The sequence below is a fragment of the Runella aurantiaca genome, assembly GCF_003339505.1.
GTDB lineage: Bacteria > Bacteroidota > Bacteroidia > Cytophagales > Spirosomataceae > Runella > Runella aurantiaca.
In genome coordinates this window covers 1-57671 of record NZ_QPIW01000033.1, presented here as the reverse complement: position 1 = coordinate 57671, position 57671 = coordinate 1, and the positions used below count along the sequence as shown (strand labels likewise).

Sequence of the window (57671 nt, the reverse complement as noted above, 5' to 3'; positions counted from 1 at the left end):
GTCATGGCGGGAGGCGGGTTTTTGCTGAGTTTTCGCTGGACCGACGCGCTGACGGCTCCACTCACAGAAAGTGCCGCAGGGGAGGTGTCGTTTAACAGTTACCTTTCCATTTCTCCCGATAATGTAATTACCATTTTGTCACCCAATCCCGAGGTGGGACAAAACATCAAAACGTCTTTTCCGATGATTGTGGCCGAAGAACTGGATGCCGATTGGAAAAATGTGAAAGTGGTACAGGCCAATTTGGATACGCAAAAATTCAACCGTCAGGCCACCGCAGGAAGCGGTGCCATGCAGCATTCATGGGACCGACTGCGCAAAGCTGGAGCTACCGCCCGACTGATGTTGATGGAAGCGGCCGCCAAACGCTGGAATGTTTCTTCGGCAACGTTGACCACCGAAAACGGGTTTGTGTTGCATAAAGAAACTGGTCGTAAGCTCAACTACGGGGCATTGGCCACGGAAGCGGCTACGATGGCGGTTCCGACAGAAGTGAAATTCAAAGCGAAAAAAGACTATAAATTGATTGGTAAGCCCATTCACAACGTCGACAATGCGGAGATGATTACGGGCAAGCCGTTGTATGGTTTGGACGTCTACCGTGAAGGAATGTTGCTGGCCATGATTGAACGTCCTCCGTTTGGGACAAAAATAAAATCAGCAGATGTGACTGCGGCCAAGGCCATGCCAGGCATTGTCGATGTGGTTATTTTTAAAGACAAAGTGGCGGTTTTGGGCAAATCTACGTGGCAGGTAACCAAAGCCCGGAAATTACTGAAAGTTGAATACGAGCCAGACGGTGCGGTCGAAAGTACGGCCGACCATGACCGTTTGATGAAACAACTGTTGGATAAAGCAGAAGTAAAACCCTCGCGTAAAGACGGCGATGTGGAGGCCGTCTTTAAAACCGCCGCCAAGGTAATTACGCGGGAGTACCAAGCGCCTTTTTTATCCCATGCCTGCATGGAGCCGATGAATTTCTTTGCCCATGTGCGTTCGGATGGCGTGGAATTGATTGGCCCTGCCCAATTGCCCGAAGACACCCGAAAGAATGTTGCTAAATTGTTAGGCGTTGAACTTGAGAAGATTACGCTGGAAATGACGCGCATGGGAGGCGGCTTCGGACGTAGGCAGCGCTCCGACTATTCGATGGAAGCGGCCGAGTTGTCAAGCCTCTTGAAAGCGCCCGTCAAAGTAATGTGGACGCGGGAAGACGACATGCGAGGCGGCCAATACCGACCCGCGATGCGCTATCGTTTTCAGGCGGCACTGGATGCTGAGGGCAATTGGATTGGGTATAGAATGCGCGGGGTGGGCGTCAACTCTGGCAATAGCACCCGTCCTGATCATTTTCCCGCTGGAGCCGTGCCTAATTTTTTGGTGGATTCCATCGACCATAAATCCCCCGTAACGACGAGTCCGTGGCGGGCACCTTCTGAGAATTTTCTGGGATTTGCTGAGCAATCTTTTTTTGATGAAATCGCCACGGCCGCCAACCGCGACCCTATCGAATACCGACTGGCGTACCTTGATAAAGCCAAAAAATCGCCCACTGGAGCGGTAAAATATGATATTGACCGCATGAAAGGCGTAATCGAATTGGTAGAGGAAAAATCAGGTTGGGGCAAAAACAAAAAGGTATTCCAAGGGTTCAGTGCTTATTTTTCGCACGGCTCGTACATCGCGCAGGTGGCTGAGATTGAAATGCAGAATGGGAATCCCGTATTGCTTAAAATGTACGCAGCGGTAGATTGTGGGGTAGTTGTGAACCTAAGCGGTGCGTACCAACAGGTAAAAGGAGGTATCATTGACGGTTTGGGACACGCCTTGTACGGTGAAGTAACCCTCAAAGACGGCGTACCCGACCAAAAAAACTTCGACACCTACCGCCTGATACGCATGAAAGAAATCCCCGACATAGAGGTATATTTTGTAGACAGCGCCATCAATCCGACGGGACTCGGAGAGCCCGCCCTGCCGCCAGCAGCGGCGGCTTTGGCCAATGCCTTCTTTAAAGCCACGGGAAAACGGCTTTACAATCAGCCCTTTATGAAGGAAGAGGTGATGAAAGGAGTGAAGCTTGGGTAAAGCAGTTAGAGTCTCTGCCGAAGTTGGTGTTTTTCACCAACTTCAGAGGGGTTTGATTGTATCTCTTTTATTTATCTAACGCCATAGCCTGAACAGTGCTTTTTTAAGTTATACCTTTAAAAATCGTATTTTCATAATGAAGCACCTTCTACTTGTTTTGTTTTACTGTCTCAGTGTAGAAACAGTTTTGGCTCAAAACGGAAACTTTTCCTTCGTTTTTATGACTGATATGCATTTGCGCCCCGACCCCGTTGTAGAAAAAGCATTCAATAAAGTAGTACAACGAATAGAGCAAATAAAACCTGACTTTGTACTTTCAGGAGGAGACCAGATTTTTGATATTATGCGGGGGAATCGAGCAAAAGGAGATTCTCTTTTTACCTATTACCTCAGTCAGACCCGTAGATTTAAAGTTCCGGTTTACAATTGCGTAGGAAACCACGACCTCTTTGGCATATATGAGGAAAGCCCAGAGGATTCCTCACATCCCGACTATAAACTGGGCATGTTCAAGCGATATTTTGGTGACCCCTACTATTCATTTGACCACAAAGGATGGCATTTCATTGTCTTAAACGTTCTGGATGTAGATAACTATAAGTATATTGGGAGAGTGGATGAAGGTCAGTTAAAGTGGATAAAAAACGATCTCAGTTCCGTAAAACCCGAAACACCCGTGGTGGTGGTGGCCCATATTCCTTTGGTTACAACTTATCATGACCTGCATCCTCCTCAAAACGGCTATCTCTCTCAGCCCCCAGTTTCTAACCGTAACGAAGTCTTAACCCTTTTTAAAGACCATAACCTCAAGTTTGTTCTTCAAGGACACATTCACTGGTTTGAGGACTTAAATATAGCGGGAAAAACCCACTACATAACTGGTGGATCCATCGCTGGACGACCATCTTGGCGCGGTAATACACATGGTTCAAGGGGTTTTTTGAAATTTAATGTATCCGGTGGCGACGCTACCTATGAGTTTGTGTCATATGAGGATAAAGACTAACCTATGTGAAATAGAAGGAGGATAAACATAAGTCGCAGCGCGGCGTACTATTTGTAGCGTTATTTAGGAGGATGTTCGCCGATGGCGATTAGGGCGCGTCTAAGGTTTATTAATGGCCGGCGATTCAGTTTTAAAGCTTCGATAGTTGCTCGCCCGATAGCTGTTTTGCCAATAATTGAAGTCAATGTGTCATCCCATATAAAATGATTACCCCACAACATTGTACGTGGATTGAACAAGGAGGAAACTTGTAATGAAACAGGGTCAATAAATTCAGTTTTGTCAGATTTGATAATATTGCATCCGAGGCAGGCCAATGCCAAATTAAGAAAATCATTTGAGCCATTTTTAGAAAGCGGCAGGATATGCTCAATGGAAAATGGTTCTGTGGTAAAGTCAGCAGAACTTTTACAATACTCGCAATAACCCTGCGCTCTTGCAAAAATGGCCTGTTTGATACTTGATGAAATATAAAATTTAGCCATTCAGGGAGTTTGAAATACCTAATTGATTCATCAATTCGCGGACAGAAACCTTACGCAATCGGGCAAGTGAGGTTAAATATTTGAGACGGCTCACATTCAGCTTTTCAATTTTATGGAGTAAAATAAGCAATTCAGCATACTCTGGCTCTGAAATATCATCTTCCAAGCGTTTTTGGTTTAACACTCTAAAACGTTGTATTTGTTCAATAGGTAGGCTTCTGTTTATTTTTTTCAACAACATAGCCTCTTCTTTCTGTTTATCAGGAGTTTCACGCCGAATACGCAACGAAAGAATATCGTCAATAAAGGCATCTAATGAACGATTGTCTAAGCGTTCTGCCTCGTGAAAAAGTGTTGTAACGGAAGAGTTCATACCTCTTGTAATCTTTATTTTTCACTAAAATACGAGAAAAATCATTGAATAGTGAAAAATACACAGACAAACTCATTTTCTGAAGTTGCTCTCTTTTATTGTCTCACGATGAGTCAATAGTGGGATTGTACAGGATACGGATAGTATAAAATTGTTATTCTTTTGAACTTACAAAAGAATACTGTCCCATCTACTCATTGATAACGCCCTTCTCATCTCTGAAATCATCTAAAACCTATGAAGAAATTCTCCTTTATTCTCTTATTGCTGACCGCCCTGATTGCTCCCGTTTTTGCGGGTGTGTCCATCGTCAATTTAAGCGTGGATTATCAGGAAAAACCTTTGGGGATTGACATTGCTAATCCGCATTTTAGTTGGCAAATGAAGGCCTTAGATTCCAAACGAGGATACGCGCAAAAAGCCTATCAAATCGTGGTGACCGATGCCAATAATCAGGTGGTTTGGGATTCTAAAAAAGTCAACTCCGATATTTCGCACGGTATCGAATACGCGGGCACTCCGCTAAAAGCTACCACGCGTTATACTTGGAAAGTGACGGTTTGGGACAATGCAAACGCTACTGTATCAAGCAGTTCGTGGTTTGAAACGGGCCTGATGAACCCAAATATCTCTGCTTGGTCGGGGGCACGATGGATTGGTGGCGGCGAGGATGACTTGGTGTTTTATTCGCATTATCTGTCGGTATTCAAATTTGAATACGGTATTCAGCTCGATAAAGCTACGAATTCGACCAAAGCGTCTTTTTTGTTTGGCGGAAACGATAAGCGGTTGATGAAAAAAGCCTTGAATCTAATGGGCGTTGAAACGGGTGATAATCAAAGCTATATCGCGTTTGAATTGGACATTTCGGGCGTAAATGATTCTCCCGAAGGATTAGCAAAATTGCATATTTACCGGGTAGGCTACACGCCCGACGACAAAGCAGAAGTACCGTTTAAAAGCCTTGAGATTCCGCAAAAACTCATCAATAACGCCAACAAATACGAAAAGCACAAGGTATTTGCCGACTGTAATTTTGGGTTGTTTGAGCTGTACATTGATGGAAGAGAAAACGATAACAAACTGAAAGAAAAAACAACCGGCCCAGCGGCGGGAGGTGGCTTTGGTGCGCGGGGTATTAACCTAAATCCCGTGGGCAGTGGTAACAACTACATTAGCTTTCCGATGTTGGCCGATATTGGTTTTGGGGTTGGGAGCAATCAAACGGCGCAATTTTCGGAAGTAAGCGTCAAAAACTACCGTTTTCCTTCCAACGCTTTATTTACGGAAAAACTTAGTTCGACTACCTATTCGGGCATTTTCAAATCGCCTAACCTGACGGTTGAAAATGGCGCTTATAAAATCAAAGGTAATGCCCTGATTTTGGCTAATCCGAGCAAAAATGCGGCGCCAATGCTCAGGACTACCTTTGCGACGCAGGCAAAATCCATCAAAAACGCCCGTTTGTACGTAACGGCACGCGGGATTTATGAGATGTATCTGAACGGCCAGCGGGTGAGCAACGATTATTTCAATCCAGGCCTGACGCAGTACAACAAAAACCACATGTACCAAACCTACGACGTGACGGCTTCGGTGAAACAGGGCACCAAAAACGCCATCGGAGCTTGGTTGAGCGAGGGTTGGTGGAGCGGAAACATCACGTTTAGCGGTGAAAGCTGGAATTTTTTCGGCGACCGCCAATCGCTTTTGAGTAAATTGGTCATTACGTATTCCGATGGTTCTGAGCAAATTATTACCTCAAATCCTACAGATTGGAAGCTTTTTACTGACGGACCCGTTCGCTACGGAAGTTTCTTCCAGGGGGAAGTCTATGATGCGGGCAAAGAAGCCCTGATAAAAGATTGGTCGCTGGCTTCATATAACGACAATGGCTGGAAATCGACCGTGGAAGTGCCGCTGGATGGCAACGCGTTTAAGGGAACTTTTACCGATGTGATGGGTAGAAAGTCGTCGCTGGAGTACAACGATTTCAAACTCATCGGGCAAATGGGCGACAATGCAAGCATCGTCAAAACCCTCACGGCCCGCAGCGTGGAAGAAGTGAGACCCAAGGTGTTTGTGTACGACATGGGCCAAAACATGGTGGGTGTGCCGCAGATTCAAATCAAAAACGGCAAAAAAGGACAGGAAATTATTCTGCGATACGCGGAAGTAAAATACCCGAATTTGCCTGATTATAAAGGCAATGAAGGAATGGTGATGATGGAAAACATCCGCGCCGCCCTTACCCAAGATACCTACATTCTGAAAGGCGGCGATGAAACCATTCAGCCACGATTTACTTTCCACGGCTATCGTTATGTCGAAATCACGGGCATCGACCAAGCTGTTTCTGCGGCTTCGGTCAAAGGCTTGGTCATCAGTTCAATTACGGGCCTTTCGTCAAGTTACGAAACCTCCAACGAGTTGGTCAATAAACTTTGGCAAAACATTACGTGGTCGTTGCGCAGCAATTTCCTTTCTATTCCTACCGATACCCCCGCCCGCAACGAGCGCATGGGCTGGAGCGGCGATATTTCGGTGTTTTCGCGCAGCGCTACTTATTTGACCCATTCCGATTTGTTTCTCCGTCGTCATCTCTTGGCCATGCGCGACGTGCAGGCCGAGAGCGGCCGTTTTACCGACGTAGCTCCCATGGGAGGTGGTTTTGGCGGAACCCTCTGGGGTAGCGCGGGCATCGTTGTAGCTTGGGAAACGTACCAACAATACGGCGACGTGCAACTGCTAAAAGAGCATTACGACGCCATGAAAAAGTACGTAGCGTTTTTGGACTCCAAAGTCGAAAAGGCAACGGGGATTCTGAACGAAGGCCCGCTGGGCGACTGGTTGAGTCCCGAAAACGGTAAAAATGACAATACGCTTTTCTGGATGGCCTATTATGCCTACGACTTAGAAATCATGGGGAAAGTGGCGACCATTCTGGGGAAAACCGAAGAAGCGGCCAATTTTATGACGCAGCACAACGCCGTCAAAGCGAAGTTTAACGAGGTGTACATTGATAAAAACACGCACCGCACCGTCAAGTCGGGCGTAAGAGCGGCTCGCATGGGCCCTCCCGGGCAGCAACAGGCTGAGCAAAAATCCGACAAAGGACAACTCATGGATACGCAGGCATCTTATGCGATTCCGTTGGCGTTGGGGATATTCAACGAAGAAAATAAAGCCTTCGCCGTGAAGTACCTCAACGAAGCCATTCAGCGAAAAAACAAAGACGATGGCGGCATTGAGCGTCCTGAGTACTCACTGATGACGGGATTCATCGGTACGGCCTCCATATCCGAAGCCCTGTCTGAAAATGGCAACCACGACATGGCGTACCGATTGTTGCAACAAAGAAATTATCCTTCGTGGTTATATTCGGTGGTCAACGGCGCAACTTCGATTTGGGAGCGCCTCAACTCGTACACCGTCGAAAACGGATTTGGTGGCAACAACAGCATGAACTCCTTCAACCACTATTCGTTTGGTGCCGTGGCGTCGTGGATGTACAATTATTCGTTGGGCATTCAACGCCACCCCGAAAGTGTTGCATTCAAACAAATTGTCCTGAAACCCACCCCCGACCCCGATAAAGTAATGACCTTTGCCAAAGGATATTATGATTCTGTTTATGGTAAAATCAGCAGTGAATGGAAATGGGAAAACGGCAAATGGACTTATAAAACCACCGTGCCGCCCAACACGTCGGCTACCTTGTATTTACCCGCAAAAAGCACGGCTCAAATCACGGAAAGCGGCAAAGGTATTGCCACATGGAAAGGCGTGAAGCAAGAAAATGGAAGTGTGATTATTCCGTTGGTTTCGGGAAATTATACGTTTGAAATAAAAGAGTAAGGCTGCTATAAAGGTTATACAGAGATTAACAGAGAAAAAAGTGAACACCAGAGAATGATAACCGTTGATTCTCTGGTGTTTTTTATGTATTGAGCAAACGTTTTTAAAAAGCTACTTTGCCGAAGGAACGGTATGCTGTCCGCTTAGGGAAACTAAATAATCTCCCTTGATTTCATAGACGTAGGTCGACAGATAATCGGTGGTCAAATCTGGCGTACCGTCGTTGTAGTGCCTTACCGAACGTTCTCTGCCTGTGGCAATGACCGTGTTTCCAAACTGACGCACTTTTAAGTCTTTGAAACTTACTTCTACTCGGCTTACATTTTTAAATAAAGCAACGATTTGCGCTTTATTGGCAATATAACCACTGCCCGAAATCAGTACGTAATCATCGGTGGCTCGCTCTAAAATGTTTTTCATCGGGCTTTTCTGATATTCTTCTACGTTTGCCTGAAAGAGTTTTTCGGCTTGCGTTTGGGCGAAGGCCATGGGTAAAATGGCAAAAAAACAAAGCGTGGTAATGATGATTTTTTTCATGGAAATTGAAGGGATTGTTTTAAATGAAAACTGTTTTTGAGGAAAGAATTACATTTTGCCTTCGCTTTTCAGCGTTCGCCAAGTCCAGATAGCCCCCAACAAATCAACCAGGCCGAAGGCAATAAAAACAGGCGGGGTAATTTGTGAAACGACCAGCCCCACTGCGCCCAAGAAATAAATCGAACGGCCTAAAATGGTGGTTTTGAGGAAAGGAGTGAGGTCGTGTTTGGCAGATTGATAATAATACACACCCAGAATAATGGCCAGAATTCCTACTACTCGGATGTATGGTTCGTGGGCCTCGGGTAATTGTGCAGTTTTGGTGAAGACATTAGGGATAAACGTGAGTTCAAGTCCTACAAGAAAAAGGTAGTAGCTGAAAAAAAGAACTGTTTTGGCCGATTTTGACATAGTTTCGAGGTTTTAGCGTGAAATACAATTCGCTCCAAATGTATTCGATACTATGCCCTCAAAGCAATTCTACTTTCTGAACTGCGGCAACTACTTTCTAAACGGCGGACGATTCAATCGTCAAGCGCTGCAAGAGTTCGTTTTTGAGCCTTCTTGATACAGGCACTTCGGCCTTGTCTTTCATTTCTACCCAGCCACCTTCGCCCCGAATGTAGCGTGTAACATTGTTTAGGTTGACGATATGCGACTTGTGAATGCGCATAAACTGGGTCTCATCAATCATCTGCTCAAAGTGCGCCATGGGTTTTGAGGTTGTGATTTTTTTGTGGTCAGTCAAATGAATTGTGCAGTAACTTCCCATCGCTTCCAAACGGTTGATGTCTTGCTCAGGGAAAAGAATGATCCCCTCAATCGTCGGAATGGAAATTTTCCTAATCGGCTGACTCGCTATTTGGATTTTATGGAGTATTTTGTTCAAATCTTTGTCGTCGTGATAGGTCTTGATAGTCTGCTCAATTTGCAATTTTTCGGCCAGCAATTGACTGTTTTTAAGCAGCAGCTGCTCATGTTCTTGCAAACGTTTCAACGCAATTTCTTGGGCATCTTTTGCTTCTTTTCGATAGGTATTGAAACGGTAGGCAACTGCGAAAGCAAAGAATAAAGCCTCCAAAACCGAGCAAATTTGATAGATGTAAGCCGCTCGTAAATTGTTCATTGACACGATACCCATAAAACCCAAAAGGACGTTGACAACGCCATAAATGTAGAAGCCAAAGGCTAACACAAAGTACCTTGCGTGCTTGAAGCCCAAAAAATGGATATAGATACTTGCGCCCAAAAGTACCAACATGATGGAGATAACAAGTAGTTGAAAAATGTCGTTTACCCAGCCTTTGTAGGGAAGCCATTCGTAGGGTAACAATAGGAGGCATATACTCCACAAAATTACCAATGTCCAAAAGAATTTCGGAACTAATTCCCTCATTCTCAGATAAGCATTGGCAAACAAGATAATAAAAAACAGCGTAATGACAGAGGAAGAGTTTATATCTGAACTAAAATTGGAAATTTGGCTGAATAGAAATTCTTGGTGATGGTTGTCGGCTTTAAAAATGATATATCCAGAGGATAAAATGTAGAAGAAATAATACAGAAAAACTTTGTCTCGAACGATCAAAAAAACGAATAAGTTGTAAAACATAAGGGCCAATAAAACGCCGTAAATGCCGCCATAAAGCAAATCGTATTTGTGTAAATAATTGGAAATGGCTTGAATGTTGCCCACTTTCAGCGGAACATACACGCTCGTGTTCTGAATGCGCAGGTAAATTCTTTTGGGCGATTTTCCTAAGTCAAAAACAGTATTGCTGCGTTTTAGAAAATGAGTACCAAAAGGCCGCATTGCCCCCGTCTGCCACAACCGAACAGAATCTTTCGTGTCAATCAGAAACACATCTAAAAGCCGAACATCATGCAACTCTTGAATCAAGTACAGTTCTTCATTTGATTGATTTTCAACATCAATTCGTAGCCAAATGGGGTATTCAGTATTGCCAAAATTGAGAAAATTTTTGGTGTTTGGAGCAAAAGCTTCTTCTGATAACTGGCGTATTTGATTAAAATTCATCACCTTAGAAGAGTCGACCCAGTAGTAAGCAAAGGATTCGACAGACTGCAATTCGTCGGAGGTCTGGTAGTGAAAGCGTTTTTGGGCCAGCAGAGGTAATGACAATAAAAAACTTACACAAACAACAAAGAATCGCATAGCTAATGATTCAAGTACTAGTAGCAAGCAAATTAGGAAATAAAAAGAGGATTTTAAAATCAATACTATTGGGATACTTATCAACTACTGCTCCGCAAATATTTATAACAAATACCTCCCTCGACCTAGGGTCGTACAGCTGTATATTTGTACAAATCTTTTTTGTGTACGCCCCAATTTCAAAATAATAGCGTAATTGACTATTATTGTTTTTTATTGAGAACCAGTATCATTGCGCAATGGAAAGGCGTGAAGCAAGAAAATGGAAGCGTGATTATCCCATTGGTTTCGGGAAGTTATGTATTTGAGATAAAATAAACTGTATACGTATATACCAATAAGTTTAATGAATACGATACTTCGGAAAGTTGTTTTTTGCCTCTCTTTTTCGGTCAGTGCGGTGGTGTATGCACAGCCTAAAGTTGAACGTTGGGCTAGGTTTGAAGCAGAGTGGTCGTACGCATCGGGCGGAAATCTTTTCCGTGAGGTGCAACTTTCCGCCCGATTTGTGGGCCCCGATACTACTTTTACGGTAGCGGGGTTTTATGACGGCAACAACCGTTTTAAAGTCAGGTGTATGCCCACCCAAACGGGCACTTGGACATTTACAACTTCCAGCAACAAAAAAGAACTCAACAACAAAAAAGGCTCGTTCGAATGCGTCAATGCAACTGGTAACAACCGTGGACCCGTCAAAGTGAGCGATGTGCATCATTTTAAGTACGCCGACGGCACGCGGTATTATCCGTTGGGCACGACCGCCTACGCGTGGACCCACATGGGGCAGGGGTTGCAAGAACAAACCCTTCGTTCGCTTCAAAACGCAGGATTTAACAAGATTCGAATGTGCGTTTTTCCCAAAAATTACGAATTGGTGAAAGAAGAGCCCGAACTATATCCTTTTGTCGTGCGTGAAGTGAAAAAGGACGAAAAAGGGAATGTGCTCAACGTGTGGGATTTTACGCAGTTTAATCCCGCCTTTTTTCAACACCTCGAAAAACGCATCGACGACCTCAACCGACTGGGCATTGAAGCCGATTTGATTTTGTTTCATCCTTATGATAAAGGGCGTTGGGGGTTTGATGCCATGCCTCATGAGGTCAATGTGCAGTATATCAAATACTTGACGGCACGATTGGGGTCTTTTCGGAATGTTTGGTGGTCATTGGCCAACGAGTGGGATTATGTAAAATCCAAAACCGTCGCCGATTGGGATGCCCTTACCCAAGCCGTGGTGGAGTCAGATCCGTACCGTCATTTGTGTTCTATTCATGGCTCTACGGCTACCTATTATGACTACTGGAAGCCAACGTTTACCCACGCAAGTATTCAGGATGATGCTCCGCTTCGGCACTCGGGCGGCGTGTCGACCCTGCGCAATGTGTATCACAAACCCATTGTACTAGACGAGGTGGGGTATGAAGGAAACTTAAAATCGCGCTGGGGGCGGTACAGTCCTGAGGAGATGACCCACTTGGCGTGGGTAGGCGCGATGGCGGGTACGTACGTGACGCACGGTGAGTCGTACATGTTCAAGGATGCCTCCGATACTATTTTCTGGGCCAAAGGCGGCCAATTTAATGGTACAAGTTGGAAGCGTTTTGGCTTTCTAAGAAAAATACTTGAAGAAGCCCCTTCGCCTCTGTCGATGAGCGATGTGAGTCGCGATTACCGCACATCTTCCGCGGGCGAAGGCTATTATTTTGTGTATTTCGGCAGCGAAGTCAATGATTTTTGGTTGTTTAACCTCCCCGCTAAAAATGGAGAAGGTCCGAAACTGACCGCTGGCAAGCGTTTCAGCATCGAAATCATAGACACTTGGGATATGATCGTACAGGCTGTTTCGACTGTTTTTGAAACGGGTCCCGAAACGGATTATCGTTTGTTCGACAAAGACCTGAAAAAAGTTAGGCTACCTCTGCGCCCCTACATGGCGTTGAGAATCAAAGAGATAAAATGAAATTGATTTAGTAAGCAAATGGCGTAATTCTGATACCTTTTTGAGCCTGCTTTAAGTTTAGTCCCCCTTATCGTTTGTTAATCAGATAATATCCTTATAAAAAAGAAACTTTTGTGCTTGTATTGTCTTCATATGGTGTGTGGGCGCAAAGCCTACTGCTTCAGCACTTTTAGAACCCGCCGCATGCTGCCAAGCCAGTAATGTGGTGATTGTGTCGCGGGGTTCAGGCGGCTATGTTTTTGGGGTGATAGAGGAGTGTATTTCCTTAATCATTGGGAGTGGTGCAGCTGCATTTCTGCACAACTAATTTTTGTTTATGCCCCAATTTTAGAATGATAACGCAATTGATTATTATTGTTTTTTATTGAAAACCAGTATGATAAAGAAAATAATAAGGCCTTATTTACCTCATATACTCACGTGGGCTATTTTCTTGTTTTTGCCTTTCATTGGCTATTTATATGAGCCCCAGAAAGCCTCAGAAGTCAATGTGTATTTTGTCAAAACTCATTTTCTGAATATCACTTTTTTTGCCACAGCATTCTATCTGAATCTTTACTACATCGCCCCAAAGTACTTTTTTGAGAAGAGACGGCTAACATTTATTGCTTTTCTCTTTTTAGGACTGGGTATTTACATTTTCATTTGTTATTTGATGCTAAAATTCGATCCTGTTGCAGAAATAAGAGAGTTCGAAGAGAGAAAAAACCTTTTTATTCGGGTGTTTGTTGGCCCTACCTTTATTTATTCTTTATGTATGCTGACGAGTACGATGATGTTTTTGTACGACGAACAGGCCCGTCAGAAAAACCTCAACCGCTTGATTGAACTTGAAAAAACAGCCACCGAACTCAATATGCTCAAATTGCAGATAAGCCCCCATTTTCTGTTCAATACGCTTAATAATATTCGTTGGCTTGTCCGTAAAAAATCCGAACAATCGGAGGAGTCTATCCTCAAACTTTCTGAAATCCTGCGGTATATCATTTATGAGGTGGGAGATACGAAGGTGGCGTTGAGTAAAGAAATAGAACACCTCAAAAACTATATTGAACTGCAAAGCCTTCGCTTACCGATAGCAGGCAACGTCTTTTTTAAGGTAGAAGACGGGATTAATCATTATCAAATTGAGCCACTTTTATTTATTCATTTTGTAGAAAATGCTTTCAAGTACGGCATTGACAGCAAAAATGCGCCCGACATTCGATTTGAGTTTAGGAAACTACCGAGTGGTATTCTCTTTCACTCAAAAAATAAAATTCTGTTGAAGAAAACAACCGTTCAAAACGAGGGTATTGGCCTAGTGAATATCCAAAGGAGGCTGGAATTACTCTACCCTAACAAGCACGAACTGACCATCAATATGTCAGAGGGGGAGTTTGAAGTTCAACTAAGATTGGAATTACATTAAAACCTATAAATAAAGCCCCATTTGGGGTTTGGGTGCTGATGAATATAAAATGTATTTTAATTGACGATGAGCCATTTGCACTGAATATTCTCGAAGACGATCTACTGGATTTTGACAACGTAGAGGTCATTGAGAAATTCAATAGTCCAGTGGATGTGCCTGATTTTCTCCAAAAGCAGGACGTTGATTTGATATTTTCGGACATTCAGATGCCCGAAATGCTCGGTACGCAGTTTGTCCGAAATTTAGAAAACCCACCTTTGGTTATTTTTACTACGGCCTATCATCAATACGCCGTAGAGGGGTTTGAACTCAATGCCGTTGATTATTTGATGAAACCCATCCGGAAAGAACGACTGGCCGCTGCCCTTAAAAAAGTAGAAGACCAGTTGAGACTACGAGAGAAATTAAAAGAAGATTCGGAAGAACACTACCTTGTAATCAACGTCGAATATCAGAAAGTTAAGCTGCTTTTTGAGGAAATTGTCTATATCGAAGGGCTGAAAGATTACGTAAAAATTTATCTGGTCAATCGGGTGCATCCTCTCCTGACCCGTAGCAACCTCAGAGGCATGGAAGCAAAACTTCCCGAAAAATACTTTGCCCGAATCCACAATTCTTACATCATCAACAAACAAAAAATCGTAGCATTTCACCACTCCAAAGTGTCGCTTTCAAGCATCGAACTACCCGTTGGAAAAATGTATGCTGACAAAATCAGTGCGTTTCTTTGAGGCTGAGGGCCTTCCTGTTTTTCGTAGATATACACTTCCTATGCGTTGATATACACATAATTGCGCCCGCTTATTTTCTTCTTCACCTTTACATCGAGTTCTGGAAAAAATTAAATTCTGAAAACGATGAAAAGGTTAATAGTCATTTTTTTAGCAGCCATTTTTACGGTAAAAAGTGTAGCTCAGATGCCAGCAGGTGGCGCACCCAATGGCACAAAAATACCCGAAGGACGGGTATTCGGGAAGGTTGTTGACGAGCAAGGTAAGCCCGTCGAGTTTGCCTCGGTCGTTTTGTTGAAAACGGTCTTTGACAACACCACCCAACAAAACAAAGATGTGTTGGTCAAGGCGCAAAATTCGGAACTAAACGGAGATTTTAACTTTCCTGAAGTACCGATTATGGGCAAGTTAAAATTGAAAATCAGTTCGGTAGGGTACAAAAATTTTGAGATGACTGTGGCGTTTGCTATGCCCAAGATGGACGAAATGACACCCCCCAAAGCAGGGCAACAGCCTGACCCCGTCATGTTGGCAAAAATAATGGCGGGTTTCGAGAAAGATTTGGGTAACCTGAAATTGGAAAGCGATACCAAAACATTGGATGTAGTGACAGTAACCGCTACGAAATCGTTGCTCGAAATGGACATTGACAAGAAGACGTTTAATGTAGAAAAAAACATCGTTACGGCAGGGGGGACTGCGGTGGACATTATGCGAAATATCCCAGCTATTCAAGTTGACATAGACGGCAATGTAAAAATGCGTAATGCTGCCCCTACTATCTTCATTGACGGTCGTCCAACGACGCTTTCACTTGACCAAATCCCTGCCGATGCCATCGAAAAAGTAGAAGTAATTACCAATCCTTCGGCCAAATACGACGCTTCGGGAAGTATGGCGGGTATCTTGAATATCATTTTGAAGAAAAACAAAAAAAGTGGGTACAATGGTATGGTCAACGTAGGTGCAGACCGTTTTGGGGGCTCAAATGTGCTGGGAAGTATCAGTGTTCGTCAGAAGAAATTGAGCGTTACGTTGATGGGGATGAATATGCGAATGAGAAACAACACCGAAGGCAATAGTGAGCGTACCAGTAATTTAGGAGGTGCAAGCGGCTCGGTGGAGCAGGATATTCACAGCAAAACGAAAGGGATGATGACTTTTGGACGTTTGGGGGTAGATTATAATGTCTCCAATAGAACAACGCTCTCGGCGGCGGGCATATTGGCCGGGGGTAAATTTCGCCCCTCAGAAGATATTTGGATTACCAATACGTCGGGCGGGAACAGCACCGTAAGCAACCGAATCTCACAGTCGGAACGTAGCTTTAAGCCAGTAGGTATGCAGTTAGGTTTTAAACACAATTTTCCAACCGCGGGCGAAGAATTGACGGCAGATTTTAACTATTTCGGCGGAGAAAACGCGGGCAATGGTATCTATACGACCCATTATTACAACCAATCGAATCAGATTACGGGGACGCAAATTCAGAAAAATGTGGGTTCGGGCAGCAACCAGTTTATGACTTTCCAAACTGATTATGTGAAGCCGTTCAAAAATGAGATGACACTTGAAACGGGCGTGAGAGCACAAATCAACAACCTCCAAAATATCAACAACAACTCGCTCAAAGCCATTGGTTCAGAGGTATATAAAAACATTTCGTCGGCCTCGGTCAATTTCGAAAGTAAAAACAATGTGTATGCGGCTTACGTATCGGTATCGGGCAAAGCCAAAAAGTTGTTTTCCTACAAAGTAGGCTTGCGGGCGGAAAGTTCGGCCTACGACGGCAAACTCCTGAATACTGGAGAAAAATTCAGCAATAGCTTTCCCGTGAGTTTATTTCCTTCAGTGTTTATCAGCAAAAATTTGTCAAAGACCGACCAAATTCAATTCAGCATCACCAGAAGAGTCAATCGCCCGAATTTCTTTCAGTTGATTCCGTTTCTTGATTACAGCGATAGCCTCAATATCACGCGCGGCAATGCCAACTTGGTGCCTGAGTTTACCACTTCTGGTGAGGTTTCGTACAGCAAATCAAAAGGCTCGGCTACTTTTTTGGCATCGGCTTACTACAAGCACACCAACAATCTGATTACGAGGTATTTGAATCAGGAAATAAACCCTATTAGTGGCAAACTCGACCTCATCAATACCTATATTAATGCCAATTCGAGTATCAATTACGGAACAGAGTTTACTTACACCAATAAGTTGAAAAAGTGGTGGGATTTTACGGCCAACGTCAACTTTTACAACTCAAAAATTAACACCGATAATGTGGACAAAAGCGTAGCAACGGATGCGCTTTGGACGGTATTTGGAAAATTGAACAACAACTTTAATCTTCCGAAGAAATGGGTGATTCAGTTGTCGGGCGATTATCAAGGCAAAACCAATTTGCCCGTGACTCAGAATCAGGGTTTTGGTGGGGGCCCTATGATGCAGGCCCAAAGTTCATCGCAAGGCTACATTGAGCCATTCTACGGAGTAGATTTGGCCATTAAGAAAACCTTCTTGAAGCAGGATTTGGCATCGCTGACGCTTTCGGTCAATGATATTTTGAGAACGAGAGGAAATAGACAAGTGTCTTCTGGAGAGGGCTTTTCACAAACGTATTATCGCCTCACCAATCCTCAAATTATCAAGTTGAATCTCTCGATTCGTTTTGGAAAAATGGACATGAATTTGTTTAAGAAAAACAATAACCCCTCTTCGATGGAAGGAATGCAAATGCAGTAATTTAATCCGATTATACGCTTCTGAATGGGGAGATGGTCGTTGCGCCATCTCCCCGTTTGTTTTTACCCAAATCAGAAAAGCAGGCAAATCACTACTACTTATTGGTAGCTTTTATTAACACTTTATGGATTGATTTTGACATGTTGTGGCATGATTCTGATATGATAGCTTATCTTTATAAGCGTATTTTTGTGCAAAAAATAATTAGAAAAATTAAATAATGAAAAGCATTTTTTACATCATAAAGATGAACATGGTGGTCCTCTTATCACTCTTGTTTTTAAAAGGAGTTGCCCAAGAAACCAACCAGCTTAAAACCAGTTTTCAGAACCCGCCTCATGCTGCTAAGTTAGTGGTGTGGTGGCATTGAGTGGGCAGTAATATCACCAAAGAAGGAATTACCAAAGACCTCGAATGGATGCATCGAACGGGTATGGCGGTTTTCAAGCCTTTGATGTAGTCATTGGCGGTGGCCAAACCGTCGAAAAAAAATCAAGTACATGACCCCTGAGTGGTTTGAACTCATCAAACATACCGCCGCCGAAGCCGATAGGTGGGGCCTAAACCCGAAAAATCGCCAAGCTTGATTGGCTATCCTGAGGTTGATATTGAAATCGCGACCAAAGCCAACGAAGTTTGGAGCGTAGCGGATGGCAGGTTTACTTACCAAAATACGTACAGAAAAGGCAGGGTTTTCTGGAATGCTCCGCTGTCGGGTATTTTTGGTCAAATAAGCCTGAAAAAAGACGTTGACTACACCCTGCCACATACCAATACCCGTTTGTCGTGGATGCACCGTAAAACCGATTAAACATGCGTAATCAGGTGGAAGATTTGGAGGTAGCTTTCAGAATGGAGGGCAAAATGCCCGAACTGTGGCGAGCTGACTAAGGCACGACTGAAGCTCTTTCGTACAAAATTGAAAAGGGGATGACGAACGTAAAACTTCATTTGGAGCCACAGGAGTCGGTTTTTGTTGTTGTTCAAAAAACAACTTCGCAGAAAGAATACAGTGTCGAGGAAAGTAAAACCATTGATTTAGGGGCAATTCGGGGTAGTTGGGCGGTGCATTTTCCCGAAAATTGGGGGGCACCCAAACAGGTTACTTTAAATGAATTGACTTCTTGGCACAATCACCCCGACGAAGGCGTGAAATATTTCAGTGGTACGGCGGTGTATTCCAAAGAGTTTAAAATCAAAAAGAGGAGTTAAAACCCAATTCGGTCCTTTTGCTTGATTTAGGAACGGTGAGAGATATTGCGGTTGTTTCGGTCAACGGTTTAGAGCTCAAAACGCTCTGGAAAGCAGATATTGCCAAAGCGGTAAAAACAGGAAAAAATAAACTTGAAATCAAGGTCACAAACCAAGGGGATAATCGAATAGCAGGAGATAGCAAACTACCCAAAGAACAAAAAATTCTACAAATATCCAGCAAAGGGATACGTTTTGGTGGTGAACCCAAGCCTAAAGAATCAGGAATATTGGGGTTGGAGCTGTTGAAACTTAAATGACCTTCTGCTTTTTATTATTCAATCCTAAATAACCAACGTTGCCAGTAAGAAATACGCTGGCAGCGTTTTTTTATGCCTTATGGATTGATTTTGCCAGTCAATAGCAGAATATTGGTAATGAATTGTACTATCCCAACAACTACTTTTGTCCAAGAAATTCATTGGAAAAGTCAATAGACTATCAGCAAAAAGCCGTTCCTACTGCGAATAGAAACGGCTTGGTTCGCTTTCCGACTTATTAAAGACGACAATCTTTTTTTCAAAAAAATCAAACCGTTCAAAAGTATGAAAAAAACTACTTTCAACCAATCCGGATGGCAAAATACGCTGTTTTGGGGGATTCTGTTTATGCTGTCGGGTAGCTTTGCTATTGGGCAAACCATTTCTGGGAAAGTGACTACTGGCCAAGGCGAGTCACTACCTGGCGTAAGCATTGTAATAAAAGGAACAACCAAAGGCACAACCACCGACAAAGATGGAAATTACTCTATCGAGGCCAGAAAAGCGCAAACGCTTATTTTCTCCTTTGTAGGTTATGAATTACAAGAAATTACAATCAGCGACCAGAAATCCATTGATGTTACCCTCAAATCAGCAACAGCAAACCTTGAAGAAGTAGTAGTGACGGGTGTATTTGACAAGCGTACAGCCTTAGAATCTTCAATTGCGATTAGTAAACTTGATAGTAAAACAATCGCCAAATTAGCTCCCAATAGTGCCGCCGATTTGTTGAGTTTTACACCAGGTGTATTTGTAAATTCGGCTTTGGGAGAAATAAACAATACCGTTTATTCTAGAGGTGTAAACGCCAATCAATTTGGGCCATCGGGCGTAAATGGTTATTATTATGTATCGCTGATGGAAGATGGTTTGCCAGTAACAAACCTTACCTCAGGCACTGTGGTGGCCGACAGATTTTATCGGGCCGACGCCACTTTGGCAAATTTGGAGGTAGTTAGAGGTGGTTCGGCTGCCATCGCATCAAACAACGCTCCCGGTGGAATATTTAATTATATCTCAAACACAGGTTTTAGGCCAGTTAATGAAATTGCCTACAAAGTAGGTTTAGAGGGTGATGGAATCAACTTATTCAATCGCTTAGATGCTAATTTCGGTGGGAAATTAGGTAAAAATGGCTGGTACTATAATGTTGGTGGTTTTTATCGCCATGCAGAAGGACAGAGAAGCCCAGGGTATGCTCAAAACAAAGGGGGGCAGATAAAAGCCAATTTGGTAAAAAAACTGGCCAACGGTGGTATGTGGAAGATTTATGCAAAAATCTTGGATGATAGAAACGGTATTCCACAAAACCTTCCTGCCCAAAACTACGATAATCCAACGATTGTAAACGGTTTTTCAAATACTTTCAGCTATATGTTGCCTGCGGGCGGGTCTGTACAACCACTTTGGAATACGGCCGATTCTTATACTTTCGACCCTTCAAAACTCATTCATAGCCAAGATAAAGTTTTAGGTACAGAACTAAACCTAAATCTGAAAAACGGCTGGACAATTTCGAATAATATAAGAGGGTCTTTGAAAGGCATTGAACAAGACCTGACGATTATGGCCACTCCTACGCCATTAACAAGTGTATTGACCTATGCTTTGATGGGAATGGTTGGTCCTGGTACGTTTTCGTTCAAAGACAGAGCTACTGGGCAAGAATTGGCAGCAGTTTCTGCCGATTTTTCGAGAGGACCAAGTTTTACGGTTACCAAAAACAACCTTCCAGGGCAAGATATTGTGCCAAATGGCTTACTTTATAATTTTACAAATTATGCAAAGGCTCATTTGAGTGAGGTAATTGACCAAATAACGGTAAACAAAAAAGTGGGTAAACACTCGCTTACAGCAGGTAGTTATTTGGCATTCACCAACTTTATTACCGATGTGGCAGGCACGGCAAATTCTACCCTTCGCCCAATTCAAAACCTTGCCGCTCCACTTGATATTACTTGGACAAGCCCCGCTGGTGTAGTTCAAAAAGTTACAAATGCTCAAGGCTATGCTCGCCTTTCGGGTGGTGGTCTGGCATTTAGGTCGGCAGATGTAAAGCAAAATCAAGTGGCGTTTTTCTTCAATGATGGCTATCAGCCTACAGAAAAACTGAATATTGATTTAGGACTTAGAATAGAAAATATCAGCGTAAAGGGAGGCAATCAAATAGGTGTGCCAACGCCAACAGGTGCTACGGGTGGATTGGACGGAGACCTCAAGACTTTATACGACAATAGTTATTTTGTAAAAGGGACAACCGTTAATTACAATTCAAAACTCAACTTATTCTCCTATTCGGGTGGTATAAATTACCTTTTGAATAGAGGAAACTCAATTTATGCACGTTTTTCAAACAGCCAAAAAGCCCCTGACTATGGATTTTATAACGATAGCTTTACAAACCCTACCGCCAGTCCAGAAGTAAAAGCTCAAACAATCACTCAGTTTGAATTAGGATATAAATTTAAAGGAAAAAAAGCTTCAGGGTCTGTTATACCTTTTTACAGCAATCTTAGCGATATACCTGTTACCACTTTTGCCCAAGATACAGACGGTTCGGGCTACTATACCCCAGTGGTGTACAATTCAATCCGCACTTTAGGGCTTGAAACTGAAATAAACATCAACTTTACCAAAAATTTTAGTCTAAATGCCAATGCAACTTACCAAGATGGCGTGGCTACGGTATGGCAAAACTGGCTCGTGGGTGCAAACGGTAAAACAGACGATAAAATTGCTAATTTTAACGGAAATCGTGCTGTAAATATTCCAAAATTGATGGCCAATATCACGCCAATGTTTACCTTCTCGAAAGGTTTCGTGATGCTCAATTACAAATATATGGGAGCAAGACCAGCCAACATAGCCAATGTTTTTGACCTCCCAGGCTTTGGTCAGCTAAACCTAAGTGCAGGTTATGATTTAACTAAAAAATTATCTCTGACGGCCAATATCAATAATTTGGCGAATAGTACAGGTGTAATGAACTGGATGGCTACATCGCAGTTTGCATTAGTGGATAGTTTTAATCACAATTCTTTTACTCCAGAAAGAAGACAAACAGCTCCTAATTCAATTTTTCAGATTTTGCCTGTTCAGCCAAGAGCCTATTTCTTGACTTTAAGATATAAATTCTAAATGGTAGCAGGAATTAGAAATGTCACGATTACATTTTTTAAATAAATTTTACAGAAGGTAATCGTGACATTTTAACATTGATTTCAACAAATAAACGATAGATACAGTATGACAAACACGCAGACAAGAAAAGCTGGAATACCTCAGGGAATAATTACAGTTTTGGTTAGTATTTTGCCCGTAATGGCCGTGATTACGCTCATGCCTGTAGTGCCTACCTTGAGAAATCACTTCAAAGACGTGCCTTATATTGAAACTTTAGCACCATTTGTTATTTCAGCCCCAGGTTTGTGTGTGGCTTTATTTGGGCCTTATGCAGGGTTTTTAGCTGATAAAATTGGCCGTCGAAAACTACTGATTATTTTCTCGATACTTTACGCTATTGGTGGGGTATTGCCCTTTTTTATTGAAAGTTTCAGTGCATTAATCGCTGGTCGTCTTATATTAGGTATTGGCGAAGCCTTCATACTTACCATTTCAAATATACTTCTGGGCGATTATTTCGAGCAAAGCAAACGCAATACTTGGTTGATGATTCAAAATATCGTTGGCCCATTGGTTGGGTTCTTTGTCATTACAGGAAGCGGCCAGTTGGCGTCATTAGGTTGGCAATATCCATTTTTACTCTATGCGATTACGCTTATTATCCCAATTGGGGCGTATTTCTTTATTTTTGAACCTACCGAAAAAGCCCCTTCTATTGCCAATAACAAGGATATTTTTTTTCAATTTTCTAAAAAAGCCTTAATAAAGGTATTCTTAACTACCTTTTTTGCTTCTGTTCTATATTATGTTTACACCCTACATTTTTCGCTTGCTTTAGACAAAATCGGAATTTCTGACCCAAAAGAAGTCGGAAAGATTACGGCAGTAGCCAGCCTAATGCTTCCTTTGGGGGCTGTCTTATTCAAGTTATTGGGTACAAAAAGCAATCGAATTCAGTTTGGATTAATGTTTACGCTTATCGGGATCGGGCTTATAGGCGTAGGCCTTGCCACAGACCTTACCTCGGTAATGGCCAGTGCCGTTATTCAACAAGTGGGCTGTGGTATGGCAATTCCAGTATTGATAGCTTTCGGGCTTAGGTCTGTTCCTACCGAATACAGAGGACGTGGCATGGGTATTTGGAGCAGCGGATTTTTCCTTGGTCTTTCGGTATCACCTTTTGTGGTAGGTTTTGTCAGAAATTTAACGGGTGATATTCTAAAAGCCTTCCTTGTTTTTGGTGTAATCTGCCTCGTAATGGTGGTGGTAAACTTCATCTTTGATAAAGAATAACTCTTTTTGGAGGTGTAAGTATAAAAGAGTTTTGTAAGAAATAGCCTGATTTTTCGGGTTAAATTTCAATAGCAATAAGTATATTTTTTCAATAAAATTTTAGAAATGAATTATAGATTAATTATAACAATTTTAAGTTTTTGCCTAAGCTACAGCGGTTTAATGGCTCAAACGAATGGTAAAATTCCTCATTTACAGAAAAAAGGGAATACAGCACAATTAATGGTGAACAATAAGCCTTTTTTGATTTTGGGTGGCGAGTTGCACAATTCTTCTTCTTCAAATGCAGACTATATGCGTCCGATTTGGGAGCAATTGAAAAAGAAAAACCTCAATACAGTAGTAGCACCTGTTTATTGGGAAATGATAGAACCAACCGAAGGGAATTTTGATTTTGCATTGGTTGATAGCATGATTGTTGGCCTACGAAAACAAAACCTAAAACTTGTAATTCTGTGGTTTGCCACTTGGAAAAACGGTTATTCTACTTACGTGCCATCTTGGGTAAAACGCAACCCCGACAAATATCCTTATGCCAAAGATAAAAATGGTAAAACCCTACAAACTCTTTCTGCATTTGGCGAAGAAACCATGAAAGCAGACGCTAGAGCGTTCAAAGCCTTGATGAAACACATCAAAGAATTTGACCAAAAAGAGCAGACCGTCATCATGGCTCAAATTGAAAACGAAGTAGGTATCTTTTATTCATCACGTGACTATATTGGCGATAAACTATACCAATCTCAAGTACCAGCAGATGTAATCACTTATCTGAAAAACAATAAGCTACAGCCTGAATTAGAAAAGGTGTGGAAAGCCAACGGAAGTAAAACCAAAGGCAATTGGGAAGCAGTTTTTGGCAAAAACGATACCACTACGGCCAACTGGAAAAATCTGAGTTATTTAACCGATGAATTGTTTACGGTTTACCATTACGCCCGATATATGGGTGCCGTAGCCGAGGCAGGCAAATCAGAATACCCAATTCCGATGTTCGTCAATGCTTGGATAAAACAACCCAAATTGGCTTTTCCAGGTAAATATCCAACAGGTGGGCCTATACCACACACCTTAGATTTTTGGCGATTGGCTGCCCCTGCCGTTGATATGATTGTACCCGATATTTATATTTCTGGTGCCAATGAGGTAATTGAAACCTATCGGAGAGATGGAAACGCCGTTTTTGTACCTGAAATTGGGCATCACAATACTGCTACATTTGAGGGTATGTATGCCTTCGGAAGTCAAGAAATTATAGGTTTTTCACCTTTTGGCATTGATGATATGTCGCCAGAAGAAGACCCTTTTACTCCTACCTACAAGGCACTCTCAAGAGTAAAAGACGTGATTTTGAAGTACCAAAGTACCGATAAAATGACAGGTATTTTATTAGATAAAAATAAACCTACGCAAAGTTTTGATTTGGGAGATTATGCCATCAGAGCAAATATTGGCAAAACAATTATTGATTTTAATTTGGTTTTTGCGGGTTTTCCTTCAAAAGACCCAAAACCTGAAGTGGCAGGCGGAATATTGATAAACATTGGACCTGATGAATTTATCATTGTCGGCAAACATTTTAACATTGAACTCAAAGCAAAAGCACCCAATCCATCTTTACCATTTTTAGATATTGAATTGATGGAGGAGGGATACTTTGACAATGATGTCTGGAAAGCAACTCGCCGACTCAATGGTGACGAGTCTTTTACCAGTATGGGTGGCGACGCTGGCTTTGGCTTCAAAAAAGACCCAAGCATTGCGGCTGTCGCATTTCCTAATACAGAGGAGTTCAAAGTAATGCGATTCAAAGTGTTTAGATATAAATAAAAAATTCGAAGAAATCTGAGCGTCATGTCGGGTAAGAAATTATCCATAATACACAGATTTTCATTAAGTTAACTATTAAATAATATGTCATTAAATATAAAACGTGCGGTAAGTTTATATAGCTATCAGGAAGAGTTTTTTCTAAGGAAAATGAGTTTGGAAGATTGCATCGCCGCGGCTGCTACCACAGGTGCGACAGGTATCGAATTAGTAGGTGAACAAAGTGTGCCAGGCTGCCCAAAATTGCCATCCGATGCCTTTGTTGACCAATGGTTTGGTTGGATGGACAAATACAAAGTTACCCCTGTGGCTCACGATATGTTTTTAGATTACAATAAGAAAAAAGGTCATTATTGGACAGACGATGAAGCCGTAGAATCGTTCAAGCAAGATATTCGGTTTGCCCATAAACTGGGTTTCAAAATCATCCGAGTAATTGTAAATACCACCCCCCAAATCATCGAAAAAGTATTGCCATTTGCCGAAGACCACGACATAATCTTAGGTATTGAAGTACACGCTCCTTGGAATATCAACAGTGCTTGGATGGCCAAGCATTGGGAAGTAATGGAAAAAACAGGTACAAAACATTTTGGATTTATTCCCGATATGGGTGGTTTTACCAGACGACTGCCCAGAGTGCAAATAGAGCGAATGATACGCAATGGTGCCGATCCCGAAATCGCCAAATTTGTATGCGAACAACACGAAAAAGGCATAATGGCAGAATACACCATTTTTGAGGTGTCAAGAATGAGCAACCGCCGCATTGATATGGCCGTAGCTGAACTTTCACGCCACAATACCTACGTAAATCCACTGAGTTTAGTGCCACATATTGATAGAATCGTACACATTCACGGCAAATGCCTTGAAATGTTGGAAGACTATACCGAATACAGTATCCCGTATAAGGAGGTAATAGATGTTTTGAAAAAATATGGTTACAATGGCTATATCGCTACTGAGTACGAGGGCAATCGCCACATACAAGATATTTACGAGGTAGATAGTGTGGAACAGGTTCGCAGGCATCAAGTGATGTTGGAAAGAATGATAAATGTTTGATGATGAATTTTTAATTACAGGATTCAATACTTCATTTATCATTAAACATTCACAATTAAACATTCACAATTAAACATTAAAAAACATGTACGAAAAATATATGATAGTGCCTGAAAAGGCTAAAAAAAACGAAAAAGGCTTTGAAATAGGAGTCAGATTGCCTTATTACCGTGGAGTTTCTCTTTCTATGGTCGAAGAAATTGAGGTATCATTGGATGGTGAAACCTTACCACAAAATGCTGTGAATATCACCGTAAATGACAAAACCTACAACCTCGAACAACGAGAAAACGAAACCAATGACCGCTGGGAAATGGGCGATATAGCCACACTTTCTATTGAAACACCAGACGATTTGCCAGAAGGTGAGCATACTATCGGTCTTAAAATCAATTTAAGAATTGGATATATGCCATTTCCGAGTATTCGAGTAGATGAAAAAAAGTTAATTTTTCATTAAAAATGAAAACAGATATTCTAATAATTGGTTCTGGCCCAGTTGGAGCTACTTACGCCAGAATACTTTCGGAGCAAAAACCTCATGCAAAAATCTTGATGATAGATGCAGGGCCAAAGGTTTCGGATAAAATTGGGCAACACACCAAAAATATTGCTGACCCAAAAGCAATGGAAACAGCTCAAATTCTTTCGCAAGGGCCTAAAAAAACGCCATATCCGATGATTTCAGTGGCAGAAAGGGCAATGGCGGTTCAACGTGGCGAGCTCAGTGCTGATATTTTGGCAAGAGCAGGAACGCACTTAGTTTTAGACCAAATAGATGACATCAAAAACAATGAAATGCCTTCAATTTCAATGTCTACTAACATTGGTGGCATGGGAATTCATTGGACTTGTGCTTGCCCAACCCCTGGAAATGATGAGAAGATTACCATAATTCCTGAAAATGAAATGAGTAAAGCACTTGCCAAAGCCAGAGAAATTTTGAATGTAACGCAATCGGCTTTTCCTTCTTCGCCAGAAAGTGAAGCGATATTGAATATTCTCAATCAAACATTGGGTACAAATCATGCTGAAAATCGCCAAGCTCAACCCATGCCTTTGGCTTGCAAAACCGACGAAGCAGGCAATCGGTATTGGACAGCCTCTGATGTGATTTTGGGTAACACACTCGAAAATCCAAACTTTGAATTACGCTCTGAAACCATTTGTAGGCGATTGGTGATTGGTAAACTGGTAAACTTGGAAATTGGTAAAAAAACAGAAAATACAAACAACAATTATCTGATAACCAATGACCAATTCTCTATCACGGGGGCAGAAATTGAACATATTCATTCAGGGAAAAAGGAAACCGTCGAAGCTAAAATCGTTATTGTAGCTGCGGACCCGCTTCGTACACCACAGTTGCTTTGGGCTTCGGGCATCAGACCGAAAGCATTGGGGCATTACCTCAACGAACATCCTTTTGTTTTTACTTTCGTAGAATTAGACAAAGATTTGGTAAAAAAACATTCGAAAAATCGGAAATCCGAAATCGAAAATCGTAAATCGAATGACCCAACCGTTGGTGTATTTTGGGTGCCGTTCGATGCTCCAAATCATCCATTTCACGGGCAAATTATGCACATGGATTTATCTCCGATGAAAACAACAATAGAAGAAACTGAAAACGGAATTTTGTCTGACTCAAATCCGAAATCGCAAATCGTAAATCGTAAGTCAATTGTTGGTTTAGGTTGGGGCTGTTTGAAAGAATCAAATTTTGACGACCAAATTGTTTTTTCAGAAACGGAAAAAGACTACTTTGGTATGCCCAAAATGAATTTTAAGTTTCAATATACGGATAATGATTTAGCCTCAATCGAAGCGGCAAAAGCGTATCAAAAAAAGGTAGTAAATTCATTTGGGAAAGAAATAAAAGACGGCGGACAAACCCTCATGCCTCCCGGCACATCCCTGCATTATGAAGGCTCCACCAGAATGGGTGCAGAAAATGATGGAGAGTCGGTGTGCGATACCTACTCACAGGTTTGGAATTTTGATAATCTGTTTGTGGGCGGTAATGGCGTGATCCCTATACCGACAGCTTCCAATCCAACGCTGACGAGTGTAGCTTTGGCGGTGCGTTCGTGTGAAAGAATCGTTCAAATTTTATGAAAATATGAAAAATACAATTGGGAACGGCGTAATTCCTATTATTGATACTTCTCAATTAGAATCCGAATTGTATCAGGGCGGGATTCCCGTTTCATCGTTGACTGCCAATGCCCATGCGGTTTTTCATATCAATCGGGTAGAAGATTACTTCCGAATGGTCAACTTCCCGCTTCAATCTGATTTACAACCAAGAAGAATCACCGTCTTTAACTTCTTTTTTTTAACCAAGGGCACCAGTAGCCGCAGCAAAGGCTTGGATACCTACGATTTTGGTGAAAACACCTTTTTCTTTGTGCCTGCTTATCAGATTACTACCCACAAGTTTATCAGAAATGATGTGGAAGGATTTTACTGTCACTTCAGTCTTGATTTGCTCACCACAGACTATAAGCTCAAAGACTTATTAAACGAGTTCCCTTTTTTAGAATTTAACAGCCATCCCTTGATTGTCATCAAAGAAGAAGCCAAAGCATTTGTCATTCCTTTACTCGAAAGACTCTTAACCGAGTACAAAGCAGGAGCAAGCTGCCGATACGATATTCTGAGAACTTATCTGATCACTTTGTTTACGGAGTTAAAACCTTTTGCTGCGTCATCGGCAATGGTTTCTTCCAATGCTGCCACTACAATTACGGAACAGTACAAAAAAGCATTATCTCAGCACATTTATCAAAAACAGAAAATCACCGACTACGCCGAATTATTATCCGTTTCGCCCAATCACCTTAACAAATGTGTAAAGAAAACTTTGGGAAAATCAGCCCACGATTTGTTGAACGAAATGCTTTTGCTCGAAGCCAAAGTGCTGTTGAAACAGACCAACCTAAACGTTACAGAAATTGCTTACAGAATTGGTAAAAATGAAATCAGCGACTTTGCCCGTTTTTTTAAATCACAAACTGGCATGAAGCCCAGCGAATACCGATTGATGAGTTAGGGAATCTGGTTGAAGGGGGACGCTAAATGTTAGCCAAATTGTTATTTGATGATTTCTAATGGTAAACAATGTTACCAAATCTTTAACTTTGTGTTCTTTTTTGCGGGCAAAAGGTAATTTTTGCCGCCTTAGATAAACCGAACACCAGTGAGAATTCTTCAAAAAACGCTATTCTTTTTTTTTATTTCTTGTTTCAGTTTTCAATCCATTGGACAGATAACTAATAACAACGGCGGCTTGCTGACCGATATGATTGATACGACCACCCGTATCGGGAAAAGTATGTTGTCGCTCAATAGCCGTCTGGGAAAAATAGGCTTCAGCGGCTATCTGCAGCCACAGTTTCAGGTGGCTGAGTCGAACGGAGCGGGTGGAAATATCTACAATGGCGGGGATTTCGGACCGCACGTCAACAACCGCTTTCGCCTGCGTCGCGGGCGTTTTCGGGCCGATTTTTCGCATTTGACCGACGACGGACGGCCTTCGACTTATTTTGTGTTTCAATTTGACGGTACCGAGCGTGGGGTCAATATTCGTGATTTTTGGGGGCGGGTTTTTGAACATAAATGGGATTTATTTCACTTCTCGGCGGGCGTAATGGCAAGGCCCTTTGGGCATGAAGTATTGTTGTCATCGGCGTTTAGAGAGGCGCCCGAGCGCGGGCGAATGTCGCAAACTTTGGTACAAACCGAGCGTGATTTGGGCTTTATGTTTAGTTTTAACCCCCGAAGAAAAAATTCTAATTTCAAATGGTTAGCCATTGACCTAGGAATCTATAACGGTCAGGGGCTTACTGGAACGGCCGAATACGATAGTCATAAGGATGTGGTGGCGCGCATTAGCTCCAAGCGGCGTACGATAAGTCGGTCGGGAGGCAAGCTTTCGTGGGGTGTTAGCAGCTATTTGGGAGGGCTAACGAGTCAAAATGCCTTGATGTATGCGGCTAAAACAGTGGATGGCAAGCCGATTATTGAAAAAGATTCGGCCATATCAAATATCGGGCGCACTGCCCCAAGGCGCTATCTGGGGGCTGATTTTCAACTGGTTTTCCCTAACAAAAATGGGCAGACTGAATTTCGGGCGGAATACATTCGGGGTGTACAAACCGCGACGGCGACCTCAAGTACCACACCGGGGAGTTATCCTGTTTCGAGCGCGGGAGTGCCATTGCCTCTCTACACGCGCCGATTTGACGGGGCTTACTTTTATTTTCTTCAACATCTTGGAAGCCAGAGCCATCAGTTGGTGTTAAAGTACGATTGGTACAATCCCAATACCGACGTGAAGGGAAAAATGATTGATGTCAAAAATGGTTTTACAGGTGCGGATGTTCGGTTCGATACTTTTGGCAGCGGCTACGTATATTACGTTAATCAATACCTTCGCGTGGTTTTTTGGTATGAACATCCCATCAACGAAAAAACGGCGGTGAAAGGCTACGAAAGCGACGTAAAAGACGGTGTTTTTACGCTTCGAACGCATTTTAATTTCTAAAGTAAACGAATTGAGCGGGTGTGGAGGCGGTTTCTCAAAACCCGCCGTGAGAGTTGCTGGGTGTAGCTGGTGTTGTGGGTTTCTCAAAACCCACAACAGGAGAGTTGCTCAGCGAGCGCAGCGCAAGTGAATCGTTTCGTTGGGTTTGAGAGAAATGGGAAAACCTGCAATCAGCGTTGAGCCTTTTATAGTCTGTGTTTTATTGCCAATGGTCAGTCGATAGTTTTTGGTTGCCTCAATCGAAAACCATTCCTGAAACTGATTGATGCGAGGGTAATCAGTGGGCATGTGGAGGTGGTCTGCGTGCCAATTGGCTCCGAAGATGAGCTTCCCTTTCCAAGCCGTGGGCGAAGTCAGCGTGATGTAAATATTGTTTTTGTTGTTTACAGCACCGTAAATCACCTCAGGGTTCCAGTCAGAAATATGAACTCCTGCGGTTTTCCAGAGTGCATACATCAGCGAGGTCCGCGCAAAATTTCCGTCGCCGTGCCAGCCTTCAATAATTCCATCGGGTTTTTGGAAATTCCAAAGCACTTTTATCTCGCTTTCGAGCCAGTCTTTGACGCTCGGAATCGGCTCTCTCAGGTATAAATTTAAGGCTCCTTCAATGGCGTCGGCGTAGCCGTCGGCACTGCCGTTTTCCCAATCATGGTTACGGTAATTTGCTGAAAGCGAGCCGAGTGCTTTCAGCGTTGCTTCCCGGTAAGCGGCTACCCCATCAATCATGTAGACCGTATAAAAGGCGTTGAGTGTATAGCCAAAATTGTCGGCGATTCGTTTTTGTACTACCTCACCCGTCAGCGGATTGACCTCATCGTAAAAAAGTCCGTGTTCATTGCGACCAGTGGCCAAAATGGTAATAAGCATTTCGTGCAAATAAGGTTGCCATTGCTGCTTTTTGGCGAGATTCTCCGTAGCGACCACAGCATACATCTCGGCCAATCCAGCCACGATTTCGCAACCGTGGTCGCGCAAACGCAAGCGGGAGAGGGTCCGCGTGGGTAAATGGGCATCGCTCAAATAATAATCGCCGATTTGAATGCCCCACGCCAGCCATTTTGGGTTTTTGGTGAGCCAATACATCCGCGCCAACACTTGCAATAAATCCCCGCCTACTTCCACGACGGCGCTGTTGCCGAAGAAATTTCCTTTGATTTGAGTCGGAACATCCACGATTTTGTCAAGGTCTTCTAAAATACCCAGCATCCGCTCCGACCACGGACTAGGGCCGAGCCATTCGGTGAGTGGCACAAGCCCGTCTTTCATGTATTCGGCACTGCCAAACACCACCTGACTGGTATCGATGTGGTCATTCTGAAACCCTTTTTTGCAAAAAGAATAGGTATCGGGCAGGCGGCCCACGCGCGATGTTAGGCGGGTTTCGGTGGCGAGCATTTCGCGCATTTTTCCCTCAAAAAGCGGTTTGTCGAGCATCGCGGCGGTCATGACCATAAACGGATAATTGTCGGCGGCGGCATCGTATGCGTTCCAAATGCAGGTACTTTCTTTGAGATTACGTGGAATGAGGCCGGTAGTGGGGTCGGCTTTGCTAAGCCAGCCCAACAAAAAACGGTGACTCCGACGAAAGGCTTCATTGGCGGCTTGGCCGTTGGTGAGGGCTTGCTCAAAATTTACTTTTTCTTGCGATGTAAATGGTGCTTGAGCAAAACCCACAACTGCGGCAAGGATGAAAAGCAGAAAAAAGGGGAAGGTCTTCATGGAGAAGGATTTAGACATATTTATAAAAGCAAAAAGGGGCGCAATTTAATGTTGTAATCTAAGGGCTGCCTATCTTAGTCTAAATACTTCACAATGCTCTCTCTAGTTCAATCCCAGCCTTCAGCTGAATGTTTATGGCTTGCCTCTCGTGGTTTACTTGTGAAAACCTCTATTTGCAACCAAAATGTGAATTAGTGTCGCATAGCCGACAATTCACCTTTTTTATTCCTGCAAACTTTGGGATGTTGTTTAAAACTAAAAGCAAAAACACATGAAAAAGTTAGCAGGAAGTATTATTGTTTTGTTGGTAGTATCAATTCATTTGCAAGCGCAAAAATCAGAAATTTTCGTCAAAGACAGTGTTGCGGTCAGAGGCTATGATGTAGTGGCGTATTTCACCCAATCGGCCCCTGTGAAAGGCGATTCAGAGTTTGTTTACGTTTGGAAAGGTGGTAAATGGTATTTTGCCAATCGCGAAAATCAAGAAGCCTTCAAAGCTTCCCCTGAAAAGTACGCTCCACAATACGGCGGTTACTGCGCTTATGGCACTGCTGATGGTCACAAAGCGCCCACTGACCCGGATGCGTGGACAGTCAGTGACGGAAAATTATACCTAAACTACAACAAAAAAGTGATGGAGAATTGGCGTAAAGACCAAGCTAACTTTATTGACAAAGCCAATAAAAACTGGCCAACCGTCAAACTTCAGGAATGAGTGAGGAATGGTTTATGTTTATGGCTTCACCCGAATTGGCTTTTCAAGTTCATTTTTCATTTGACGCGGCAGACGAAACACTTCGCCCTTTTTTGTGGAAAAATACAGCGACGACTCCGAAGGCTGCCGTGCGTGACCATCGGCCCAAAAAGCGTAAAAATCGGGATGTACATTCTGCGGCCGTCGCACGTAGGAATGATTGAAGGCGCTGTTTGGGGTCAGATTAATCTGTTTTTTCCACGTTTTGCCTTGGTTTTTGCTGAGCCAAACCGCTACTTCGCCGCCCGTCCCGTAGGGCTGTGGGCCTGCTTCGGTGGGGCCGATGATTTTCCAAGTGGTTGAGTTTTCGACGTATAGAGAACCCATGTCGTAGTTGTGGTCGGCGGTCGTCACGGGGTTGATTTCCCACGTTTTGCCGTTGAAAAAAGCCACTTGCCACGTGTGCGGCCCTTGACTTGGCCCAGGGTCTGGGCCTTTGCTGGTGACAAACAAAATAATCGGCCGCCCTTTGGCGTCGTAGGTGAGGTCGTTGATGTAGACATTTAAGCCCGCAGAGCGGTATTCTTTGACCAGCCCACCGTTTTGGGGAGTGGATAGAGGCAAGGTCAATTTTTCGCCTTGGGCGTTTTGCCAACTTTGTCCAAAATCATTGGTTTCTACGTAATACAAATTGGTGCGGTAGTCCAAGCCCGCACCTTTTTCGGTGTCGGGGTGCATATTGAACGACGTACCAATTTTGTTGTTCCACTGTCCGCCCGTTTGATAATGTCCCTCTTCAATGGTGCCAATGTCTTTAATATCAGACCATTGAATGCCGTCTTTGCTCGTGATGTAGCCAATGGTGCGACGCGGTTTTTTAGCTCCATATTTCAAAATTCCTCGCTCATAGTGCGTCATCAAATGAAAAAAACCTTTGCCTTTTTGGTAGAAACTTTGCAGGTACGAAAAGTTATCAAAAGGCAATTGTTTACCATTTTTGAAGTACGTTGCTTCGATTTTGTCAAAGGTGCTGATGTCGTACGGCTTCCGACTGCGGTGGGTATACGATGGACGTTCGACGCCGTGGGAGGTCGAAAACAACCAAAGGTACCCTTGGGCGTCGATGTTGAGTACGGGGTTGTCGTGGGCGTCGTCGGTGGCTTTATTGAGTACAACGGTCGGGCGGGCTACTTGGCCCGTGGTATGGTCGAAGTAAGAAATTTCGTGTAAAAGACTGGGTTTGGAATCTTTTGATGCACCTCCGAAGCAAAAAAACGTCTTTTTGACTTCGGGACTATAGACTGAAAATGGACTGTGGTTGGCGGGGTAGGTGCCGAGTCCGCCGCTGTATTTGTGGACGTATTCGTTATCGAGTTTACCGATGTGGTACCAAATGCCGCGAAATCCATCATCGGTCTGGTTGAGGGTTTGCGCCTGTAAAACTGAGGTTGGCAAGAACGTCGGCAGGGTTTGGAACCCTGCCGACGTTAGCAATAAAAGCCATTTTTTCATGAATTAATTAGGATTGAGAAAGTACTCGTTAGGTGGGTTGGTATGATTGCTGAATTTTCTGATAAATCACTTCTTCCAATCGCTCAATGACGGAATTTTCGTCTCTTTATTGACCGAAACACTCTCTGGAATCAGTAATACATTGATGGTGTTTTTTGTATTGGCAGGCAGATTGATTTCAAACTCGACAAGTGTTGCCCCAGGATTCGGCGCATCGTAATCGTGTGTAGGCTGAGCCAGTCGGGTTTTGATGGAAATATTGGCGGGTTCGGCTACTTTTAGTTGAAGTTTTTTGCCGTTTTGACTCAATTCGGCCATTCCGTTTTCGTCGATGCGCACCTCGGCGGGGGTAAGCATAACCCATTTGACGGTGGCGGGTTTGTCGTTGGTTAAAATTTCATCTTTCACTACCACGTATTGGCCATCCACAATCGCAATGCCGCGATTGGCGGCGGCGACGGCGTTTTTGTACACCGCGCTCATGTCGGTAATGGCTCCTGTAAAGGCCTGCTTATTGACCGTTCCCGAAAGCGGAGCGTAGCCTTCCACGCGTTGTAGTTCATTGTTGAATGTCAGGGTGCTGTGGGCCATGTTGTTGTACCGGTACACTTCCCAACGTTGGGCGTTTTGCCCTTTATCCCACAGCTTTACACCTTTTGATTCCAATGATTCATACTCTTGCATTCCTAAGTCCATCGACCAACGCTCCCCGAGGGCGTCCATCACAAATGAGCCGATGTCCATGTGGGCGTGGTTGACAGAAGGCGAGCCCGCTTTTAATCCAACGTATATAGCAGAGGGGTCGGTCCAAGACGAGCGCATCATGGCTACGGGGTTTTTGCCTTTACCTGCCCAGAGGAGGGCTTTGGGGGCAGTTACTTTTTCAAATTTAATGCCGTTGCCCCAAATCATGGCGGCGGGCAAAATCCGGTCACGTCCCATATTGGGCGCTCCTTTTTCAAGGATATTTTTGGGCCCGAATAACAACGAAGGAGAATGGGTGCGGTTGGCAAACCAGAATACCGCTGGACTGACGCCGCCCGAGCCGCTGCCTGCGTCGGAATAGTTAAAGGTTTTGCCCGACGTACCTACCATGTGCTGGTAATAAGCGGCCGTATTTAGGAATCCACGGCCGTTTGATAAGCCAAAATCGCTGCCGAGTGCTTTTTGTACGGCACTCAGAAACAATACGTTGAAGCTTGTTCCGTAGCCCCAGTAGCCGTAACCTTCGGGATATGCGCCGTCGGGGTTATAGTCTTCCATGGGCAGTTTGATGGACTCAATGGCGCGGTCAATGATTTGCTTGGCTAGCGTTGGGTTGTCCTCATAAATGGCCAATGCACCGTAGGTCATGCCCGCGTTGCAGACCTGATTCCAGTTGTGGGAGGCGGTCAGCCAGCTGTTGTATTTTGAATCAAGCGAGGGTTCAATGCCTTTTTTAAGAATGGCTTCTTTGAGGATGGGCAAAGAAGATTTTTGCAAATCGTTGTATAGCCAATCGTACCCGATGGCCACAGCCATGGTCATTTCGCCTACGTCGAGGAAGTGAGACGGATTCCAGTCCGAAAACGATGAAACTTTCAATAATTCAGTTTCGGCGCGGTTGAGGTATTTTTGGTCGCGGGTAATGCGATACGCGTACGAAAGCATGAAAATTCGACGCAACGCCTCGCGCGATTTATCAAGCAAACGCCGCCCGATTTGGATGCGTTCCAACGGCGGCAGGTCGATGATTTTATCACTTTCGACCAAAATTGTTTGGTGAATGGTGGCCCAATTTTTATCGGAGTTGATGTTGTTCAGAATCCCTTTTTCTTCTCCTTTCAACAACATAATTCGCGGGTGGTCAGGGAGTTTGCTGACATGGTTAAAGTGTTTGAGTTGCGCAAAAGCGACACCGTTAAGGAAGAAAATGACTCCTATGAAGTACAAAAAAAATGGTGCTTTTTTCATTTTAAAGTCTGATTTAATGATAGACAAATGGTGGACGCGGGGTTTGAGTTATTGCACCCAAATCAGAGGATTTCTTACGGGCAAGTTCCTGATGACTTCTTCGGTGGTGGGAAAATGTTCGAGTTTTGTCCATGTTTTGAGCCAAGGTTCCGTTCGGTATTTTTGGTAACCAAACAACAAAAAAGGCTGTGCCACGGGCCATTCATCCCAATACATTACGTCTTTTGGATATGTCCATGTTGATTTATTTTCTACAAAAGGGTACATAAATTCAATGGCTTTTCTGAGCGTGCGACCATCGGTAAGGGTGTAATCCCAAAGGTCTTCTTTGTCGTCAGAAAGCACATGGCAAACGGTGGTCATGGCATCCAAATTAAAAAGTGAATAGCCGTAAGGCTTGGTGCGTTTGAGTTCTAAAGGAAAACTACCGCCCTTTTCTAATTGACTGGGAAGTAAAATCGTCTTAAATCGGGTTTTGCAAAAATCAATCAATGCTTGATTTTCCACCAATTTGGCAAAAACCGCCACTTGCATCACCCAACAGGTTCCGTGGTTGTTTTTGGCTTCGCGCTCGTCGATGCCGTATTGGTGCGTGGTTATCCAGCTTAAATAGTTCGAAAACCAGTTTTTAATGCGCTGTAAATCAGTGCTGTTTACCGATTTTGCGTTTTCCATGACCCTAATCCCTTGCGCTACCTCCATCATTTGAATCATGTCAATGATGCCGATACCGCGCCCCGTAGCTCGGCCTTTGATGGCTTGAGCATACAGGAGGGAAGGGTTCATGTATGTTTTTTCGTCTACAAACCACGCCTTGAGGTGCACAAAAGCCTGCTTGACGTACATTTCATTGTGAGTCATCAAATACGCGGAGGCCAAAGAGCCGATAATTTGGCTGAAACGCACCATGGCTTTGCGGTGGGCCGTAAAATTGTCGGGGTTCGATTGTCCATCTCGCTGAATGTAAGGCCCGTTGGGGTCGTCGGGATTTTTCCACCAATAATCCCCTTCCGAATAGAAATCATGCAGCCCACCCGCCGAACGTTCGCATTGCTCGGCCGTAATCGTAACAGGGCTTTGGGACATGGCCCAGTCGGCCTGCTTGAGGGTGCTTTTTTGGAGGGTTTCGGTGATGACCGACCTCAAATTGTTGGGTTTTTGTGGTTGGCCTACTGCTGCCACTGCCCACAAAAGCCAAAGAGTAATTTGTAGTAATTTATTAACTTGAGTCATACTCAAAAGCCATTTACGATTATATACGTTCTATAATATTTTTTCTGCTGTCTTCCACACACTTTCATCATATTCCACACCCAGACCCATACGTTTCGGAATTTGTACTTTACCATCCGTGACTTTGATTTCAGTATGCCAAGCGGGCTTTTTTTCATTAGGATTATAGACAAACTCCTGCAACCCATAGAGATTTGGAATAAGTGCCGCCACCTGCCAAAAGGGGGCAATGAGTGGGTCGGCTTTGGGGGTATGTGGTGCAATCCCCACTGCACCGTATTTTTTGGCAATTTCGGCTACTTGCAAAGCCCGTAATATACCGCCGTTATAGTACATGTCGGGTTGGAGAAGGTCATATACTTTGTCCTGTGCCAAGCGCCGAAAGCGAAACAAGCTACTGTCTTGCTCTCCGCCAGCGAGCACAATTTTAGCCAGGGCTTTGGTTACCTTCTTCATGCCTTCTTCGTCTTCAAAATTGCAGGGTTCTTCAAAGATAGCTACACCATTGTTTTCCAGCATTATGCCTGCTTCAATGCCTTCGCGGGGGGTATAAGAGCCGTTGGCATCGGCATAAATCGTGGCGTCATTGCCCAAAATTTTGCGCAATAGAGGAATATATTTTCGGGTTTGGGCGGCGTTTTCGGGCGTATTGACCATGCGTCCGCCCACTTTTATCTTGACGCCTTTGGCTCCTGTCGCTTGTAATTTTTCAAGGAGTTGATTGGCGATTTTTTCGGGGTCACCTTCACGGTTAAAATCAGAAATATAAACGGGGTAGTCGGTACGAATTGGTTTGCCAAGAAATTCATAAACAGGCTTTTGGGCAGTTCTTCCCAACAAATCCCAAACGGCTATTTCGACGCTACCGATGCAGTTCCAGAGCGGCATTCCCGCGTATTTGTAATTACTGTTAAGACGATAGGCATTGTCCACCAATTGGGGTAAATTACGGGCATCTTTTCCCACAAAATGCGGCAACACCAAGCCTTTGAGTAGCGACACAAGATGTTGCATACGGTCGTTGCACTGCGTAACCCCCATTTGGCCATTGGCCCTAACAACGAGCATCAGTTCTCCCTGCGTTTGAAGGAGTTCGACCGAATCAATTTTGATGATGTCGGGAAAGACGGCTTTCAAGTTGGGTTGGGGCCAATGAGGAAGTTCGTCGGTATCAGCGACTGCTGGGCAGACTGGAAAAGCCGCAGCCAATAAGCCCGTTTTGAGGAAATTTCGGCGATTGAGCATGAGATTTACCTTTTCTGTAAATGGTTGGCTAGCCTAACTGGGAAGTTATTACGGATAGTTTTGACTTTTACAAAACAAACTGCCAAAGCTTGAAATTGCGAGTAACAAGCCTTGGCAGCGTTTGAAAATTATTTATAAATGACTTACTGCCAGCCCGGATTCTGCTTAATGGCTGGGTTTTCGGCCAGTGAGTTTAGCGGAATTGGCCACAGGTAGTGCTTACTTTCGTCGAAAACAGGAACTGCAAAATCAGTTCCCTGATAGACGTCGATGTAGGTTTTCTTTGAAACGGGGTCAACGGAGGTTTTGGCCACTACGCCCGGGTAGCGAGCTTTGGCGGCATCGTCCCACTGCATTCCCATCGTAGGAATGGTAAGTTTTTTGCCCTGTTTCCAACGTCTGAGGTCGCCATACCGGAAGCCTTCCATAAACAATTCAATGCGGCGCTCACGACGGATTTCGACGATGATTGGCGCTACGCCGTCGCTGGTGTAACGTGGGTCAACGGGGACTTTGTCCAACATGAGGTGCGGCATTTTGACGCGGTCGCGGAGTTTGTTGATGCTAGCATCAAGGTCTCCTTGAGTGATTTTGCCCAGCTCAGCCTGTGCTTCAGCATAGTTCAGCAAAGCTTCGCCAAAACGCAGGATGATACCCGGGGCTTCGGCCGTGTCAAAAGCTTTGCCAATCATATCGTCGGCGTTGTAATGCTTGATGATGTGATAGCCGGTTTCGGAGATGTAGCCACCTGCCATACCCAAGATGCGTGGGTAGGTGCGGCCATCGCCCAAGTGATATTTGTACTTAGCGGCATCGGCAGGGTGAAGCACGGTTTGGCGTAAACGTGGGTCGCGGTTTTCAAATACATCTTCGATTTTGCCGTCGCCTTTGTAAAGTGGTGACAATGAAATCGGCAAACCATCAGTACATAAATAATCTTCTACCAAACTTTTGGTAGCGCCGCCAGCGTATTCAAAATAAGATTGTACGTGGTTGGTAAATACGCCCAGTTGATACTTGCGCCAGTACAATACTTCAGGATTGCCAGCAAGATTCAAGACCCGGTGGTAGGCGTTATAGTCGTTTTGAGGGTCTCCTGTACTATAAAGTCTGTACGGGCCTTTGTCCATCAATTCTTTGGCGGCATCGGCGGCGGCTTGTAGCCACTTGTTGGGGTCGGTGCCGCCGTGGTACTTGCGCCAAGTGCCTTCAAACAAACAAACGCGTGATTTAACCAACAGCGCAGCCCAACGATTGAGGCGGCCCGGCGCACCGCCGTCGCCCCAGTTGTCGGGGAGTTTGGTGGCAGCAAAATTCAGATCTTCTAACACTTTTTCCATGGCTTGCTCGCGTGGCATACGGGCGGCAAACAGTTCTTCTGACTCAGTGTTGAGTTCTTTTTCTACCCATGGCACATCGCCGAATTTGGATACTTTCTCGGCATAAAACCAGCCTCTGAACAAACGTGCTTCGGCAATGTAACGGTCTTTGATGTTCTGGGCAATGTTGGCTTTACCGTAGTTGGCCAAACCTACATTACAGGCTCTTACAAAGTTCCAACCTTTGTAGCCAAACTGCTGTGGAGCGGCGGGAATGGTGTGCTTGCCGGCGCGTACTTGCTGAAACACCGTGTGGCGCGCGTGGCGCGGGGCCATGTTGTCGGCAAACTCATCTTGAAACCATACGCTTGCCCAGTGGCTGTCAAACCCGTTGTGGTGCGCCATCAGGATGGGCACGTTGTCGTCGTTGCGGGCCAGATCGTAGATGCTATTGTTGTACACCCGCAAGTCGTTTTCGGTATTCCAAAAAGTATCGTTCGTGATTCTATCCAACGGATATCGTTCCAAAAATTCGTCATTACAACCACTTACCACCAAAACAGTGAAAGCGATTAAGCACGATTTGATTATATTATTTTTCATTTGAACTCGCTTTTTAAGTGATTGAAATTAGAATGACACATTGAGTCCCAACGTCATGATTCGCTGCATAGGGTACTCAATCGCCGCCGATTGAATGCTTTCAGGGTCTAAAGGCTTACGCATTTTGGTATACTCCCAGAGGTTCATGCCCGTAGCAAACACTTGCGCCCTACCCATGCCGATTTTCTTGATTAAGTCTTGAGGCAAGTCGTAGCTAAACGTGATGTTTTTCAAACGGATATAGGCGGCACTTTGCAGATAACGCGACTGTACCTGCACGTTTTTCTTGTCGTTGGTTGAAATGTGCGCGGCGGGGAAATACGCGTCGCGGTTGTCTTCACGCCAGGTGTCGGTAATGTAATAACGCTCTACGTGACCTGCATTGAATGGGAAGAACCACGTCCAGTTGTCGGAAGTAGGCCAGTGGTCTTTTTTGCCGATTCCCTGAAAGAACAGCCCCAATCGGAAGTTTTTGTAACTAATACCGCTGTTGATACCAAAGCTATAACGAGGTGTAGAATTACCGATGATTTTACGGTCGCCAGGATTGCCCACGGTGTTGTTACCGAGGGTGATGTTGCCATCGCCGTTGATATCAGCGTACTGAATATCGCCCGCTCTCCAGTTGTTACCGATGTTGGTTTGTTTGGGCGCTTTGGCTACGTCGTCGGCGGTTTGGAAAATACCAACGGTTTCAAATCCCCAGATTTCGCCTAATTGTTGTCCTACTCGGTAGTTGTTGATGGCTCCCGTGGGGTTGTTGAATTTAGTAATTTCAGCTGTCCAATCAGAAAGAGCTAAGGTCACGTCATAACTCCAGTCTTTCTTGATACGGTCGCGCCATGTCATTGCCAATTCCCAACCCTTGGTGCGCAAATCAGCCGCGTTTTCCTGCGGTGCGTTGGTTCCCAAGATAGCTGGATAGGTCACGTTCATGAGCATATCTTTGGTATCCCGCGTGAAGAGGTCAAAAGAAGCATCCAAACGGCCTTTCAGCATGGTAAAATCAAGACCAATGTTTTTGGAAACTACCGTTTCCCAAGTCAGACTTGGGCTTACCAAACCCGCCGCCGTTACCACAGGGATGGTACCCGTACCAAAGATGTAGGGAGATTGGCCCGTTCCCATGGTAGAAACGTAGGGATAAAAATTGTTGCCCAACAACTGATTGCCTAGTGTTCCGTATGAAGCCCGAATTTTCAGATTGTCCAACCATTTACTGGTACCTGCCATGAAGTTTTCATTGCTGATACGCCATCCCGCCGAGAAAGAAGGGAAAAAGCCAAAACGGCTGGCTTGCGGAAAGCGTGAGGTGCCATCATAGCGTCCGTTAAATTCAATCAAATACCGCTCTCTGAAGTTGTAGTTCAAACGGTAAAAAGCCCCGCGCAAAGCCACGTGCGACTTGCTGCCGAAGGTTTGCTGTACGCCCGTCGTGGCATTTAAGTCGGTAACCAACGGTGTGATAAGCCCCCGTGCCTGTGCTCCCGAATAGCGGTTTTGGCCGCGCTCTTGGTTGAAGCCCACCATCGCGGTCACGTTGTGGTTCACAGGCAGTGGCAGTTTATACTCCGCAAAGGCATTGAAAACGTAGTATTGATTGTAATTATTTTCATTACGAATCCAATCGTCACCGCTGAAACCATTGCTTATTAAGTTGGCAGCCAACAGGTTGGCGTCTACAATTTCAATTTTGCTTTGTACATCTTGGTACATGCGGTTGAAAATGTTGTACGAGAAATCTGAACGGATTTTTAGGCCTTTCAGCGGGGTAAGCGTCACGCCTTGGGTGAGCCAAATGTCGTTGTTGGTGTAGGTAGTACGGCCACCGTCTTTCAAATAAGGGAAGAAATTGGTGCCGCCGAAATATTTGCCAATGTAAGGTGCATATTTCTCTCTATCGCCTTGGGTTACATAAAATGGTAAATCCGGGAATTGAACTGGCATAATGGGCGGTACCCGCGCCAGCGAGTTGATGTTTACATCCCAGTTGTAAAAGTGGGGTTTATTGCTGTTTTCAGAGTTAAAAACTACTTTTTCGTCCAAACTCAACCAGTCATTTACTTTAAAATCGGCTTTTAATAAGATGTTATAGCGTTTGAAAGATTCATTTTTTGCTTTGTCTTTCAGATAACCATCCTTGCTGAAGTACCCTAATGAGACAAAAAATTTCGACTTGTCAGAACCACCCGAAACGGATAAATCCGACTGATTGGTCGGGGCATAGTCGGTCATGATTTGGTTTTGATAGTCATTGAAACCGTAGTAACGAAGCGCTCCGTTGACAACTTTCCATTGGGGAGCCGTGGCGGGATTTTCTGAATAAGCTTTTGTCCCTGCCACCATGTCGGCGTCGTAAGAAGGAGTACCACTGGTACGGATGTTGGCGGCGTTACGGGCCTGTACAAATTCGTAAGGATCGGTTACTACATCCATATTAAAAATGGGCTTGGCCAACGACGTCTGCGTGCCAAAATTAACGGTTACTTTGCCGCTTTTTCCACTTTTTGTGGTCACCAAAACTACCCCGAAAGCCGCCCGTGCACCGTAAACGGCGGCGGCAGAAGCATCTTTCAATACACTGATGCTTTCAATGTCATTGGGATTGATTCGGTTCAAATCCATCGGTACATTGTCCACCAAAACAAGTGGTGAACCACCGTTGATAGATTCATAACCACGGATGTTGAACGTTACGGCGGCGGCAGGGTCACCGTTACGAACATTGACGTTTAGGTTGGGAATCACGCCTTGCAAACCTTCACCCGCATTGGCGATGGGGCGGTTCATCAGGCGCTTGCTGTCGGCGGTTCCGACGGCTCCCGTGAGGTTTACTTTTTCCTGCACCCCGTACCCGACCACCACGACCTCTTCGAGGGCTTTCGTGTCGATTTCAAGGGAAATGTTGACGACCGAGCGGCCAGCTACCGCTATTTCCTGCTTCAAGTAGCCGATAAAACTCACGACGAGCGTTGTATTATTGCTGTTGGGCACTTTGAGGGTATATTTTCCCGTATTGTCGGTGGTAGTTCCTTGGTTGGTTCCTTTTACAAGGATGCTGACGCCGGGCAGACCTTCGCCGTTTTCAGCCGCCGTGATTTGTCCCGAAATGCTTTGGCTTCGGGCTACACTCGCTAGGCAAAATAACCCTAAAATACTGCCAAAAAGCGTATTTCGGGCGATTTGCCAACATACGTGTAATTGTTTTTTCATTTGTTAAGTTGTTTTAAGTGAAATTATTAAGAAAAGGTAAGCGTATAGTAAGTATAAGAAAAGTGGTAGTCAAACTCATGTAATACGCGTAGGCTGGCTGAATCTTTCAAGGCAAATCAAAGCTAAGATGCTCCGCAACATCTCAGCTTTGATTTGCCTTGATGTTGGGTTGATTTTGATAGAATTCAAACTTTGTATTGGAGAAACAGGCCGCGTCACACCTGAACGCCTGAGATTGCTGTTTGGGGTAAAATGTTTATGGTTAAAGTACTTATTTTATATTAACTATTAAAGGGTAATTGTTAAAAAAGTACAATAGTGGTGTGTGAAAAAAAAACGAAAGAAAGTAAATTTGATTTTGTTTTAAAAGAAGTTTTGACCCTTTTCTACTTTAAAAATATGGGTAAATTACTATTAATAAATAAAAAAAGACAATAGATGACCCAAATTTGCGTGGACAGATTTTACGCAAACGTTTGCGGTTACGTTTGTGGTTACGGTTTTTTACTTTTGAACAACTTGAAAAAATTAAACTAACCTTTATCGTTCAAAAATTACATCGGGCAACGTATATTCATTTTGGCGGGTTGGATATAAAAATAATCTACTTTTTAGAGGAGTAGTAACTTGGCAGGGAGGTTAAATTAACGGGAGGATATTTTTTCCAGCAATTCGGGCTTTGCGACGACTTTTTTCAAATAGGTAAACAATTTCCCGCCGTGAGAGGCATCAACCACGCGGTGGTCGAGGGCGGCACCGAGGGTCATAATGGTGCGCGGAACAATCTCGTTGTTGACAACCCAAGGCTTTTTGGAAATACCACCCATGATGAGCACAAAAGAAACATTGGCCGATGGAAACAACGCAGGATAGCCAATATCCAGTCCGAGGCTGCCGATATTGGACAGAAAAAACGCCCCGAAGTGATTGGCCGACAGGTTTAGGAAAGGAATCGAAAGCCCCAGATGCACCGTGATGTATTTGATAAACTGATACACCATGCCGCGCAACGGCCACGGAATGCGAGCCAACGAATCTTTCATGGCCTTAGAGGTATCGTCTCCTTTTTGGGCGGTTCGGATTTCTTTGCGGAGGTATTCGACCAATTCGGCCAAGGTGTAAGTATCAATGTTGTTCATTTTGACCGAACCCATTTCGCCGTCGTGGCGCAGTACGCTCACCGTGGCGTCGATGTGAGGGTGGGTGTAGATGTTGCCGCGTTTGAGGTAGGTATTGAATTCAGGCACCTCTTCTTTGATGGCCCGGGCCGTTGCCAACAGAAAAAAATGGGTCAGTGTGGCTTTGACGCCGGCTTTACGTTGGGTCTGAATGTAGCGTTCTAGCTCCGTAATGTCGATTTCGACCGAGCCGAAAATCTTTGAATCAATGGGTTTTTTATAAATCGTGGAGGCGGTTTTGCGCCACGTTGTATTGAAGGTTTCCGAAGGGTTCATGCTGTATTAAGACATCTTCGGCGTTAATTTAACCACAATTTTTATTTCTCCCGTTTGATTTGGCAGGCGCAGCATCAGGCGGCTGTTGCCCGTGTTTAATTTTTCGGGGGCTTTTTGCGTCGCGGATTCTACCGTAAATTCTGCTCCTACGGGAGCGATGATTTCAGCTTCTAGGGTTCGGGTGGTGATGGTAGAATTGCGTAAAATGGCCTTCCCGCCCCTCAAAAGCTCAATTTGGTTGGCAGTTGTCATGCCCCAAGCCACTTCGGCGTTTTTGGTTAACTTGTGCGTATCTTCGATTAAAAACGCTTTGCGGGTCTCAATCATGCTGATTTTTCGGGTGCTTTTGGAAGAAAAATCGCGGTAAGCTTCCGTCAAATCAAGCACAGCAGACGGAGTTGCGGTGTTTAGATTGGTTTCGATAAAAGTTGCTTTGGCCAGTTCATATTGGTTTTTATTACCCAACAGCGGCACATTGTGGCTGAACGAATTGAGGCGATAGTACGTCCATCGTTGGCCGCCTACGCCCATGGTCCAGTAGCCGGGCAGGTTATAATCGTCGGAGCCTAAATCCCGCGCCCAGCGCACGCCACCCGCTTCCAGTTCAAAATTACCCAAGTCGAGGTGCGAGTGTTCAGAGCTGTTCACCCCGCCTTTAACGCCCAACCAAAGTGCATTGGGGTCGTTCCAAGCGCTCCGCAGCGTAACCAGTTCTACTTTTCCTTTAAAATAACTGTCCAAATCGCGAGCAGGAGTGCTAGTCGTGGGTGCTTGGTACCACAGCACATGGTGCGGCTGTGCCAATAAGTTGCGGTTTTTGATGACTTCGTGGGCGTAGTTTGAAATGTTGGCGTTGTTGTAGATTTTAGCCAAATAAAAGAAAGCTTTGGAAGCGTCGGATTTGCTGTTTTCGCCCGCATCGGCAAAGTTTAAAAAACCGTAGTTGGGTGAAGTACAAATCATCGGAACCAAGCCTGTTTTATCTAACCCCGCCAATTTGTCCAAGTCGCCCATCGTGCCCAAGGCTGATTGCAACGCTGCCATGCCGTACACCAAATACTCCGTGGCATAGCTCCAGTAGGCAGGGCCTTCGTACCAAAGTCCGTCGGGGGCGTAATTTTTGAGGGCTATGGGCATATTTTGTATGGCCATAGGAATAAAATCTTGCGCGTAAGTAGGGTCGGTTTCGGCTACGGCCAATGCGCCTACAATGAGTCCGCCGTTGCATACTTGATTCCAGTTGTTTTCGGCTTTGCTCCACCATTCGGTGGCGTAGCGTTTGCGGTATTCGGCCAATCCGTGCTTTTTGATGCCTTCTCGAAGCACATCTCGGTCGGCTTGGCTTAGGTCGGCATATAGCCAATCATAACCAATCGCTACGCCATGCAGCATTTCGGCGACGTCCAAAAAATGAGAGGGGTTCCAGTCAGAAAATGCGCAAACGGCTTTCAGATTGGTAAGGGCGGTGGTCAGGTATTTTTTGTCGTTGGTGAGGCGGTAGCTTAGCGACAGATGTGTGACGCGGTTGAGCAATTCGCGGCTTACGCCCAGTAGCCGGGGGCCTTCCAACACCCGTTGCAGCGGTGCTTTGGTGAGCATGGCATTGGCCGTTGCCAACACCGCTTTGATGTATTTATCGAGCGTAGGGTCGGTTTTTTGTAATGCCTTCAGCGCTTCAATGCGCTCATTGGAAAGCATCAGGCGTGGATGGTCAGCCTTGATGGTTTTTAAAATGCCCGTAAATTCAGGCATGGGCGGGGTGGTTTCCGCTGGTTTGCAGGACTCTGTTGCCCATAGAAAAAACACAGCATACAGGCAACAGAGAACGGTTTTTAGTTTTTTACCTGCATTTTGAAGGGTTGTCTTTGACATAATACGGTCGGTATGATTTGGATTTCGGGTCCATGCAGCCTTCCAGATTCAGGAGTTGAATGTTTCTGAAATCAATTTCCTGCCCTTCGCTTTGCAGGGCAATAAATCCTTCTTTGAGCATTTTACCGTCTTGTTTGATGGCGGGGTCATAACGATTAGCCACTCCGCCGCCGATTTGCGGGTTTGCATATTGCAGCACGACTTCGCCGTTGATTTTGTGCGTAATGAGCGAGTCGCCCAACACGATGAGTTCTGCCGTTACCCATTCTTCTTTGGGGTAGGTCTTGGAGGTTGAGTTGATGCAGTGACGTGGGTCTTTTTTACCTTCAAAAATCACGTCGGTACCCGGTGAGCACATATTGCCCGTGGGGCGCGGCTTGCCGTCGGCCAGTCCTGCCAAAAACTGCATTTCTACCGAGATAGGCCAATCCTGTTCTTTGGGCATGGTGTGCGGGTCTTGGGAGTGAAACATCACACCGCTGTTGAGTTCGGTGTAACTAGGAGCATCTTTGCGCCATATTCCCGTAAATCGGTACTCCATTTTGAGGTGATAGTAGGAGTAAGGCGTGTTGAAGTACAAATGTCCGTAGCGCTCGTTGAACTTATCATATTGGTCGTAGCGCACTTTGATGATGCCATCTTCCACCCGAAACGTGTTCCCGTAGTTATCGCCGACCTCGTGGTGGTGAATTTTGACCGTCCAGTTTTTGATATTTTTTCCGTTAAACAAAGAAATCCAATCTTCTTTGTCTTTCTTTTTGGGCGGGATAAACGACATGATTCCCACCAGCAGGAGGGCCAATGAGCAGGAAAGGAGTCGAGAAGCAGTAATGACAGGTTTCATGATGGTTGTGAGTGGTTGGTACAAACGTTAATTCTTTGCTACTGCATCAAGAGAAATATGACCCGCATTTACTATTGACTACTAAAGTGTTTTTATCGAAAAAAGTAAGGCACACAAAACACACCGTTGTTTTGTAGGTGTTTTATGTGCCTCTAAAGGTTTGTGTTGAATAAAAATACCCCAGATTTGGTATCCTTGAGTAGCGGCTTTTGAAGGGTGTAGGATGTAAGCATCCTACACCACTACGATTACCAACCGGGATTTTGCTTCAACGATGGGTTGAGCGATATTTCGTTGATGGGCAATGGCCACAAATAATCTTTGGCAGGGTCAAACTTGCGGAAATTGGCTGCCTGCACCAAAATAAAGTTATCGGGTGTCAGGTTGACGGTCGCGGGCGGGAACTCTGATTTAAAGAAATAAATGCCTAAAATGGGCTTCGGAAGCTCAACTTCGGCAGTTTTCCAACGAATCAAATCCCAGTACCGGAATCCTTCTTGGGCCAATTCTACGCGACGTTCGCGGCGGATTTCTTCGCGCATCGTCAGGCCATTGGTGGTTACAAAAGCATTGGTCAATTTGGCCACGCCAGCGCGGGCCCGAAGGCGGTTGAGGGTTAGGTCAAGGTCGGCGTCGCTGATGGCATTGTCCAACTCAAAACGGGCTTCCGCGTAAGTAAGTAGTACCTCGGCGTAGCGCAAAACGGGGCGGTCGATGCGTGATGCTTGCGTGTTCCAGTCGTCAACATTGGCAAACTTGCGGAACATGTAACCCGTTTTATTGAACGAAAGGTTGGCTACGTCGAAGATGGGTTTGGTGGTCATCTGAGCGTCGCCACGTTTCATAAAAGTGGCAATCATCCGGGCATCGCGGTTGGCAAATATCTCGATGGTGGCCGTTGGTGTTTTGTACAGCGGTGATTTTGTGATGGGCAACCCATCGCTCATCACGTATGAGTCAGAAAGCGCTTTCGTTGGATTGGTATTACCGTTTTCCATGGAGCCCCGGTAGTAAGCGTGGGTTGAAACCCGGTCGGTGATGGAAACTCCATACTGGCGCACCATGATATTTTCGCGGTTTTGACGCCCTTCTCCTTCGTATTGAAACAGGTTAAAATAATTGCCGAACAAATCGTGCTGTTTGCTGTCAATGACTGCTTTGGCGGCGTTGACAGCGGCCGTCAAGTGCTTGACAGGGTCGCCCGAATTGTGAAATTTGGCGCGTGTGCCTTCAAACAACGCTACGCGGGCTTTGAACGCCAAGGCGGCAGTGTTGGATATGCGACCGTAATCGGCATTTCCTAACTGAGTCGGCGTCGGTAATTTTGAAGCGGCGAAATCTAAGTCCTGATACATTTGCTCCACAATTTGCTCACGCGGAGCAGCAGCAGCGGTCAATTCTGGTGAGTCATCGGTGAGTGTTTTCAGAATCAAGGGCACACTCCCATAACGTTGAACCAGAGAGAAATACCCAAAGGCTCTGAAAAAACGAGCCTCGGCAATGTACCGATCAATGACCGCCACAGGAGCCGAAGTGGCGCGTGGAGCTTTCTCAATGATGTTGTTGGCGGCTCTGATGAGTTGGTATGGAGTGTTGTACGACCCGTCGGTTGATGGGGCCAAACGTGAGCCGTCGCTGATGCCGTTAGACGACAAGCCGATGGCGTCGTCCGACCAGTTGTCGTCGGTATTAAACCCGGGCATCCAAGTGTACAGATAATTGGCGGCTTGTTTAAGGTCAGATTCTGAGCGCCAGAAGGTGTCGTCGCTGATGGCGGTTTCGGGCAAGCGGTTCACTTCGCAAGCCGACAGTCCCAGCAGCAATGCGAAAGAGTAAGCGGTATAATTAAGTATTTTTTTCATTTTCGAAAGTGCTAAAATTTAAAATTCGGTGCTTAGAAAGAGACGTTCAAACCCACTGATGCCGTAGCAAAAAACGGATAATCGTTTTCGACGCCGTTGCGGGTTTCGGGGTCATAATAGCCTTGGAATGCTCCCAAGCCCGAAATTGTAAATAAATCCTGTCCTGAGAAGAAGAAGCGGGCGCGCTCGATTTTAACGCGCTTGGTCAACGTACTTGGCAGGGTGTAGCCCACTTGGAAGTTTTTAAGACGCATATATTTACCGTCCAAAATCCATTTGTCAGAGGCTACATAGTTGTGCGTAGCACCCGTAAACGGGCGAGGATAAAGGGCGTCAGGATTTTCGGGGGTCCAGTAGTCGGCGTGAATGGCCAAAGGCTGTTTCCAAGTCACTAAACGAGGAGCAATAGACTCGGTATTGGGACGGAAGCGGCGTTTGCCCACACCTTGGAAGAACACCATGAAGTCAAAACCTTTCCAATCGAATCCCAATGTTGAGCCAAATAACAAACGAGGTTGGTCGGTGCCCAAATACACTAAATCACCAAAATCGTCTACGTTTCCTTTGCCCACCGTGAGGCGGTTGTCACCGTTGCGGTCGATGTATTTTACGTCGCCCGGGCCTGTACGGTTATCTTGGAATGGAGAGGCTTTGACTTCATCTGCCGATGTGAAATACCCAGCGGTTTGGTAGCCCCAAAGGGTATTGATGGGGTAGCCCTCAATGAGGCTGTTGAAGCCCGCATTGATAACCCGGCGGCCCGAGAAATTGATAAGTTTGTTTTGGTTGTCGGAAAGATTAAACGAAACATTGTAGTTGAAATCTTTGCCGATACGGTCGCGGTAGCGCAGGTCAAGTTCCCAGCCCCATGATTTTAACTCTCCGTTGTTTTTGCGCGGAGTGGCAATCCCGATGGTGGCGGGAAGCTGCTGCGGGGTGAGCATGTTCCGGTTGAACTTGACGTAATAATCAAAGTTGGCCTGCAAACGATTTTGGAAAAATCCGAGGTCAACCCCTCCGTTGGTGGTTTCGATGGTTTCCCAAGAAAGCGCCGCCGACGGAATAAACGTTTGACCGATGTAAGAAGCCCGGGCATCACCCAATACAAGGGTTGAGCTTCTCGACAATTGGTTTAGGTAATCGTAAAAGCCAAGGGTACTGCCCAACGCACCGCCCAAACGGCCCCATGAACCACGCAGTTTAAGCTCAGAGATAAAGCCTAATGAGTTGGCAAACCACGCTTCGCGGTGAACGTTCCAACCCACCGATGCCGCAGGGAAAATTTGGGTACGCAAGCCAGGTGCAAGTTTAGAACTTTCGTCTTGACGAACGGTCACCTCAAATAAATATTTGTCGCTGAAATTGTAGTTGAAACGACCAAAAATTGATTGAAACGCGTAGGTCCGGATGGTCTCGCTGTTGCTTTTGGTGGCGTCGTCGCCGAGGCTTAACGTAGGCAAGTCGTTGCTTACAAGGTTGTTGGCTTGGGTAAATACACTTTCAAAACGGGAATCTTCCCACTGATAGCCTCCCAATACGCTGAAGCTGTGTTTGTCGCCGATTTTGAAGTTGTAATCGGCCAAGAACTGTAAATTCAAGTTTTTGGTCAAATCGCGGGTGACGCGGTACGAGTTTACCTGATTTATGTAGCGCGAGATGCTGTTGCGGCCCCACAAAGGAACCGTCCGGAAAAAGGTGTTGCGGTTTTGGGGACGAAACTGCGTTCCTGCCACGGCCCGAAGGGTCAGGCCTTTTACGATTTCGGCGGCTTTGAGGGTAAAAGTTCCGTCAAAGAAGTTTTTGTCGAGATTGTTGTAGCCTCCCGATTCCAACTCAGCATAGGCCGAAGCGGCCGAACCAGCGCCGTTGTAGCGTCCCTCGGGCGTGAAGAAAGGCGTTCGGGTACGTAGGCGATACACTTGGTATAAAAGTCCGCCGCCATCGGCTCCCGAAGAAGACTGACGTGTTTTTTCGAGGGTATAGGCAATTCGGGTGTCCAACGAAAGGTGTTTGGTGAGCTGAGTGCCTAAGTTTACGCGCAGGTTATAGCGTTTGTTGTTGTCTGGGCCAACTTTGAAAACGCCTTGTTTTTCGTAATAACCGCCCGAAACCATGAAGTTAAACTTATCCGTACCGCCGCGCGCTGTGATGTTGTGCGTACGCATGGACGTATATTTCCGTAAAAGTCGGTCGGTAAGTGGCTCCTGATTATAAAACAAATAGTTGTTGGTATCGGCGGGGTTGACCACATACGGAACGTTGTTACGGATTTGTTCCAAGTCAAATGCATTGTATTCGGGGCCTGCGCCTGCATTGAGTTGGCCCAAATTTACCAGATTGGCTTCGTCCAATAAACTCAATCGTTCAGGCACATTGATGGCCCACTCGGTACCGTATTGACCCAAATAATCAAAAGTGACTTTGCCCGCTTTTCCTTTTTTGGTGGTTACTAATATTACCCCTCCCGCAGCCTGTGCGCCATAAATAGCGGCGGCGGCGGCATCTTTTAGCACACTCATGCTTTCTACGTCGTTGGGGTTCATGTTGAGGAGCGTGGAGCTGGGTACTGTTACTCCGTCCAAAATCACGAGGGGTGGCACGTCTCCGTTGGCGGTGGTTGCGCCCCTGATTTGCAGGTTGAGGCTTTCATTACCGGGCTGCCCCGTTACGCGGGTTACAATTAAGCCGGGGGTCGTTCCTTGAAGGGCGTTGGCTAAGTTGCTACTGGGGCGGTTTTGAATCATTTTGGAATCTACCGTCGACACGGCCCCCGTCAGATTTACTTTCTTTTGGGTTCCGTAGCCTACCACCACGACCTCTTCGAGGCTTTTATCATCAACCACCAAACTGATGTTGAAATTGGTCTGATTGCCTACCGTAATTTCTTGTTTGGCGTAGCCGATGTAGGAAAATACCAGCACCGATTTATCATCCACTACCGAAATACGGAAGGTCCCCTGCGCGTCTGACGTAGCTCCCCGGGTGGTTCCTCTCACTTGTACCGTTACCCCGACCAATGCCTCACCTTTCTCGTCGGTCACTTTACCGGTTACATTCCGGTCAATAGACTGATTTTGCAGAAGACTTGGAGTTTGGAGGGGTGTTTCGATAAACCCCACCGCTTTTTTGAAAAGAGCGATTTGTTTGCCTTTGGCCTCAAAACTGATGTTGAGCGGCGTTAGTACTTGCTCAAGTACTGATTTCAGCTTTTCGTTTTGGGCGTTAATGTTAATTTTTTGATTGGCCTTGATTTCCTTAGGGTTGTAGATAAACCGCACGTTGGTGGTGCGTTCAAGGGCACCCAAGGTGCTTTTCAAATCCTCATTGGAAAGTTTAAGGGTTACTTTTTGATCAAGCATTTCCTGACCCACCGCGTCGTGCGCATAGGAGGCACTCATGCACAGAATGGCAATAATCATCTGTGTGAAGGAAATTCTCATGAGTGTTCGGAGAAGATTGGTTGTTTGGTAGAATTTATCCATGATGAAATAGTGGTTTTCTCATGGATAGCGGATAGGAAGCTAAGATACTTGTTTTTTAACGTTTTTTTTTGAAAAAGTTCTATTTACAGCCTCGACTATGGATAATGATTTGACCATCAACCATTTCGTAGGTAGAATGGGTGATTTTACAGATTAAATCAAGCTTGTCAAAAAGTGATTCGTCGGAGAGATTGGCCGTGAGATAGCAGGATTCCATGGTCTTTGCGTCATAAATGACGGAAATCCCGTACATCTTTTCCACAAATTTAAATACCTGAGCTACAGGAGTTTCTTCAAAAATGAATTCCTGTTTGGGGGCTTCAGCCACTGCTTCGGGGGCCTCTACGATGGATTTGAAGAGGCGCTCTTCATTTTTTGAGAATGCAGCCTGTTGGTTGGGCGTCAGCACTACGCCAGCCATTACGTTTTGTTGGGTTTCTTTGGCTTTTTCGAGGTCTTTGCGGGTATACACCGATACCTTACCCGTTTTTACTTCCACTTTTGCTTCTTGGGCATCCGCAAAAGAATTGACCATGAAACTCGTTCCCAAAACCTGTGTTGAAATATGGTGCGTGTAGACCCAGAATGGTTTTTGAGGATTTTTGGCAATGTCGAAAAACGCTTTTCCGTTCAAATATACTTCTCTTCGGGAGGCGTTGAAGGGGTTGGGATAGCGCAGGCTGCTTTTAGGATACAGCGTAACGGTGCTGCCATCTTCGAGGCTGATTTTTTGCGGAACAGTGGTTTGATTGGTGCTTTCTAGGTAGTTGTTGGTAAGTTGTGGCAGAAATGAATCGTCAACCTCCGCGAGGGGAAGTGAGGGCGTGCTTAGATATTTGTACAAGCCAAATCCAACCCCCACCACCAAAAGGATGGAAGCGGCCAAACGAAAGGCGGTGTTTTTCCAGAACGAGACCACGGGTTTTTCGGGAAGAGCCACTATGCGTTGGGTAATCTGTTCCAACTCCTCTTGATCGAAAATTATCTCGTCATTTTCAAGTGTTAACAAAAAGGCCTTAGCCAACTTAATCGTATCGGCACAGTCGGGATTTTGGTTCATCCATTCAGTCCAATAATGGGTGCTTTCCGGTTCGTTGTCAAGAACCCACCGACGAAAGCGCTCATCGCGGGCAAAATCTTCGAATCGGTAGTTGCGATACAAAGTATTCATAGAGGAACGGTTTCGTTAAAGTTGGCAGAGGCCAAGGGGCATTTTTAATAGATGGCAATAGGAGAAGAGAAATACTTGTTTTTTCGGGATTTTTAAAAAATAAACAAATCAAACATCCCCAGCAAAGCATAGATTACCTGCCAATTTTCGCGAAATAACTTAAACGCCGTTTGCAATAAATTAGAGACGGATTGCGGGTGAATATCCATGATTTGGGCAATTTCTTCGCGCTCCAAATTCTGGTAAAACTGCAAATAAATGGCTTCTCGCTGGCGTTTAGGGAGTTGGTTGAGCAGCGCGCCTATCTTGTGTTTGAGCTGGGCTTCGTGCTCTGCTTCAATCATCAATCGTTCGTGCGGAAGTTCAACAAAATGCCAATTGTTTTCGAGGTCGAGGGGCTCGTCTTCCTTGATAATCTGCTGACGAAACCCTTCGCGGAGCACCCGCTTCCTAACCGAACTCAACAGGTAGGCCCGCACACTGTCGGGTGTGCTGAGGCGGTCGCGGCGCTGCCATACCTCAATAAAAACTTCCTGAACACAATCCTTCACAAAATCTTCGTCGCGGACAAACTTGTACCCGTAGTTTTGTAAAGGATTGAAGTATTTTTTGATGAGTTTACCCAAGGCCAACTCACTTCCGTTCTTCAGCTGAATCCAAAGCTGAAGATCAGAAAAGGTCGATTGGTTGTCGGGGAGTTTCACCATGCGTTTTTTTTGAAAAGAAGCCTTCCGAGAGCATCATACTCTCCGGAAGGCCGTTTTTTTTAAGAATGGGTTATTTTTTTCGTTTGTTCAACGCATCATAACGAAGCAATCCTTCCAGATAATAATAATCAGCGTACACCAACGGCACATCAATCTCTGATTTTCCCAACTTATGACCAGTGCTGTGTTGCAAAATAAAATGGTTGTTCTTGCCCAACTCAGCTTTGTACGGTGCTTTTGACAGGTTTTCGAGCATTATGACGGCATCGTTGTAGTATTTTTTGGCGTTTTTGCCGCCATACGTACTCAATTCCAACAGGGCCGAAGCCGCAATAGCACCTGCAGAAGCGTCGCGCTCTTCGCCGGGTTTGCTGTAATCCCAGTACGGAATTTTATCGGCGGGTAGGGTGGGGTTGTTTAAGATAAAATCGGCGATGTTGCGCGCGTGGTCAAGGTATTTTTGGTCTTTGGTTTCGCGGTACATCACCGTGTAGCCGTACAATCCCCAAGCTTGCCCGCGCGACCAAGCTGATTCGTCGGCGGCTCCTTGATGGTTTTTCTTGGCCAATACTTCGCCGTTTGGACCGTAGCACAACACGTGATAGGCGCTGTGGTCGGGGCGGTAGTGATTTTTGAGGGTATTGTCGGCGTGGATTACGCTGAGGTTATAAAACTCCTTGTTGCCCGACTCGCGCGCGGCCCAAAACAAAAACTCTAGGTTCATCATGTTGTCGATGATGACGGGATAATCATACCCGCCTTTGAAGCTGTTCCAAGATTTAATCACGCCTCTTTTGGGGTCAAAACGTGTCGAAAGTGACTTAGCCCCCGTGAGCATGATGGGCTTATACGCTTCGTTTTTGGTGAGGCGGTAGCCGTTTCCGAAGGGGCAATAAATCATAAAGCCTAGGTCGTGTGTGCCTGTGTTGTACTGCTCTTTTTCTACGGCCATGGTCCATTTGTGGGCGGCTTCTTTCCACTGTGGAGCTTTGTTGTATTCATAAATATACCAAAGCGAACCTCCAAAAAATCCACTGCACCACCAGTCTGATTTCATGTCGCGTGGGGTGCCGTCGGCATTGGTCGACTGCGGGAATTTAGTGAGGTCGGGGTGGGCGGCCAACATTCCTTCGTATTGTTTGGCGGCAAATTCAAATTCCTTTTTTACATCAATTTTTGATTGGCTCTGGGCCGCAAAGGCCACTAGAACAAGGCAAAGAGATAATACTTTTTTCATCAACAAAGACGGTTAAAAGTTAGATAAATAAAATCGTTTAAAAATAGTAGAAAAGTACAAAAAAAGAATTCGTAAATAGCTTAGCTTATAAAGGAGCTTTTTTGTGGTTTAATACAAAAAAAACTTCTTGCTGCTTTAAAACTAAGGAAAAATTACAATTTAAGCGAGTAAAAAGGCAAAAAAAAGGCTAAAAATTTATTGTGGTTGTTTGCAAACGTAACCGCAAACGTTTGCGGTTTTTATGAAAATGAATTTCAGGTCTTTAAAAAATTAAATTATATTTGTTCAGTAAAACGTTCGTAAAATCATATTTTCTTCGGTCTCTGACTTGTATGTTTTAACACCGTTTATTGTAAAAATGATATTTCCTAAACACGATGACCAAAAATACGCCTGTCACCATTAAAGACATTGCACACGCCCTGAATTTATCGGCTTCTACCGTCTCGCGTGCCTTGCGAGGTATGCCCGAAATACATCCCGAAACGCGGCAGGCTGTTTTGCAGTTGGCGCAAGAATGGGACTACCAGCCCAATCAACTGGCCAAGAATCTGGTGAAAAGCCGTACCCGAACCATCGGGGTTATTTTGCCTACGTTGAGTTATTACTTTTTTTCATCGGTTCTCAACAGCATCGAAGAAGCCGCCATGCAGGCGGGTTATAGCGTGGTGGTGTGTCAGACCATAGCCGTCAGGCTAAGCCATTAAAATATCTTTGGGCGATGGTCTAATCGTGTTTTTGTCCAGCCTTCTCTTTTCTTTTTTCGCTGTACGAAAGAGAGATTCAAACAAATTAGCTATCCACTCC

Annotated in this window: 37 protein-coding genes and 3 pseudogenes (1 of these 40 running past the window's edge); 20 read left to right on the top strand and 20 right to left on the bottom strand. The window is 44.8% G+C overall.

Annotated elements, in window-relative coordinates:
• A protein-coding gene (locus DVG78_RS26180) for a xanthine dehydrogenase family protein molybdopterin-binding subunit (RefSeq protein ID WP_199563299.1) crosses the window boundary here: on the top strand, positions 1–2088 show its 3' portion. Its footprint begins 42 nt before the window's first position; only the last 2088 of its 2130 coding nucleotides appear in the window; the start codon falls outside the window, past its left edge; it ends in the stop codon at positions 2086–2088.
• A gap of 136 nt (positions 2089–2224) precedes the next feature.
• The gene (locus DVG78_RS26175; RefSeq protein WP_114463957.1) at positions 2225–3094 is read left to right on the top strand and encodes a metallophosphoesterase family protein; all 870 of its coding nucleotides are present in this window, start codon (positions 2225–2227) and stop codon (positions 3092–3094) included.
• 59 nt (positions 3095–3153) lie between these two features.
• Here DVG78_RS26175 and DVG78_RS26170 read toward each other — a convergent pair whose 3' ends face one another.
• Positions 3154–3579 (bottom strand): HNH endonuclease, encoded by a 426-nt coding sequence (locus DVG78_RS26170; RefSeq protein WP_114463956.1) that lies wholly within the window; start codon positions 3577–3579, stop codon positions 3154–3156.
• Complete coding sequence (locus tag DVG78_RS26165; protein ID WP_114463955.1) at positions 3572–3952, bottom strand: hypothetical protein; 381 nt, start codon at positions 3950–3952, stop codon at positions 3572–3574. Before DVG78_RS26165 ends, DVG78_RS26170 begins: the two co-directional genes overlap by 8 nt.
• A 237-nt stretch (positions 3953–4189) precedes the next feature.
• Here DVG78_RS26165 and DVG78_RS26160 point away from each other — a divergent pair, with 237 nt between their 5' ends.
• Entirely contained in the window at positions 4190–7810 is a 3621-nt protein-coding gene (locus DVG78_RS26160; RefSeq protein ID WP_114463954.1) for an alpha-L-rhamnosidase, read from the top strand.
• Between the two features lie 111 nt (positions 7811–7921).
• Here the strand turns inward: DVG78_RS26160 and DVG78_RS26155 are convergent, their stop codons facing one another.
• The 3 genes from DVG78_RS26155 to DVG78_RS26145 all read right to left on the bottom strand — a co-directional run bounded on the left by DVG78_RS26155 (position 7922) and on the right by DVG78_RS26145 (position 10523).
• Positions 7922–8347 (bottom strand): nuclear transport factor 2 family protein, encoded by a 426-nt coding sequence (locus tag DVG78_RS26155; RefSeq protein ID WP_114463953.1) that lies wholly within the window; start codon positions 8345–8347, stop codon positions 7922–7924.
• A 48-nt stretch (positions 8348–8395) separates the two neighbouring features.
• Entirely contained in the window at positions 8396–8758 is a 363-nt protein-coding gene (locus tag DVG78_RS26150) for a hypothetical protein (RefSeq protein WP_114463952.1), read from the bottom strand.
• Positions 8759–8855: 97 nt separating this feature from the next.
• Positions 8856–10523, bottom strand: a complete 1668-nt coding sequence (locus DVG78_RS26145; RefSeq protein ID WP_114463951.1) for a 7TM diverse intracellular signaling domain-containing protein — start codon at positions 10521–10523, stop codon at positions 8856–8858.
• Positions 10524–10869: 346 nt separating this feature from the next.
• Here DVG78_RS26145 and DVG78_RS26140 point away from each other — a divergent pair, with 346 nt between their 5' ends.
• From DVG78_RS26140 to DVG78_RS26060, 15 genes and pseudogenes are all read left to right on the top strand, one after another.
• Complete coding sequence (locus DVG78_RS26140) at positions 10870–12483, top strand: apiosidase-like domain-containing protein (protein ID WP_114463950.1); 1614 nt, start codon at positions 10870–10872, stop codon at positions 12481–12483.
• 757 nt (positions 12484–13240) lie between these two features.
• On the top strand, positions 13241–13894 hold the full coding sequence (locus DVG78_RS30130; RefSeq protein WP_158550100.1) for a sensor histidine kinase: 654 nt from the start codon (positions 13241–13243) through the stop codon (positions 13892–13894).
• Between the two features lie 38 nt (positions 13895–13932).
• Positions 13933–14628 (top strand): LytR/AlgR family response regulator transcription factor, encoded by a 696-nt coding sequence (locus DVG78_RS26130; protein WP_114463948.1) that lies wholly within the window; start codon positions 13933–13935, stop codon positions 14626–14628.
• Between the two features lie 126 nt (positions 14629–14754).
• Positions 14755–17370, top strand: a complete 2616-nt coding sequence (locus DVG78_RS26125) for a TonB dependent receptor (RefSeq protein ID WP_114463947.1) — start codon at positions 14755–14757, stop codon at positions 17368–17370.
• Positions 17371–17740: 370 nt separating this feature from the next.
• Positions 17741–17785, top strand: a pseudogene (locus tag DVG78_RS30685) (hypothetical protein); the annotation flags it as partial.
• Positions 17786–17923: 138 nt separating this feature from the next.
• Entirely contained in the window at positions 17924–18181 is a 258-nt protein-coding gene (locus DVG78_RS29945; protein WP_147277177.1) for a glycosyl hydrolase, read from the top strand.
• A gap of 119 nt (positions 18182–18300) precedes the next feature.
• Positions 18301–18881 (top strand): annotated as a pseudogene (locus DVG78_RS30680) (glycosylhydrolase-like jelly roll fold domain-containing protein).
• A 285-nt stretch (positions 18882–19166) separates the two neighbouring features.
• Positions 19167–22019: a TonB-dependent receptor gene (locus DVG78_RS26095; protein ID WP_114463941.1), complete on the top strand. Its 2853-nt coding sequence runs from the start codon at positions 19167–19169 to the stop codon at positions 22017–22019.
• 108 nt (positions 22020–22127) lie between these two features.
• Positions 22128–23297, top strand: a complete 1170-nt coding sequence (locus tag DVG78_RS26090; RefSeq protein WP_114463940.1) for an MFS transporter — start codon at positions 22128–22130, stop codon at positions 23295–23297.
• 162 nt (positions 23298–23459) lie between these two features.
• Positions 23460–25127 carry a GH35 family beta-galactosidase gene (locus DVG78_RS26085; RefSeq protein ID WP_158550098.1) on the top strand — a complete coding sequence of 556 codons (1668 nt, stop codon included), beginning with the start codon at positions 23460–23462 and terminating at the stop codon, positions 25125–25127.
• A gap of 84 nt (positions 25128–25211) precedes the next feature.
• The gene (locus DVG78_RS26080; RefSeq protein WP_114463938.1) at positions 25212–26195 is read left to right on the top strand and encodes a sugar phosphate isomerase/epimerase family protein; all 984 of its coding nucleotides are present in this window, start codon (positions 25212–25214) and stop codon (positions 26193–26195) included.
• Positions 26196–26280: 85 nt separating this feature from the next.
• Entirely contained in the window at positions 26281–26655 is a 375-nt protein-coding gene (locus tag DVG78_RS26075; protein WP_114463937.1) for a C-glycoside deglycosidase beta subunit domain-containing protein, read from the top strand.
• A 2-nt stretch (positions 26656–26657) separates the two neighbouring features.
• Positions 26658–28313, top strand: coding sequence for a GMC oxidoreductase (locus tag DVG78_RS26070; RefSeq protein WP_114463936.1), 1656 nt, complete (start codon positions 26658–26660; stop codon positions 28311–28313).
• 4 nt (positions 28314–28317) lie between these two features.
• Positions 28318–29250 (top strand): helix-turn-helix domain-containing protein, encoded by a 933-nt coding sequence (locus tag DVG78_RS26065; RefSeq protein WP_147277175.1) that lies wholly within the window; start codon positions 28318–28320, stop codon positions 29248–29250.
• 147 nt (positions 29251–29397) lie between these two features.
• Positions 29398–30744: a putative porin gene (locus DVG78_RS26060; protein WP_199563298.1), complete on the top strand. Its 1347-nt coding sequence runs from the start codon at positions 29398–29400 to the stop codon at positions 30742–30744.
• A gap of 108 nt (positions 30745–30852) precedes the next feature.
• Here the strand turns inward: DVG78_RS26060 and DVG78_RS26055 are convergent, their stop codons facing one another.
• Entirely contained in the window at positions 30853–32463 is a 1611-nt protein-coding gene (locus DVG78_RS26055) for a hypothetical protein (RefSeq protein WP_229598325.1), read from the bottom strand.
• A gap of 271 nt (positions 32464–32734) precedes the next feature.
• On the opposite strand from DVG78_RS26055, the gene DVG78_RS26050 reads away from it, so the two are divergent.
• On the top strand, positions 32735–33178 hold the full coding sequence (locus DVG78_RS26050; RefSeq protein ID WP_114463933.1) for a YHS domain-containing (seleno)protein: 444 nt from the start codon (positions 32735–32737) through the stop codon (positions 33176–33178).
• Positions 33179–33196: 18 nt separating this feature from the next.
• Here DVG78_RS26050 and DVG78_RS26045 read toward each other — a convergent pair whose 3' ends face one another.
• From DVG78_RS26045 to DVG78_RS25980, 14 genes are all read right to left on the bottom strand, one after another.
• Positions 33197–34669, bottom strand: coding sequence for a BNR-4 repeat-containing protein (locus DVG78_RS26045; RefSeq protein ID WP_114463932.1), 1473 nt, complete (start codon positions 34667–34669; stop codon positions 33197–33199).
• A 66-nt stretch (positions 34670–34735) separates the two neighbouring features.
• Positions 34736–36622: a heparinase II/III domain-containing protein gene (locus DVG78_RS26040; protein ID WP_114463931.1), complete on the bottom strand. Its 1887-nt coding sequence runs from the start codon at positions 36620–36622 to the stop codon at positions 34736–34738.
• 48 nt (positions 36623–36670) lie between these two features.
• Positions 36671–37855, bottom strand: coding sequence for an alginate lyase family protein (locus DVG78_RS26035; protein WP_114463930.1), 1185 nt, complete (start codon positions 37853–37855; stop codon positions 36671–36673).
• A 30-nt stretch (positions 37856–37885) separates the two neighbouring features.
• Positions 37886–39100, bottom strand: a complete 1215-nt coding sequence (locus tag DVG78_RS26030) for a mandelate racemase/muconate lactonizing enzyme family protein (protein ID WP_114463929.1) — start codon at positions 39098–39100, stop codon at positions 37886–37888.
• 143 nt (positions 39101–39243) lie between these two features.
• On the bottom strand, positions 39244–41022 hold the full coding sequence (locus tag DVG78_RS26025; RefSeq protein WP_114463928.1) for a RagB/SusD family nutrient uptake outer membrane protein: 1779 nt from the start codon (positions 41020–41022) through the stop codon (positions 39244–39246).
• A 27-nt stretch (positions 41023–41049) separates the two neighbouring features.
• Positions 41050–44235: a SusC/RagA family TonB-linked outer membrane protein gene (locus tag DVG78_RS26020; protein WP_114463927.1), complete on the bottom strand. Its 3186-nt coding sequence runs from the start codon at positions 44233–44235 to the stop codon at positions 41050–41052.
• Between the two features lie 644 nt (positions 44236–44879).
• Entirely contained in the window at positions 44880–45689 is an 810-nt protein-coding gene (locus DVG78_RS26015) for a 2-oxo acid dehydrogenase subunit E2 (RefSeq protein ID WP_114463926.1), read from the bottom strand.
• A gap of 6 nt (positions 45690–45695) precedes the next feature.
• Complete coding sequence (locus tag DVG78_RS26010; RefSeq protein ID WP_114463925.1) at positions 45696–47561, bottom strand: DUF4962 domain-containing protein; 1866 nt, start codon at positions 47559–47561, stop codon at positions 45696–45698.
• A complete protein-coding gene (locus DVG78_RS26005; protein ID WP_114463924.1) occupies positions 47530–48405 on the bottom strand; it encodes a 3-keto-disaccharide hydrolase in 876 nt (291 codons plus the stop codon). Before DVG78_RS26005 ends, DVG78_RS26010 begins: the two co-directional genes overlap by 32 nt.
• 248 nt (positions 48406–48653) lie before the next feature.
• On the bottom strand, positions 48654–50267 hold the full coding sequence (locus DVG78_RS26000) for a RagB/SusD family nutrient uptake outer membrane protein (RefSeq protein WP_114463923.1): 1614 nt from the start codon (positions 50265–50267) through the stop codon (positions 48654–48656).
• Between the two features lie 32 nt (positions 50268–50299).
• A complete protein-coding gene (locus tag DVG78_RS25995) occupies positions 50300–53749 on the bottom strand; it encodes a TonB-dependent receptor (protein WP_229598324.1) in 3450 nt (1149 codons plus the stop codon).
• A gap of 79 nt (positions 53750–53828) precedes the next feature.
• Entirely contained in the window at positions 53829–54920 is a 1092-nt protein-coding gene (locus tag DVG78_RS25990) for a FecR family protein (RefSeq protein WP_114463921.1), read from the bottom strand.
• Positions 54921–55012: 92 nt separating this feature from the next.
• On the bottom strand, positions 55013–55627 hold the full coding sequence (locus DVG78_RS25985; protein ID WP_114463920.1) for an RNA polymerase sigma factor: 615 nt from the start codon (positions 55625–55627) through the stop codon (positions 55013–55015).
• Positions 55628–55697: 70 nt separating this feature from the next.
• Positions 55698–56864 carry a glycoside hydrolase family 88 protein gene (locus DVG78_RS25980; protein WP_114463919.1) on the bottom strand — a complete coding sequence of 389 codons (1167 nt, stop codon included), beginning with the start codon at positions 56862–56864 and terminating at the stop codon, positions 55698–55700.
• Positions 56865–57241: 377 nt separating this feature from the next.
• On the opposite strand from DVG78_RS25980, the pseudogene DVG78_RS25975 reads away from it, so the two are divergent.
• Positions 57242–57547, top strand: a pseudogene (locus DVG78_RS25975) (LacI family DNA-binding transcriptional regulator); the annotation flags it as partial.
• Positions 57548–57671 lie beyond the last annotated feature (124 nt).

Coding starts and splice junctions, on each gene's coding strand:
- DVG78_RS26160 (WP_114463954.1), top strand. CDS start 4,190: ATGAAGAAATTCTCCTTTATTCTCTTATTGCTGACCGCCCTGATTGCT.
- DVG78_RS30130 (WP_158550100.1), top strand. CDS start 13,241: ATGCTGACGAGTACGATGATGTTTTTGTACGACGAACAGGCCCGTCAG.
- DVG78_RS26010 (WP_114463925.1), bottom strand. CDS start 47,561: ATGTCAAAGACAACCCTTCAAAATGCAGGTAAAAAACTAAAAACCGTT.
- DVG78_RS26000 (WP_114463923.1), bottom strand. CDS start 50,267: ATGAAAAAAATACTTAATTATACCGCTTACTCTTTCGCATTGCTGCTG.
- DVG78_RS26035 (WP_114463930.1), bottom strand. CDS start 37,855: ATGACTCAAGTTAATAAATTACTACAAATTACTCTTTGGCTTTTGTGG.
- DVG78_RS26140 (WP_114463950.1), top strand. CDS start 10,870: ATGAATACGATACTTCGGAAAGTTGTTTTTTGCCTCTCTTTTTCGGTC.
- DVG78_RS26015 (WP_114463926.1), bottom strand. CDS start 45,689: ATGAACCCTTCGGAAACCTTCAATACAACGTGGCGCAAAACCGCCTCC.
- DVG78_RS25995 (WP_229598324.1), bottom strand. CDS start 53,749: ATGGATAAATTCTACCAAACAACCAATCTTCTCCGAACACTCATGAGA.
- DVG78_RS26025 (WP_114463928.1), bottom strand. CDS start 41,022: ATGAAAAATAATATAATCAAATCGTGCTTAATCGCTTTCACTGTTTTG.
- DVG78_RS26145 (WP_114463951.1), bottom strand. CDS start 10,523: ATGCGATTCTTTGTTGTTTGTGTAAGTTTTTTATTGTCATTACCTCTG.
- DVG78_RS26095 (WP_114463941.1), top strand. CDS start 19,167: ATGAAAAAAACTACTTTCAACCAATCCGGATGGCAAAATACGCTGTTT.
- DVG78_RS26155 (WP_114463953.1), bottom strand. CDS start 8,347: ATGAAAAAAATCATCATTACCACGCTTTGTTTTTTTGCCATTTTACCC.
- DVG78_RS26080 (WP_114463938.1), top strand. CDS start 25,212: ATGTCATTAAATATAAAACGTGCGGTAAGTTTATATAGCTATCAGGAA.
- DVG78_RS26130 (WP_114463948.1), top strand. CDS start 13,933: ATGAATATAAAATGTATTTTAATTGACGATGAGCCATTTGCACTGAAT.
- DVG78_RS26175 (WP_114463957.1), top strand. CDS start 2,225: ATGAAGCACCTTCTACTTGTTTTGTTTTACTGTCTCAGTGTAGAAACA.
- DVG78_RS26125 (WP_114463947.1), top strand. CDS start 14,755: ATGAAAAGGTTAATAGTCATTTTTTTAGCAGCCATTTTTACGGTAAAA.
- DVG78_RS26170 (WP_114463956.1), bottom strand. CDS start 3,579: ATGGCTAAATTTTATATTTCATCAAGTATCAAACAGGCCATTTTTGCA.
- DVG78_RS26165 (WP_114463955.1), bottom strand. CDS start 3,952: ATGAACTCTTCCGTTACAACACTTTTTCACGAGGCAGAACGCTTAGAC.
- DVG78_RS26070 (WP_114463936.1), top strand. CDS start 26,658: ATGAAAACAGATATTCTAATAATTGGTTCTGGCCCAGTTGGAGCTACT.
- DVG78_RS26150 (WP_114463952.1), bottom strand. CDS start 8,758: ATGTCAAAATCGGCCAAAACAGTTCTTTTTTTCAGCTACTACCTTTTT.
- DVG78_RS26085 (WP_158550098.1), top strand. CDS start 23,460: ATGGCTCAAACGAATGGTAAAATTCCTCATTTACAGAAAAAAGGGAAT.
- DVG78_RS26020 (WP_114463927.1), bottom strand. CDS start 44,235: ATGAAAAAACAATTACACGTATGTTGGCAAATCGCCCGAAATACGCTT.
- DVG78_RS26090 (WP_114463940.1), top strand. CDS start 22,128: ATGACAAACACGCAGACAAGAAAAGCTGGAATACCTCAGGGAATAATT.
- DVG78_RS25985 (WP_114463920.1), bottom strand. CDS start 55,627: ATGGTGAAACTCCCCGACAACCAATCGACCTTTTCTGATCTTCAGCTT.
- DVG78_RS26055 (WP_229598325.1), bottom strand. CDS start 32,463: ATGAAGACCTTCCCCTTTTTTCTGCTTTTCATCCTTGCCGCAGTTGTG.
- DVG78_RS26040 (WP_114463931.1), bottom strand. CDS start 36,622: ATGAAAAAAGCACCATTTTTTTTGTACTTCATAGGAGTCATTTTCTTC.
- DVG78_RS26045 (WP_114463932.1), bottom strand. CDS start 34,669: ATGAAAAAATGGCTTTTATTGCTAACGTCGGCAGGGTTCCAAACCCTG.
- DVG78_RS26065 (WP_147277175.1), top strand. CDS start 28,318: ATGAAAAATACAATTGGGAACGGCGTAATTCCTATTATTGATACTTCT.
- DVG78_RS25980 (WP_114463919.1), bottom strand. CDS start 56,864: ATGAAAAAAGTATTATCTCTTTGCCTTGTTCTAGTGGCCTTTGCGGCC.
- DVG78_RS26050 (WP_114463933.1), top strand. CDS start 32,735: ATGAAAAAGTTAGCAGGAAGTATTATTGTTTTGTTGGTAGTATCAATT.
- DVG78_RS25990 (WP_114463921.1), bottom strand. CDS start 54,920: ATGAATACTTTGTATCGCAACTACCGATTCGAAGATTTTGCCCGCGAT.
- DVG78_RS26005 (WP_114463924.1), bottom strand. CDS start 48,405: ATGAAACCTGTCATTACTGCTTCTCGACTCCTTTCCTGCTCATTGGCC.
- DVG78_RS26030 (WP_114463929.1), bottom strand. CDS start 39,100: ATGCTCAATCGCCGAAATTTCCTCAAAACGGGCTTATTGGCTGCGGCT.
- DVG78_RS26075 (WP_114463937.1), top strand. CDS start 26,281: ATGTACGAAAAATATATGATAGTGCCTGAAAAGGCTAAAAAAAACGAA.